This is a genomic window from Nitrosospira sp. Nsp2 (genome assembly GCF_003050965.1).
Taxonomy (GTDB): Bacteria; Pseudomonadota; Gammaproteobacteria; order Burkholderiales; family Nitrosomonadaceae; genus Nitrosospira.
In genome coordinates, this window is record NZ_QAOU01000010.1 from 57,672 (window position 1) to 100,517 (window position 42,846).

The window sequence follows — 42,846 nt, forward strand, 5'->3', positions numbered from 1 at the left end:
AACCCCTTGGTTTGCATAGCAAATGTTGTACCCCTCGTTTTAAAAACAATAGGAATCGTGGAAGGGATAGGCGCGGTCCGCCGCCACTACGCCAGCGTAGAACGCAAATAGCGTCGAGATGAGTAAAGTGTGCGTCCAGTTGGGTGTTGCCGAATTTTTTATTGAGCGCTTCATGAGCTGTTTCTCCTTAAGATAAAAACTTTTACCGTGATGTGAGCATAGGGAGCGTAAGAAGCGGTGACCCAACGTTGGCCAATTGGACGGGGAAGCCGCTAATTAGTATTAATAGGCTCAAAGCCGTCCTTCGAAAACTGCTTCTAGTTATGCATAGGAGAAAGTTGGGATACACGCAAGGTCGTCATTACTTTTTTAGTCGATTTCAACCGTTTCTAGCAGTTTGGTGGTAGCCCCTTCTCTCCTTGTTAGAGCCCCGTTCCGTTCGTTCTTTGAAAATCTAGGGTTCGAAATGGTGCTAAACATGGCACTGCAAGGGGTATTTACGCTCGATCTATTTCTGGCAATACCCTAGGTAGGGTAGAAACATTACAGCTTCTGAGAGCGGGTCCTTTCCGGCGTAAAATCATGCCCCTAGAAACACTCTAACGGGCCCTCAGAGCGACGACAGACAGTGGGGGTATAGCCTGTGTGCAAGGTGGAAAAATTCTGCTGACTCTGTATTTAAAGCCTAGTTGGGGTGGAGGGTCCGACGGGGGTGTTCATCGACAGGCCGGTGCACTCGTAAGGTATTCCCGCCTAGGCACTCTATACACAAATATCCCTAACATACGCTCTCTCCTATACTCTCCAAATACCTCTAACTGAAAAAGGGCGCTTCGTTACTTATGGCAAAAACAGTGACGGGGGTACACGCGTAGGCGCTATACACACGACTACCTAATACGCTCTCTCATCGCTCCCATACCTCGAACTGCGAAAGGTGGCTACGTTACTTCTGGCAATGCCTCTAGGGCTAGCTGTACGGAGGCTCAGACGCGCTTTTGACGTTTGGGAATACCCTAGCCAAGATGGAGAATCAAATCGCTTCGACAGTGACTTATTGATTAGTTTTTAAGCACCCTCTCCCCTTGCTTCACCCTCGTCGACAGGGGGGTATTGTTGGGCAGGACCGGTAGGCACTAAGGTATCCATTGCTAGGCGTCCAGTCTGCAAGGGGGAAAGGGAGTGTCTCCGGTTTCGATTCACACTCCCCCCGTTAAATTAAGCACCCCTACCCTTGTACTTCAATTAAAACTAGGTTGGGTTCGGATTACGCACATTTCCTTGCGCGGCGCGCCCTCCAACCAAGAAGACTTAGTCCTGCCAGCATCATAGCCCAAGTTTCCGGCTCTGGAACGGCCGGAAGCACCGGAAGAAAGGTTCCAGCTTCTTGCGTGTAGTATCGAAATTGGACACTGCCTTGGTCTATAAATGCCGTATCCGCCCCATTAAATGTGAAGCTGCCACTATAAGGCTGTCCGTCGAAGGTAACCACGTTTGGGAGGCTAACAGACGAGGCGGGATTACTACTGATGCTAACCGTTGCGTCTTCTTGCGAGAACGGGAAGACATTTGGAGGCGTAGGCAGGTTCGTACTTTTATCTACCGTAAGAAAGGTGCTGCTGTCGCCGCCATACAAAGTGTAGTTTAGGGTCCAGGCGGAAATTTGACCGCTCGCATCGGTTGTCACTTGCCCGTCAACTGCGCTGTAGTGATCGTACTTCACGGCATCTGCAGAAGACCCTGCCACGTAGTTGTTTATATCATTCGATATAGGGACTATAGAACCGCCAGCCCAATAGCCCTCCACTCCCCCCTTAGTTGCGCCGAGGAGATTAAACCCACCGCTTTCCAAATGGATTGGAGTGGTGGAATTTGGCGCAAGAGGCGACGTGAAGCTTAGGTAAGCAGTTATCGGTGACCCGATATAGATCGGGGGGCTAGTCAAAGGGCTATTAGGGGATTGCAGCAAGCCGGGTGTGGTTTGGACCTCATTTTTCCCCGAATTTTGTAACTCCCCTAGGTAAACGGGGGCGCTTGTAAAATTGTAGGTAGTGCTGGCCTGCGCGGAAAGAGAACCGATCAATGTTCCAACTATCACCAAGAACGTCCGACAGGTATTATTAGAAATATTAGTCAAGCTCATATCACCTACTCCTGAAAAGGAACAACGTTGTTATTGTGTGGGCAATTACTCAAATACCCGTCCCGTTTCCGGACGTTAACCTCGTCCTCAACTATTTATAGTACATTTTTTAAAAAGGGGAATATGGAAACAGGGGCGAAAGTAGAAAAGCGAGGACTAGGGGCAGATTCTTCCCCTACTCCCCTTGGAAATGGCGAAAAAATAGCAATGTGCGGCAGATTTGAACAATCCGAAACGAAGCGCTATTACGCTAGCGCTTTCGGGGCTGATACAAGCGACGACCTAGAGTGGTTGGGCGAACGAATTCCCTCCTACAATACCGGTCCCGGTTTATGCCCCTGGGTGATGATGCTGCACAAGGGCGAGCTGCAATTGGTTGGAATGAGATGGGGCTATCGAACTCCTAAGGAAGCGGCAGAGAAGAAGAAACCTTGGATATGTGCGCGGGTGGAGAAGTCCTTAACTGGGCGCTACTTTCGGCACATGTTTCGTGAAGGAAGAGTGATTATTCCTTCCGGCGGATGGTATGAATGGACAGTAGAGGATGGGAGGAAACAGCCCTGGTATATCACACGTAAAGTTAATAAACCTATTTTCATGGCTGGGCTGACTAACTTCCGGCCATATGTTCATCAGACCGTTGAAGTCGGGTTTGTAATTGTTACGGAAGATTCGGGGGCGGGAATGGTAGACGTGCATGACCGTAGGCCGGTTGTGCTACAACCCGCAGACGCATGGCTTTGGCTGAATCCTCAAACACCAGTTGAGGAAGCAGCGCATATAGCGCAGACAAGATCAATACCCACGGAAGAGTTCATGTGGTGGAGGGTAGCCAGGGCAGTAAACCGACCTGATCCTAGCAACAATGGGAGGCACTTGTTAACCCCGTTTCCAGGTGAAGATTATCTAAGTGAGAAGGTCTAAATGACCAGCCAATCAATAACAAACGATGAGAAAGGGCAGGAAGATTTAGGGGCAAGCTTCGTCGATTCAATTTCGTCCCGAGAGGTTATAGAGCTTGCTGCAACCCTTCCCGATGCGGCTCTCAGCTATCTGACAAGCGACACCGTCCTAGCTAGCATCCCGATATTCGGAACTCTTTACACCCTCACCAAGGGCGGCTTATCGCTAGCGGATCATTTGTCTTTAAGGCGGATTGCATATTTCTTGGCTGGATGCAAGCAAAAAGACCGGTACGAAAGGACAAAACTTGAACAGCAGTTGGCAATAGATCACAAGCTCCGCGCTAAAGTCGGGGAGGAACTTCTTTTAATTCTGGAAAGCCTCGACAATTATGAAAAGGCGACAGTCCTTGGGAAAATTTTTCGGGCAAGGTTGCGAGAGGATATAGATGAGAATACGTTTTTCAAGCTAGCTACTGCTATCAAGAATGCATCAATCGCCGATCTTAGAGCGCTGGAACGCTCTTATAAGAGAATCGCAACCTATGACGTGACTACGGGGAAACCGTTTTCCGATACTTTAGAAGATACGACAGCCCAAGCTCTATTCAACGTTGGCTTAGTTAGGGCAGACGGGGCTTTCGAAACTCTTTATCTTCATAATGAGCTGGGTATCCAGCTACTAACACTCCTAAATGCCGACTAGGGTGAGATTCCAGCTTGCATCAAAACTGGGATATATTCGGATCAATTGTCCCAACAGTGTCCCATGAAAGACGAAAGGCTTACGCATTTAGACGTAAGCCCTTGTTTTTTATGGTGGGTCGTGAGCGATTCGAACGCTCGACCTACGGATTAAGAGTCCGCTGCTCTACCAGCTGAGCTAACGACCCGATTTGAAAGAAACCGGAAGTTTTTACTGGACAACAAAACAAAGGTCAAATCCCTGCCTCTGCGTTTCGCCCTTGGTTTAAATGCTACCACATCTGGGCCGAAATTCGAATGGAAAGCTGGTGCAAATGAGCGCCCATTCGTAATGGTTCACCTTGCTCATCAGAGCTGTTCTGCCTTCACTGACTATCGCCTGTATTTTGACCGGATGTTTGATCGATACATGTGGCCAGCATCGCCCGCATGCGGTGCCAATGCGACCCTTCCCAGAAAACGCGCTGACAGAGGTCGCAAGTGCTGAAGTGATCGAAGCGCTCGCGTACGGAAGGAGGTAAACGACTCAGCGCTTGCGCCTTCTCAATCGGGCGCAACGGAGCGTTGCAATGCAGGCATAAGGTGAAAGGCCGGACACTGCGCGCGAGATCCAGCCGGTCGAATATTTCGCATAGCTGTTGGGGGGGCTTTAATGTATGGACGAAGCAGCCGTGGGTGATCGAGCGTCGTTTGAGCAATTCCCGGTCGCGCGTGAGTACGATGCGACTGTCGCGCGCCGCGATTATTTCGATCTCGCTATCCTGAAAGTTGTTGTCGTAGAGGGTGTCAAAGCCGGCCATGCGCAACAGGTGTGCAAGCCCGCCCAGGTGAGCGTCGGCGAGAAAATGCGTTACCCGCAAGGGGTGTTCACGCACCCTCAACACGGGGGAAACGTCGATCATCTCGAACCTGGGAAAGACGGCCACGCGGTCGCCATGCTCCACTAAGCGGTCAAACCCTACCGACTCGCCATTGACCAGCACCAATTCAACCTCGGTATGAGGCACGCCCAGTGCCTCGATCATGTGCTTTGTTGTCGCTGCGCGAGCACAAGAGCAGGCGAACTCGTGCCTGCGCCGTTCTGGCGCCAGGAACTCGTTCAGCTCCTCGTAAAAACGGAACGTTGCGGTGACCATCGCAAAATATCGCACTTTTTGGCAAAGGTGCACTTTGGAGCGCTAAAGCGGGCAATTTATAAACTGCTCTTTCCGCGAACGGGTTAAGGTTGGTATTTTTTAAAGCGGATACTTGCCCGTGATAACCCATGCTTCGGTTGCAAGCCGTAGCGAAGTGCTCAAGTATTCCATACGTATACCCATCTTATCAGGGGCGGTGATGACAGCCGTCGGCGGTTTACCACACGCCGGTCGTATTAGCGCATCTATGCCGGTCCCTTGCTCCTTCAGTTTTTTGATCCTGCCTTCCAGGTCCGACTCCCAAATCCCGAAGTAGAGAATCTGCCCGGCATTTTTTTCCGAAAATATGCCGTTTCCCCCTGCCTGAATCAATTCCAGATAAGGCGGACGGGTCCTTGAATACGCAGCGACCACCTTGAGGTTTTCATTTTGTTGCGTTAACGGATTTTCGATGCACAATACGGTATCCGTTGGCTCCGTAAATGTGACATCCAGCAAATTCGCGTAGTGCTCGATAGCTTCTTCATGATTAAGGACGAGTATTCCAATATGGTAGTAGGGGGGCTTTATCATTCCGGACTCATCGTTATGGGAATGTTGGCGGGCTCACTCACGAGGTAATGAGCGGCTGAGGTGCGGGACTCATTCCCTTCTGTTCCAAGAAATACAATCAAAGCGTAACGCTCCTTGATTAGTTGATCAGTCGGCAAGAGACTCTGAACTCAGCATTGACCCGCCGAAACTTCGTTCGCGCTTGGCCCGCCAACCCATGGGTTGTAATAAGTGTAGGCATGTTTTTCGAATGGATTGCCGCATCCACGGTTGTCGAGGGCGTTCCATTCGCCGCCTGTAGCCCAGGCAAAAACGGAGCCGAAGGTAATATACGTCACATAAAATCCCCATTCCCCCAGGGCCGCGACCTCGCGCGTGTGATAAGCCTCGTGCCTTGCCACATCGTCGCGCACGTTTCCATTCGAGTCGAAGTTGCCGCTTTGGGTATAAACGATCGCACCCAGCGTCAATCCCCCGGTGCCCGCGCCGACTTCCACGAACAGCGCGCCGCGGCGGAAATCGACCCTCTTGCCGGAAATAGCAAGGCCCGCCACCACGAACAGACCGATGATAGTGAATACCGGCGATTTGATCAGCTTGATGGCCCAACTGAATGCCCAAGCCACCCCACTGTCGGATTCGTCCATCAGTGGGGTGAACAAGCCCAGAATCGAAACGCCAAGGGTAATTACCGCCGCCGCGATTGCAGCCGTGGCAGCGGCAACGCCTGCCCAGATCAGGATTCCATACCAGAACAGGACCGTCAGTACCCCGCCTATCGCTCCCCCGACAATCCAAAGCAACCATTCATCCCAGGTGCGCGCACCATTGACCCCAGCCCCTATCGCGCCGATTATGGCGCCGACGATTGCCGCGACAATGATGGCGATGACCAGCGGCGCAATCTCGCCAGTGGGGTCTGTAAAATTGATCGGGCTGCAATAAGCAAATATATAGAGATTAGCTGCGGCAAGGAGCGGCGGGATTTTATCCTGGTTGATGAGAAGGTAGGGATCAATGGTAAGAAACCGGCCAAGCGCAGGCCGATAGTGCCTAGCGCCCAGCAGTACCAGTTCCAGCCCGTCCGAAAAACGCCCGCCCTGAAATGTGAAGGCCGGCTGAATCACTATGGAGATGAAGAGCCTGCCATACGGCGTATATTCGTCGTGTCCAACGAAAGCGCCAGTACGGCCATTGGACAACACGTTGACATTGCCCAGACGATCGAAATGGTGAATCAGCGAATCGCCAGCGGCCGGCACTACCGCCAGCCGGCGGTCTTCGTCAAACACTACGCGGGACGCGTTCCCGTCGTCGATCAGATATAGGCCTTCGATCTCCAACCGCGTATGCGTCTCGCCGTCCCGCGCGGTGCGTGTTAGCACGCGCCGGTCGTTGTGATCGTACACGTATTCGACGGTCGAACCATCGAGCCGGTCCACACGCATGAGGCGGTGCCGACTGTCGTAATGCAGGGTACCCATTTCGGGGTCTCGCGTCAGGTTTCCCGAGGCGTCATACTCGTATTCCGGATTGGTCGAACTCAAGCGCCGCACCAGCCGGTTCGGTCCGGCACTGTCGCCCACGCCGTTCCGGTATTCAAACCGTATGTCGATTTCATCATTGCGCAGCAGATTGCCAAGCACGTCGTATTCGTACGTGAAGTCGAACCCGGAGACGCTGCCGCTCGCATGCGTGAGCCGGTTGCGCGAATCGTACTTATAGACCTGGTTGAGCCGCACCTTTCCGGGGACCGTGGACAGGTCATCGACGCGCAGGGCCTGACCCACTGCATCCAGTTCGTATGCCAGATGCTGATAGCGATGGCCGCCGCCGGCCTGCTCTGTGCTCACTTCGTGTATCAGATAATCGCCCGGCGTATAGCGGCGGCGTGTCTCCAGACCATTGGCGAACCTGATGCGCTCGCGCAAGCCGGTCGGGCCATAGTCGATTGCATCGATATAATCGGGTATGGATTGCAACATCCCCGATGCTGAATGCTTGTAGTCGACGCTGCCGCCGTCGGGATAGACGACGCGTGTAACCTGGCGCTGCCCGTTGTACTCGAAGCGGGTCTCGAACGTGCCCGGCACCCCGTTTACGGTGCGGGTTATGGTAGTTGCCTGCCCCTCGGCGGTGTAGCTGTATGCAACACTACCGAAATCTCCGCTGACTCGCGCCAGCCGGCCTTGCAAATTGACGCCGGGGCCTGTGTCGTATTCGTAGCGCTCCAGCACAGCCTGGCTTGCGCCATCGCGCAGTTCGATAATACGGCCGCGCACGTCACGCGGCGATAACAAAACCCGCCCATCCGCGTCGGTGCGCTGCACTTCATGACTCCCACCGTCGAATATGAAAGTGGTAGCGCCGCCATCGGCGGCCGCGATGAGGATGCGATTGCCCCACAGGTCATACACGTTTTCCATCACGGCATTACCGAGCGGGTCGGTGATGCGCACCAGGCGCCGCAGCGCGTCATAATCGCGCCGCTGCTCGAAGCGGGCTGCACCGTCGCGCTCCATGATGGAGCGCACATGTGCCCCTGTGTCCAGGACGCTTTCCCGAGTGGGCACGGTACCAGGATCGAGCGCCAGAGCGGCGGCCGCATCCGGGCCAAAGAATTCCACGCGGTTGCGCCGATAGCGATGCAAGGTCCAGCGACCGTTGAAAAGCCGCTCGCGCGCCACACGGCCGCGCGTATCGTAATGCGTTTCGCTGATCACGATACCTTCCGGCGGAGAAGCGTCGTACTCAGGCTGCGAGGAAAAGTAGGCGTCCCGGACGCGCAAGCGTTTACCCTGGATCGAGTGAAGCTCCTGCTTGCCCACCGCCCAGCGCCCGCCTTCGGCCAGCAGCTTCGTCTGCGCGCTCCGGCCGCATCCATCGAGATAATCGATCTTGTGGTACCCCGGCTCAGCGTCGTTCGCGTTGACGCGAACGCGCTGAATGACCGCGTTGGGCACCGAATTGCGTACGAACTCGTATTGCTCGGTTGGCAGACCGGGCAGGGCGCCGCGCTTATAGACCGCTATCGCGTTACCGAGCGCGTCGAACTCGGTTATGGTATCGAGCCCGTTAAGATCTTCGATTCGGGAAACCTGCTGGGCGATGGGATCGATTTGCACCTCGCGCGCGGCGCCGCCGTCTTCGCTGAACGATACCGGATGGATCGCGGCGGCATCCAGAATCATGCTGCGGTTCATGCCGCGCGCGTCGAAGGTTTCCACTTCGTTCCCGAAAGCATCCACGCGCGCCCGGCCGATATCGCGAATATAGATTGTGCCGAACTCGGGATCGGTCTCAATGCGATACAGGCTCGCCAGTAGCGCGGGCGGCGCACCCGCGTAAGCCGCATCGATCTCGCGCTGGGTAAGCGCGACTTCGCTCTGGCGCACTTTGAAACCATTTTCCGCCTGGCCCAGCGGCAGCCCCACGAATGATTCGCCGTCGTAGTGAAAGCGGATTTCCTTCAATAGCGCGCCATTCCCGTCGAGCTTGCGCATGCGTGCGCGGAAATTGGTAAGGCCGTGCACCGGGTGAACGGCATAGCTGGTTTCAATCCGGAGCTGGTCCACCTGCTCGGCGTCGCTACTGTTCCTCCACACACTATGCCGCGTCTCGCTCAAGGTATTGCCGACTGGGTCGAAGGTGAAATCGGCCTGCTCGCTCTCGTAGGCCGTCCCCAGATGCAGGCGCTCGCTTCTACGCTGGGTTTCCAGCGCCAGATGCGCTGGTACATCCGATGTTGTTCCAGCCACCTGAACGGCGGTCCAGACTGAATGCTCGAACTGCAGCAAATCGCCGCTGATGGGGTCCAAGGTTTCGGTACGATGGGGCTGGCCGCGGCCGGCCGTAAATGCCGGGTCGAGCGCGGTAGTGTGGCGGGTGTGATAATAAAGCCGTTGCCTGACGGGCTGCTCTTGCGGACCATTCGTGCGGGTGGAATCGACCTCGGCAAAACCCAGGTACTCGCGCGCGATGTCGTCAAAATGGCCGTCGTGATAGCGGAATTCGCTGACCGATAATTCACCTGTTACCTGGTCATGCAGGCGCAACTGCTTGACCACGGGCACTACGAACGGCAGATATCCGGTCCAGCGCTGGCCTTCGGTCAAGTCGCGGGTGCGCTCGAACGCCGAGGTGCTGTATTGCACTTCAGTGACCAACCCGCTGCCGTTGTCGATGCCCGCCAACAGATGCGGCTTGACTCCGTCGAGCAGATCGAGAAACCAGTACTGCGCGCGCCCGCCCTGCCCGGCTGGCGAAGTAAACAGCAACCCCGCGGTGCCCGAACCTTTCATGTCAGCCAGCAGCACGCGGTCGAAACCGGCACGCGGTGTGCGCGCGAGCACAATGGGTTCGGAATAGCCTTCTCCTGCACGGTTCAAATATACGCGCACTTCCGAATTGCCCACCACGATCAGATCAGCTGCGCCGTCGCTGTTGACGTCGGCAATAAATACATCGCGTTCGATGAGTGCCCCGCCGAAGTCGGGGGTGTCCGCCATGGTGCGCACCGCACCCCATTTACCATTGCCAAGATATGGCCAGTACTGGATCTGCCGCGACTGCAACAGCACGACATCGCTCTGTCCGTCGCCATTCATGTCCGCAAGACGCACACGCCGGCTCAGCCCCGCAAGGCTCGGCAATCCGCTATCGGCAAGCACCACCGGGGCACTCCATGAGTCTCCCCGCCGGTTGAAGAAGGCAATCGGCGTGCCGTTGCGGAAGGTCAGGAAATCACTGACGCGGTCACCGTCGAGATCAAGCAGGTGGCCGTCGTCTTCGGTCAGATCGAAGCTCGGCGCCAGCGCCACGTTCTTTTTGCGGATGAAGCCTTCCCCCGGACGATTGGGATAATAACCGCCGCCATGATCGCGACCGACAACCAGATCGGCATTGCCGCGCCCTTCCATGTCCGCAAAACGGACGCCCGGATCGGATAGCGCGATCCCCGCCGGCAGGGAACGCAACGGCTGTGGGGGTCCCCACGTCAAGTCGCCGCGGTTTTCCCAATACGTGCCGCCTTGCGCGTCGAGTCGCAATGCGGAAGGCAGGGCGGTCCCACCCAGATCGACCAGCGTAACATCCTCGCCCAGCGGCGGCGGCGGCACCACCGTGCTGCGGAAGCGTTCGATACGGCGGGCCTGCGGGCTGAAGGTGGTATAGGCGAAGGTGAGCGGCGGTAGAGCCGCGGTTTCGATGGCACCGTTGCGACGTCTCAGACCAGTGAGTTCGACCCGCCTCAGCAGAGAGGCGCGGGTGTATGCCGCGCTCTCGTATTCGAAGGCGACAACCCGCGTCAGCGTGTCGGGCAAGCGGTCCTGGTGCAGTTCGATGCGCACGCATCGCTGGCTGGTGCGTATTTCGAAACCGGCGTCGAATTGCGACCAGGGATCGGGCCGGTTTTGATAGATGAATTCCAGGCGGAATACGCTCCAGCGGATAGTGCGAGGATAAAGCTGGTTCCCGTCCCGCAGGTACTCGATGTTGATCTCGCGTCCACCGGGAAACACCATGCGTTCGACATGCCACCGCTGTGTCCGCAGCAAGTCCCCGCCGCTGACCTCCACCCGCGAGGCGGCTGAGCTGCCGAAATGCAGATCGACCAGTGCGAGGGTGCGGCTGTGCCATGCGTTTCCGTTCAGCGCAAAGCGCTGCAACTGCTGAGATACGGAAGGCACGAAATCGCCGGCATCGGTTTTAACCAGCGGCATTGCGCCGCCCAGGCTGTATTCCGGTTCGCCCTCCGCCATGAAGGCGCGCGGCCTGCGCCGCTCGATAAAGGGAAGCGACAAGGACCAGCCGAGCCCGAAAATACCATTGCCGGCACCGGTGTCGTAGACCAGCTCCAGTTGAGGCGCAAGTCCGCTGGGCCCGGAGGGCAACTCAATCGGAATCTTGTAGCTGCCGCCCCCCATCGCCAGGTTCGGCTGGAATGAATCGCCCAGCGAGCGCACCGCCGCCGCGCCGCCGAAGCGCGCGCGGCTGTTTTCGCCGACACCACTTTCCTTTGCCATCGCCTACCCTCCCCCTTTCACGTTTAATGCCGCCCGTCAGGCCAGACTGCCGTCAGCGCGATATTTGAAGGCGTAGGTGTAGAAAATCTGCACGTCGGCGAGATTAGCGCTATTCACGCCTTCGCCCAGCGCCACCCGCCAGGTATCCACGGGTGATGCGTCCTTCCACGCAGCGAACGGGGCCATGGTATCCGCCGCTCCCGCGATCGTGCCCTGCGCACTGGTGTTTGCCGTAACGCTACTGCCATCCGACACCCGCGTAATGATGAGGGGCACATTCTCCATGCTGGCGGTTCCGGCCGGCAGCAACCGGATACCGAAGGCGGTGAGGGTGGGCGACTCGTGGTTGAAAGCAATCGAGCTGGCGTTGACGGCGAAGTCGACGCTGCGTTCGGCATCGAGGCGGAAGTACTCGTCGGGATACTGAAAGCGGGAAGAGAGCACGGTCGAGCGGCCGCCGGTGGACGGATACAGCGCTCTTACATGCGCCGCCAGGCTATCGTTGAAATCGGCATCGAAGTAAATAACGAACTTTATGTCGCTGATCGCGTTGTAATCGATGTTGTTGCCTGAGCGTGGAATTTCCAGCGTCCATTCGCACTGCGGCCCCATGTTCTCGAACTGGCCAAGCATCTCTTCCGATGGCTGAAAGACTGCGATATCGCGCCGGAACTGATAGCTCGACATCACCATCCGCTCCACCGGCATCACGCGGGTAAACTTGACCCAGGCACCGCTCACCATCCGCCACTCGGCGCTGATACCGTTGTTGGTGAGGAAGCCGCTGGCGCCTTCGAGCGGCACCAGACCTTCGACGAACAATTCGATTTTCTTGATCTTGCGGCGATAAGTGCCGGGGTAGCGTCTATCGAATATCTCGAGGTCGGTGCGAAACGGCAGAATCCCCGTGTTGACAAAGGTGGCGAAACTGCTCGGAAACTCTTCACGCAACGACAGCGCCAGGCGCACCGGATTTTTCTTTTGGGCATTTTCCAGATAGTCGGTGGTAAACGAGAGGATATCGCGCTTCAAATGATCGCCGCCAAGCAAGCCCGCGGGCACCCCGAGCATATAATCGGTGCGAATACGATTGAGTCGACGGTCGAATTCGAGGTCGTAACCGCGTTCCATCAGCAGGGCGGCGTAGATGGCGGCGTCCAGGTAGCTGCGCGCAAGATCCTGCAGCTGCGCGGCCAACTGAAACCACAAGTCTTCATCGAACAGCCGGTTCTCGCTGTACTCCAGCACTTCCTGCGACGCTTCCAACCGCTTCTGTTGCAGGATGACGTTCAGCGCCTGCACCTCGTAACGCACCTGCGCCTGCTGCTCCCGCGTCTGCGCCATCGCCACTTCGGCCCCGGCTTCTGCCCGCTGACGCTCGATACGGTTGCGTTGCAATTCCCAATCCAACCACTCGCGCTTCTCGCCAACCGTATCGAAAAACTCTTCCACAGTGCCTTCGTAGTCGTGCCGCGCACCATCATAACGAACGCCAGTGTAGCGAATATCCTGATCATTGGCGGCTGCGCTGGCCCATGACAAGGCGGCATTCATCGAGGTCAATTCGCGCCCCTTGGTATCCCACTCCGCAAGCGCGTCGTCGGCATTCTTCCTGCGCACCTCGGCATATTCACGCGTGCGACGGGCAGCCTCGACCTCCAGTGCGGCGTCCTCCATGCGTTTGTTTTCAATGGAAAGCGCAGCCTTGTTCACGTCAACGGCGCTTTCCATCTGCATATGCTCGATTTTCTGGTTTTCGGCCGTCGACCGATAACCGATGAACGTCCGTTCCGCCTCGATTGCGCTATCCGCCATATACGTCGCCACCGATTGCAGATACTTGTAGCGGAAAATCGGCGCGTGATCCGCGCTAATGCCGAAGTAATTGAAGTTGTTGGTGAGGTATTTGAGCCGCATGGCCGCCTGCGCGATGATGGCCGCCACTTTTGGGTTCACGGGACCGCGCGGCTCGTTCTTCAGTTCCTTGATGACTTCGGCGGCCGGCGCCTGCATGATGCCGAATTTGCCTTGATAAAGCTCCGTCGAGGGTACAGTCAGGTCCGTGAGCAGGATGAATTCGTATTTCTCCCTTGCGGCAGCGCGCTGATCGCGCCGGGACAAGCTATTGCCCCATTGCAGGTACACATCGGCCATTTTCAGCCACACGTAGGGCGCCTCAATGCCGAGATTGAGGAAGGGATAAGCCAGTACCGAGCGATACTCCTTCAACGCTTTGTCATACAAGCCCATCGCGGCATAGCTGTCGCCGATGGCGATCGGCAGGACGAAGAAATACAGATGCACGAAGTAGGTGACAAAATTCACCTCCACCACTTCGTAAAAGTTGAGGTCTTCGAGCACCGTCGCCTGGATGCGGTTGTTGTAGACGGTGTCGGTCAGGCTGGTGGTAAACGTATTCGCCTCCAGCGAAAGCGTCCTGGCGCCGGCCGGAAAGAACAACCCGATTGTCTTCACCGCCGCGGCGCCTGCACCGTCCGCCGCAGCCTGTTCGATCATGGCGGTGGCGCTTTTCCAACCCGTTACGTCAGCGACCATCATGAGCCGCGTCGCTTGGGGTTGAACTACGCCGGCACGCACTTCGACCCGGGCAATTGCTGCATCGGGCCTTAACAGATCATGCAGGTTTAACGAGCCGCCCGTGGCGAGGCGCACTGTGCGTTCGGGTGCTGCTGCCGCGAGGACCGAGCCCGCGGCCGGCGCTGCACCACCGCCGTCGATTTCGCGCTGCAAGTTCGCCCGGTTGATGCGCACCACGTCGACCGCTTCAAGGTTGCCCGCACGCGAATAAAGCTGCTCGGCTTTGGTAAAGCCGGCAAGCGCCTGCTCCAATGCGGCCCGACGCTCATTCCCGTCGGCGTAGGTGACGAGCATCGATGCCGACTCATTCGTTAGTTGAGCCGCCCATTCCAGATTGCCACTTTCAGCGGCGGCCGTCGCCGCAGCCTCATACAGCTTCGCGGCCTCGCGCCAGTTGCCTGAGACAATCAGTTCCCGCGCCCGCTCGCGCTGGCTCAGCACATCGTCTGTTACGACGCGCCGGGGGTCGATGCCAACGTCTGACCATTTGGAAAACACCGGGTTAGCCGGCAGTTCGCCGGCCTTTATCACGCGCTCGTCGCTCAACGGCAGCTTGACCCCCGCACCCGGCGTCAGCTTAAGCACTTCTCGGCGGGAAAATTCCATGAGCTGGGTTGCCTTGACCGCGCTCCAGTCGAGGTCGAGATAAAGGCCGAGGCCCGGGGCACGCGGCATCTCAGGATGGCTTTGCTCAAGGATTTTCTGGCGCAAGGCCAGATAGTTCTGGAGCGCGATCGAATACTCTCGATGAAAGAAATTCAGGTTCGCTTCCGAAAGCAGATCGCGATAGTCGCGCTCAGTCGTTGAGGCAGGGTCGGCAACAGCCATGCGCGTGCGTGGCAGTCGCTCGGAAACTCGCGGGTACAACTTGCGGATAGAAACAAAGTTTTCCTGATACACGGCCATTGGCCCTCCCCCTTCTTTTTAGTTGGACGCATCCTCAGCTAGACTCAACCATATCAACATAGGATACGAAATTGCCCACGTCAAGTCACGCAAGGTTTAAATAAATCCTCGCGAATCGATCCCGATCGAAGGTAACGGAACGGGACACCGGAATTGGGCGGCGAACCGCGAGCCGGCCGATGCACACGACCATTGACCATACAAGCCTGACCTTGGATACTCTGTGCTTCAGCGGGATTACTGCCCGCGCGGCACGGTTCAGTGCATTAAAAAGTCGGCAATAAAGGAGGTCTTTGAATGGTTTCCCGACGTACATTCCTGAAGTACACCGGCAGTACGATGCTTACGCTGTTCGGCTTCGACAAGCTCAGCGGCATTTCTAAAGCGATCGCGGCGATTCCGGGAGGCACGCTCGACCCGAACCTAATAAAGAAATTCAAGACACCCCTGTTTACGCTGCCGGCCATGCCGAAAGCGGGCAAAATCAAGCTCAAGGGCGGAAAGGTCGCCGATTATTACGAGATTTCCATCAAGCAATTCTCCCAACAGATCCTGCCCACGGGGTCACCGGCCACCACCGTTTGGGGATACGGCCCAGTCCATTCCGTGGAGGAAAAGGCTCTCGTTTATCACGCCCCCTCGCTTACGATTGAAGCGAATTGGGACGTGCCGGTGATCGTGAAGTGGACCAATGACCTCAAGGACCAGGCGACAGGCGACTATCTGCCGCATCTGCTGCCTGTCGATCCTACGCTGCACTGGGCCAACCCGCCGGGTGGAAAGGCGGGACGCGACTCGCGACCAAGCTTTGCCGCCACTCCTCGCGGCTACCAGGGCCCCGTCCCCATCGTGACGCACGTGCACGGCATGGCCGGGGTTCCCGACCACAGCGACGGCTACGCAGAGGCGTGGTACCTTCCCGCGGCTCGCAATATCCCTGCGGAGTATGCCGCCACGGGAACCTGGTACGGGTTCTTCAACGAGAAAGCGAACGGCAGCGAGCCCGGTTGGGGCCGGGGAAGCGCGACCTTCACCTATCCCAATGCACAGCATGCTTCCACGCTCTGGTACCACGACCATACGCTCGGCATGACGCGGGTGAATGTCTATACCGGTCCGGCTGGTTTTTACATCATCCGCGGGGGCCCGGCGGGCGACGACGCGGTAAAAGACAAGGCCACGGGCGGCTCCGCAGTCCTCCCCGGCGCTGCGCCGAAACAAAAGGACAAGGTTCCCTCGACTAGGGCACTCCAGGAAATTCCGCTGGTGATCCAGGACCGGTCGTTCAACGCCGATGGTTCACTGTTTTATCCTCAGACCCGGGCTTTCTTCGACGGCACGACAGGCCCGTTCATTCCCGAGTCCGATATTTCCCCTCTCTGGACTCCAGAATTCTTCGGCAACACGATGATGGTGAATGGCAATACGTGGCCATTTCATACCGTAGAGCAGCGGCGCTATCGCTTGCGTCTGTTAAACGGCTGCAACTCCCGCTTCCTGATACTCGATTTCAGTAGCATTCCCGGCGTGGAGGTGTGGATGATCGGCAGCGAAAGCAGCTTCCTCGCTGCCCCCGTGAACATGTCGACAGTCAATGGCAACAGGATACTGCTGGCGCCATCCGAGCGGGCGGACGTCATCGTCGACTTTGCCAAAGTACCCGTAGGCCGACACGTTCTCAGAAACGTGGGGCCGGACGAGCCCTTTGGCGGTGGTGAGCCGGGCAAGGATTTTCCTGTCGCCGAACCCGCCACCACCGGTCAGATCCTGGAATTTCGCGTCGTCCGGGCAAAGGCGGCTGATCATACAACCGGGCCGGCGAACCTTTTGCTGCCCCCTGTCGAGGCACTCCCGCCAGCTATCGTGACACGTTCCCTGGCGTTGCTGGAAGAGATGTCCAACCGCTTCGAGGATGCCCCGGCCCAGACCCTGCTCGGCACCGTGGCCGACCCCGGCACCGCGCCGGCGAAGGCGGTAAAACAGATGTGGATGGACCCCGTCACCCAGAACCCGGCTGTGGGCGCGACCGAAATGTGGGAGTTTTTTAACACCACCGAGGATGCGCACCCGATGCATATCCACGCCGTGTCGTTTGAACTGGTCAATCGGCAACCGATCGTTGTCGACGAGGAAAATGGAACGGTACAGATGGCAACTGACTCCCAGCCCCTGCCGCCGGAGCCGTGGGAATTGGGCCGCAAGGACACCATCATTGCTTACCCCGGCCAGGTCACCCGGGTGAAGATGACCTTCACAACGCCGGGGCAGTACGTCTGGCACTGCCACATCCTTGAGCACGAGGACAATGAGATGATGCTCCCGTACCGTATCGGACCGGTTCAGCCAGAGCAGCCGGGGCAGCCATAGATCGGCCTCCTTTTCTACTACCGATCTTACTGACTAACGTAGCAAGCTGGTTGAGCACGCTTGGGCACGCTTCCCAAGGTCGAGCGTTTGCTCTGTGCGCCGCCTCGTGCCCCGGTTGCATATATTCCTTTTGCTGAGAATGTGTCGGATCCATGTCCAAGGTGTCGAAAAGCATTACACATCATCCGTCATCCATTGCCCCACGAGCGAATAGCGCTACATGTCAGCAGGTTATATTATCGGCACATATATTGCTTGCGATTTCCTGATGCGGCTATGTTCCCCCTCCGACGTCACTCAGTTACAGTCGTTGATGCGCAAAAAGTGGTTAAAATTGTTTAAACGCCTGATTACCTGACAGAGAAGCAGGAAAGGACAGACTTATGCAACTTACCCGATTTCTAGTCACCAATTTTCGCTCTGTCGAAAATAGCAATTGGGTTGAGGTGGATAAGGTTACTGCGCTGATCGGCGTGAATGAATCGGGGAAAACAAACCTTCTGGTTCCGCTCTGGAAGCTAAACCCGGCGACAGGGGGAGAAATTCAGCCGGCTTCTGACTATCCCAAGAAACATTTCGGCGCCATACGCCAAGCCCCGCAAAATTACTGCTTCATAACAGCGGAATTCGAGACTGGGCCCCTCGCAGGCGAACTCTCCCGGAAGGCGGGAATAACCCCGGAAGCGGCCGCGCTGGTATCCGTAAAACGGTACTTTAATGGGGAGTACGCCGTTTCTTTCCCCCAATCTGAAGGTTTTACCGGCGTAGACGCGTCAGACGTAAACTCGGAGGTAAAAAAACTGATCGCTGGTGCCATGAGAAGCATCACCGACTTGGCGCCGTCCACGCAAGAACATGAGTTGAAAGAAATTGTTCTCACAAAGTTGAATCAGATGCACGACACTCTCGCGGAGCCGCGTCTATCAGCGAGCGACGCTTCAGAATTTAAACGAGAGTTGCAATTCCTGATTCAGGAACCCGATAGAAGAACCACGGCAGTTTATAGTCACGTAGCGGAACTGCTGGATGCAATCGAACTGATAACCTCCGAAATTACGTCCCCGGGTGAAGGCGCCGCGGATGTAACAGATATCGTCCTCGGCGCACTGCCCAAATTCGTTTATTACTCCGAATTCGGCAACCTGGATTCTGAAATTTATCTTCCCCACGTTGTACAAAATCTTCAAAGAAACGACCTCGGCTCTAAAGAAGCAGCCAAAGCCCGAACCTTGCGCGTCCTGTTCAAATTCGTAGGGCTTGAGCCAGGCGACATACTGGAACTCGGTCAGGACCTACGGGATGCGCGCAACAACCAGCGTGAGCCCACCGCCGACGAGATCAGTGAGATTGCCCTGAAAAAAAGGGAGCGTTCGATACTGCTTCAATCCGCCGGGGCTGTCCTGACGGAAAAGTTCAGAAACTGGTGGAAGCAAGGAGATTACAAATTCCGCTTCGACGCGGATGGCAGTCACTTCCGGATATGGGTGTCCGACGACCGCCGCCCGGAGGAAGTGGAGCTTGAGAGCAGAAGCACCGGCCTTCAGTGGTTCCTTAGCTTTTATCTCGTATTTCTCGTGGAAAGCGAGGGCGAGCACCAACGTGCGATATTATTGCTGGATGAGCCTGGATTGTCACTGCACCCGCTGGCGCAAAGGAATCTGTCGGCCTTCTTCGATAATTTGGCCAATTTCAACAGAATTCTTTACACAACCCATTCACCGTTTCTGATCGACGCGGAGCATCTGGGGCGAGCGCGCAAGGTCTATATATCCGAAAATGGCACGACCAAGGCGACGCCTGACCTACGCCATGTCGAAAAAGATCCCCGGCAGGCAGGTGCGGCCTACGTCGTACACTCCGCACTGCATCTGAACGTCGCGGAGAGTCTGCTGCTCGGCTGTCAACCTGTTATCGTCCTGGGTCCGTCCGATCAATATTATCTCTCGACCATCAAAACGCTGCTCATCGGCGCAAATAAAATCTCACCAAAGCGCGAACTGGTCTTTGCTCCGTCAGGCGGCAGCAAAACAGCAGAGGTAGTCGCTAGTATCATCACGGGGCGAGACGAGCCTTTGCCAAAAATACTTCTCAGTGGCGATGAGCCAGGAAAGCGGATCAGTCAGGAATTGAAATCAGGACCGTATCACGGCGTAGAGGAAAGGGTTTTATCAACGGACACTTATGTCGGCTTTACCGGCTCTGAACTCGAAGATTTAATACCCGCTTCATTCTTCGCTCAAGTGATCGACCGCTGGGAAAGAAATTCCGAGATTCCGTTTGCAGATGTGGTGGTTAGCGGCAAGCCGCTTGTTGGTCAGGTCGAAGCCTGGGCGGAAACCCAAGGAGTAACGTTACGCGAGGGATGGAAGATTGAAGTTGCAAAGCGGACAAAAGAGGTGGCCCTTAAAAAGGGCGTCAGCGCATTCGATCATGCCACCACCGGACGGTGGGTTAAATTGTTCCAGGAACTGCTTGCGACCAGGGGTTAGCTGGCGCAGCGCCATGTTTGGGCACTCTGCGTTCGATATCGTTCGATTTTAGAGTGAGCGCCGATACAGGTACGCGCTCAACTGGTACTTTATTCCCTTCACAGTCTAGTCTGATGTGGACTTTCGTATTCGCACCAGCGCTTCGCCCATGTGTTTATTGGCGACGCGATCACGTCCTGCTTTGCCATTTTCGATCGCCTGCTCCAGGTTCTTGACTGCTTGCGCCATCTGGGCGCGCTGTGCCGCGTGCCGCTTTTCGGATGCCCTAGCATGCCTTAGACTTTCCTCGGCGTGCTCCAGCAACTTTTTCATGCGGCCGTCGTCTCCGTGTGCCTTCGCCCTTGCAGCATGCTCAAGCGCAGAAGCCATGGGATCCTCGCCGGCGATAGCCGGAACACTGAGAAAAAATGCCAAGCTGCTCATTGCAAAAGTCGCCCCTAGATTTCTCATGACAAGATCCCCTCTGACAGTCGGATTCAAAAGCAGGTTAAGACCATTCGGCATTCCCGTTCTTTCCGTAAGACCAACTTCGCCAACTGACACGGCTAAGCCAAGCTGTTCCAGCAGTTAATAGGGATCGAAGGCTTGCGACGGCCATCAACCGACCCGCGCCCTGCCTGGTTGCGATCCCGACCACGAAGCAAAACGCCGTCCTATAAGAAACAGCGTCGCTTCCTTCGCCAATTTCTACAAACGAGACCGGTAATTTTTTATAGCACAAAACGGAAAGGAAAAATGACGTCGCGTCTATCCGGTAATTACGTTCCGGTCTTCGGGCGCTTCCTGCGGAAAGAGTGGCCGCGGGCTCTCGATTCACGGAGCGCATGAGCCTCGCGCTCCATGTGATGTCTGATGATCAACGACAAAGCTCATCCTCTTCACCCAGTGGAGCGAGTGACGAAGTACAAGATGCCTCGAAGAGCTATTACCGCCAGCGCACAAAGCAAAGGAGGATGACTGATCTACTAATTCAACTCAGATGTAGGAATGTCGTCCGGCCGGTTTTGCGGGCCATACATCCGGGGGTCACAATATTGGCATTTAACAGCCATTCCTGTACTTGAGCGATGTCGGCCTGGTGATCGGCATCGTGCGCTTTACGCAAAAACTCGAACGACAGCTTACCGCTGTTTCGGTAGAAAGATAATAGAAGATGTATGGCTAATCAGATATGGCGCGTAATGCCACTCCAGTTGTTCCCCGCCTAGCTCAACTCAGAGGCGGCTCCAGAAGCTTAAAGCTCCCAAGGAATGTTTTAATTGGCAAATGTGTTATCAATAGGTAGAGAGCCCCTTACTACTGCCAAGGCTGCCATCGCGGCCGTCGGACGCGTTCGTGGTATGGGCGATACGCACCCTGTCTCCACTAGCGATGCCGTCGGGCGGGCTTTCGATTACAAGATCCTCGGGAGCGAGGCCTGAACCCAGTTCAATGACCTTGCCGAGATCACGCGCAATCGTCACCGGTTTCAACATAACTATGTCATCAGCAGTAACCGTTGCCACGCGCAATCCTGCCTTGTCGAACATCAGCGCGCTTGCGGGAACGCTAAGTACAGCCTTGCTGGCGGGCAGTTCCAAATTCACATTTGCAAATGCCCCCGGCATCAGTTCGGCATTGGAATTATCAACGTGAATTTGCACCAGGGTCGTCCCCGATACCGTATTAACCGCCTGTGACGACTCGGCTACAGTTGCAGCATAAGTCTTATCCGGATGTTCCGGGACGCTGATGACTGCCTTGGTACCCGGTGGAATGCTTGGCACGTAGGTCTGTGGCACATTGACATAGACGCGCAATGTATTCGTCTTCGACACTTCGAAAAGCTCCTGGCCCGTCCCGCTGCCGCCATTTACGAGTGCACCGATGTCCGTGAATCGTGCAGTGACCAGACCATCAAAGGGTGCAACGATACGGGTAAAAGCTTTCAATGCCTGCAAGCGGTCCACATTCGCCTGTGCGGCATTTACCAATGCCTGCTTGGTGCTGAAATCACCTGTTTTCTCTGAGGCCGCCTGTGGCGAAACATAGCCTGAGTTCAGCAGCAGCTGCCAGCGTTCGGCTGTGGTCTTGGCAAGCTGTGCAGTGGCCTGCGAGCTGGCGAGATCGGCCTTCGCCTGCAGCAGCTCCTGATCGAGATCCGGCGTATCGATTTCCGCGATCAACTGGCCGGCTTTCACGCGAGTGCCGATGTCCGCTTTCCAGCTTTTCAGGTAGCCAGTGACGCGGGCATATAGCAGCGCACGTGAATAGGCTTGCAGGCGACCGGGCAAATCAAGTGATGCGGCGTTGCCGGCAATGCCGGGTTTAAGAACGGCAACAACCGGGATAGCCCGCTCGTCGGTCCAGTTGCGTAGCTGTCTGTTATCGAAAGCTCGCATACCGAGGCCTGCGACAACAATGACAATAACGACGGCTATTGCGGCGACACCAAAAACGCGCAGTGAGCGTGTCGAGACCCGAGGTGCGGAGGGATCAGGCGGCATGCGATTCTCCAGAAATGGAGCCCGGTGCAGGCGCCTTGCCATGCCTTCCATGCACGATGCTGAAAACAACGGGAACGAAGATTAATGTTGCAACGGTGGCAAACATAAGGCCGCCGATCACCGCGCGGCCGAGCGGCGCGTTCTGTTCGCCGCCTTCACCCATGCCCAGTGCCATAGGCACCATGCCGATGATCATCGCCAATGCTGTCATCAGAACCGGTCGGGAACGTACGAATCCGGCTTCCAGGGCAGCTGCGGTAGCGTCTCCTATTGCATCGAGACGCTCGCGCGCAAAGCTGATCATAAGGACGCTATTTGCGGTCGCCACACCCATGCACATGATCGCCCCGGTAAGCGCCGGCACCGAGATTGGCGTGTGCGTGACGAACAGCATCCATACGATCCCGGCAAGTGCTGCCGGAAGTGCGGTTATGATGACGAACGGATCGCTCCAGGATTGGAAGTTGACGACGATCAGAAAATAGATAAGCACAATGGCGCCAAGCAAGCCGAACAGCAAGCCGGAAAATGCATTCTCCATCGTTCGTACCTGGCCCAGCAACAGAACCGTTGACCCTTTCGGCACCTCGCTTGCGCTATCGGCCAGGATGCGGCGAAGCTCCGTTGCCACCGCGCCAAGATCTCGTCCCTGCGTTGTTGCGTAAATCTGCACCATCGGCTGAATATCATATTGGCTGACTAACGCATTGCCGCTGCTACGCGTAAAATTGGCAAGACCCCCGAGTACTTGCGAATTGCCGTTGCTGCCGCCCACCGGCAGGTCAGCGAGTGCAGCAAGCGTATCGAGGCGATATTGGGGCGTCTGTATCACGATGGGATACTGCACGCCATTCTGCGGATTCAGCCAGAAAGTGGGCGCAACCTGGCTGCTGCCAGCGAGGTTGGCGACCAAACTGTTGGTGACATCGCGCATGGTAACGCCAACCTGTTGCGCACGCGTGCGATCGACATCCACGTCAAAAATGGGCCTCCTGCGCGACTGCTGAATACGAACATCCGCAATGCCGGAAATCGCGCGTAGCTTGGGCAGCAAAAAGTTGGCGTAATCGAAATTTGCATCCAGGGTGTTGCCTCGGATCTGTAGTTCGATCGGCGCCGGCGAACCAAAATTCAGAATCTGGCTGACGATATCGGCTGGCGGAAATGAAAACGCTACGCCCGGAAATTGACGCGGCAACTCCTCCCGAAGCTTGCGCACATAGCCTTCGGTGGGCTGGTGACCTTGCTTCAGCGCGATCTGAATGTCGCCATCCTGCGTACCCATCACCCCCGAGTTGTTGTAGGTCAGATTAATGCTGCTGGGAGGAAGGCCGATGTTATCGATCATTACGTCGATGTCGTGTGGCGGAATGATCTTACGAACTGCTTTCTGGATCTCGGCGAACTGGTTCGCGGTTTCTTCAACCCGCGTACCGACCTGAGTACGCGCGTGCATCAAGATCTGGCCACTATCGACAGCTGGAAAGAAATTTCGGCCAAGAAATGGCAGAAGAAGAAAAGACCCCAGCACGAATGCAAGAAATCCGCTTATGAACGGCCGACGATGCGCAAGTGCCAGTTGCAGATACGCGCGATAGCCTGCACGGATGCGTTCGAAGCGCGCTTCGAAGCTACGCTGGAAACGCGTCAGGGAATTGCGCGGAGACTGATTATCGGCCCCCGGTATATGCGGTTTCAGCAGATACTTGGACATGGTCGGCACAAGCGTGCGCGAAAGGATGAACGACCACGCGATTGCAAACATGACCGCCACGGCCATCGGCACGAACAGAAAGCGCGCAACGCCCTCCAGGAAAAACATTGGCACGAAAACGATGCAAATGCACAGCAGCGAAACGAACGCGGGAGTGGCAATTTGCGTTGCGCCATCCATGATGGCGGTCTCAACGTCCTTGCCCTCCTCCAGGTGCAGGTTGATGCTCTCTATGGTTACGGTAGCATCATCGACAAGAATGCCAACGGCTAACGCAAGCCCCCCAAGAGTCATAATATTGAGGGTTTCGCCGAGTGCGGCCAGGCAAATGATCGCACCGAGGATCGACAGCGGAATCGACACCGCGACAATCAAGGTTGAGCGCCAGCTACCCAGAAACAGCAATATCATGATACTGGTCAGTACCGCGGCGATGGCGCCTTCCAATGCGACGCCCTTGATTGCTGCCCGCACGAACAAGGACTGGTCATTGATGGGTACAACCTGGAGATTGGCCGGTAAAGCCGGTTTGATCTCGGCCAGCTTCGCCCGGATACCAGCGACGATGGCAAGCGTTGAAGTCACGCCATTCTTCAGTACCGTCATCACTACGGAGCGCGTACCGTCAACGTGGACTATGTTGGTCTGGGGCGCACTGCCATCACGCACCTGGGCCACGTCGCGGATGTAAATGGTTGCGCCGTCGACAAACTTGATGGGCAGGTTTCCGAGATCCTCGATTACGGATGCAGCATTGTTCAGTTGCACCGTATATTCGAACGCGTCTATCTTCTGCGTGCCAATCGGCGTGATCAGGTTCTGTGCCGCAAGGGCATTGCCGACATCCTGGGCTGTCAATCCGCGCGCCTGCAGTGCGGGCGGATCAAGGTCGATCTGAATTTGCCGAGTCTTACCGCCATAGGGAAATGGGATCGCCGCGCCCTGAACGGTAACAAGGCGGATGCGAACCGTGTTGAGGGCGAGATCAGCCAGGGCTTGCTCGGACATGCCCTTCCCGGATAGTGCGAGCTGAAGAATCGGCACCGTCGAAGCGTTATAGTTGAGAATCAGCGGGGGCGTCGTACCCAGGGGCATTTGCCTTACAACGGTCTGCGAAATCGCGGTAACTTGCGCGTTAGCAACCGCTATGTCCACGCCCGGCTGAAAGAAGACCTTGATGATACCGGTGCCGGCGTACGAATTTGCTTCAATATGCTCGATGTCGTTTACTGTCGTCGTCAACGAGCGCTGAAATAGTGTCGTAATACGTCCTGCCATGTCATCAGGCGGCAAGCCCGTGTACTGCCACACCACGGCGACCACGGGAATACGAATATCGGGAAAAATATCGGTGGGCGTCCGAAGTGCTGTAAGCGGACCGATGATCAGGAGAAGAAGCGCCAGTACAACGAACGTGTATGGGCGCCGCAAGGCAACGCGAACAATCTCAATCATGCGAGATTCTGAAGAATGAGGTTCCTGCTCTAAAGAAAAAACAAGAGATCGTTGCCTTTACGTTGTCCCTTTGACTTCATCGCCCCCCTTGTTAGGGCGATGAATCATTGTAATCGGAAATACCGCCTGAAGAGGCTGCATTCGGAGAAAGTTATTTAAGGAGATGCTGCGGTGAACGATCTCCGCAACGTGTCACAAGGTAAGCTTTCGGCGAGACTTATCTTAACGAAAAGGAGTTTTGGGGTAAAGAACGGTCGCGGTCGAGCAGCTTGTCGCGTTATTGAGCAAGAGTCAAACAACTCGCTTCCAGCAGCAACCTCAGCGTTACCGGCGACGGCATGGAGCCACCTCCCCAGGAACCCGGTTCAGGCTGTTCCAGGAGTTAATAGCAGTCGGAAGTTAACGGCCGCGTTTTTCCGCAGCGTCTATTGACCGCACCGGCCTTATTGCAAACTCAAGCGATGGTATAGAACCACAACCAGCACCCGCGTTTATATTACTGCTACCCGCTCTACTCTTTCGTGGACTTTCGCATGTGCTTCAGCGCTTCTTCAACGTGGTTGGTGGCAACGTCCGCATGCTCTGCTTTAGCATGGGTAATTGCTTCCTGCAGGTGCTTGACCGATTCCGCCATATGCCGGCGCTGTTCTTCGTGCTGTTTTTCGGATGCCTTGGCGTGCTTCAGACTGTCCTCGGCATGCTTTAGCAACACCTTCGCATGGCCATCCTCTCCGTGCGCCTTGGCCATCGCAGCATGCTCGATCGCCTGGGCGGTGTGATCCTCGTGAGCCATAGCTGGAACACTCAGAAAAACTGCCAAACTGCTCATAACAAATGTTGCTCGTATATGTCTCATGGCAACCCCTCCATATGAAAGTCACAATTTTTAACAGCAGGATGGGGACGGTATCCCCGTCTTAACATAAGAAACGCATCACTTCCCTTGGCAGATTTCCATAAAAGAGAGATGCCTTTTTTTTATAGCACAAAAACGGAAAGGAAAAATGACGCGGTCTGGTGGGGGATTCAGGCTTTTGACGGGCAGGCGATTGCATGACTTCAGTCACTGCAATCATCGTGATTCATATCGGCCTCCGCGCTCCCATTGCACTCGGCACCGCATGCCGACTACGTACAACGGCTAAGGAGAACGCGACATCTGGCAGGTGGACGGTCGAGATATCCCTTTTGGTCGGAACCTATCTGCGTAAGCTGCCGCTCACCATCCCCATTTTAGCGTGTCGTATAAAGTCGCTAACCTCCTAAAATTTTACCAGTAGCGGGATAAGGGAAGCAACGTCTTCTCCCGACCCTCGGGACCTGATAGACGTCCTGCATAAGGGCAATGGGCGCTGGGTGCAGGGCAACAATTTGGCCAAATGGCACCGCACGAAGAAACGAGCAAACCGACCGGGAACACCGGTATCTTTATTCTTCTGTCATTGACATTTTGAAATGATCCAGCATTGGCTTCAAAATGTAATTCATCATTGTGCGCTCGCCTGTTTTCACGAATAAGTCTACCGGCATACCCGGTCGGATCTGCAAACTGGAAATCATTTCCGCTCCCTCAGGCGCAATCTTGACTTTGATCTTGTAGTGGGGGAAGCCGGTTTTTTCGTCGACAAGCCGGTCCGCCGAGACGTGGGTAACCACGCCTGGCACATGCGGAGTCAAGTTCTGGTTGAATGCCGTAAATATCAGCTCTACCGGGAGATCGGGATGGACCTTGTCGATGAGATGCACAGGCAACTGTCCTTCGATATCCAGCGCATCTTCACTGGGCACGATATCCATCATCCTGACGCCAGGACCGATTACGCCGCCAACCGTAAAGACCGACAACCCTACCACTGTTCCGTCGACGGGCGCTTTCACCACCGCGTTGGACAGGTCGTAATCCAGTCCTTTCAGCTGATTGGCAAGTGCCTCCGCTTCCCGCTGCACATCGGATAATTGGGTACGGACCTCCTTCTGGTACTCCTGCTGACGCTGTACGCGCCGAAGCTTGAATTCCGCGATCTGCCGCTGCCCGCGTCCGATATTCCCAATATCCTCGGATATTGCGGAACTGATCTGAGCATAAGTCTGCTCAAGTTCGAGCAGGCGATTGCGCGCGACATACCCCTCTTTGGCCAGGTCCCGCATTCCATGCAGTTGTTCCTTCAGGAATTCAAGCTGCGCCTTTTTGTTATCCCGCGATTCCTCCAATCCATGCGTTTGAAGTTGAAGGCCAATAATGTTTTCATCGAGGGCGCCTAATTCGCTTTTGATTGCCACCCTTCGCGAATTCCACAGGTGTTCCTGCATCCTTATATTGCTGGCGACGCGCGGGTCGTCTTTTTCCTTGAACAGTTCTGCAGGGAATTCGATTGCGCCCTTTCCGTCGCGCTCCGCTATCAGGCGGGCTTCCGCTGCACGCGCAGTAAAATACTGAATGCGCCTCATTTCCGCATTTGCGCTTGCCTGCACGCCGTTCAAATGCACCAGCTTTTGCCCTGCTTTCACACGGTCGCCTTCTTTCACCAGGATTGCATCCACGATGCCACCCGTGGGATGCTGCACGGCTTTTCGGTTTGTAGAAACAGTCACTGTGCCGCTCAGGGGCACCCCCTTGTCGAGTGGCGCCAGGGATGCCCATAGCAGGAAACCGCCGACCCCTGCAATGACAATCCACCATCCTGTTCGAATATAACCGCGCGGATTCGTGTCGACGTTGTATGAAACAAGCTCATCAGGAGAGAGGACAATGCCCTCGCCCGGATTAGGCTGCAGCTGATTTCTCATGCTTTACCGGTTGGGTCTGTTGTGTTAGTTGCTGGTTTTGCCTGGTCAATTCGGCGAGAACATCTGTGCGGGTGCCAAACGAGCGTGCCACCCCTTCCTGCAAAACCAGCAGCTTCGTCGTGGCGCCTAAGATATTGGGCCGGTGAGTAATCATTACGACCGTCTTTTGTCGGCTGCGCAGATCGTTGATCGCCGCCACCAACGCCGATTCCCCGGTTTCGTCGAGATTGGAGTTCGGTTCATCCAGCACAACGAGGGCAGGATCGCCGTACAGCGCACGTGCCAGCCCGATGCGCTGCTTTTGTCCGCCAGCCAAACCGGCACCCCCGTCGCCGAGCGGCGTATCATACCCTTGCGGGAAACGCAAAATCATGTCGTTAACGCCGGCACGCTTTGCTGCCAAAACCACCTCATCCGGATCGATTTTGCCAAAGCGCGCAATATTTTCGCTGACCGTTCCGCCGAACAGTTCTATGTCCTGCGGTAGATACCCGATATGCGGCCCTAGTTCAGCCTTATTCCACAGGTAGACATCCGCCCCATCCAGGCGCACTTTGCCAATCATCGAGGGCCAGATACCGACCAGCAACCGGGCGAGGGTGGATTTGCCCGCACCGCTGGGTCCGATGATGCCCAGCACGTCCCCGGGGAAAATGGCAAAACTGAGATTTTTAAGAAGAGCCGAAGATACACCGGGAGGGGCGGCCGTGACCGCCTCAACAGAAATGTGTCCGAGAGGCTTAGGCAGCGACATGCCGCCCTCCCGCATAGGATTGACCTGCAGCAACTCGTTGAGCCGCTGGTAGGCCCCGCGTGTATTGCTCCAGTTTTTCCACACGCCAATCAGTTGTTCGACCGGGCTTAATGCGCGGCCCATCAGGATGGATGCGACAATCATCATGCCTGGCGTAATTCTGCCGTCCAGTACAAGCAATGCTCCCAGCCCTAATATTAGTGATTGCATCGAGGTCCGGACAAACTTTGTGCCTGAGGCAATCATTCCAGCTTTTTCACTTGCTTCGGCCTGTAACTGCAAAAACCGGCTGTGCAACTTGAACCAGCGCGACATTAAATGGGGGAGCATTCCCATCGCGGCGATCACTTCTGCATTACGCAGGTTATTGCTGGCGAGATTGGCTGACTCAATTGCCATGGTGCTCGCCGCGGCAAGAGGTTTTCTTGATACTATTTCATTGATTAAGGCCAGCACGACCAGCACTATCGTCCCGCCCAGCGCGAACAAGCCCAGTATTGGGTCAAACAAGTAAATAACGATCAGGTAGACCGGAAACCAGGGAGCATCGAAAAACGCGAATGGCCCGTTACCCGTCAGGAATTGGCGAATGTTTGTCAGATCCTGCAGGGCTTGACCCGCGCTTCCGCCTGGACGCTTCAGGTTCTGCTCAAATGCCGCCTCGTAAATACGTTTGTTCATTTTCATGTCGAGTTGCCCGACACGTATCAGCACGAAGCTGCGTATGAATTCAAGGCTGCTCATAACCAGATAAGCAGCAAGCACTATCAAAGTGAGCATCAACAGGGTTGTTTCGTTACGGCTGGCAAGGACCCTGTCATAGACCTGCAACATGTAAAGGGCCGGTACCAGCATCAACAGGTTGATGATGGCACTAAAAACCCCAACGGTTCTGAAGGTTGCCTTGAAGCTACTTAGGACTTCGGCAATCTCGTTTTGTGCAACCTGGCGTCTGGCCATTATTAATTCAATCTCTACAGCGGCAACGTTCGACTTGATGGTCGTGAGTCGTACCGTCACAATAAATCGATAAACAACTCGTGAGGAAAAAGCGGTTGCAACAGATACTATCCCTCAGGGCGGACCCCGCCTATTGGACTCAAGTCCAAGTTCCTCAGTACAGTTGGCAAAGTAATAAAAAAAGGGGAATCGCCTGGCGCTGGCAGTCGTCCTCTCCGCCATAACCAAGTTCCCTCCCCTGGACGCACGATAGATCTGTTTGCGACGCCGGTTAGGGATGGACCCCCGCTATTCCGAGGCGCCCATCCCGCTGCTTCCTAGATAAAGTCAAAGTTACCGGCAGTGGCTGCGGCATTGGCGTTGAAGATGCCGATGAGGGTGATTTCCCCCGCCGACGTCTCTCCGCCTCCAGCTTGAACCCATTGCCACAAGCTGAAACTGTTGCCATTGGTATCGTTGACAACCAGTAGCGCATCTTCACCGGCAGCTGCCGTGATGACGAACTCTGCGTTAAAGGCTGCTGAAACTGCGGCAGCGTTCCCAAGATTTGCAGTGGTCACGCCTTCGCCACCTACACCTGTCAGGAGCAGGGCCTCGATATTGGCATTCGCCTGTCCCACGGTAACATTCACCGTACCTCCCGCGCCATTCCCGGCACCGAACAGGAAATCGTTGTTATCGTTGCCGTCGTCATATGCAGTGTTGAGCGCACCGCCGAACTCAACCTGATCATCGACTCCATCAGTTCCATTGGCGTCAAAATTGTTAATTGTGTCGCCAAATTCAGCCGTCGCGTTGAACCTGAAGACATCCTGGAGGTTGTCGTTCGCCGCGCCCGAATCGATGGTGTCAGCCCCGTTACCGCCAATGAGTATGTCAGCTCCCGCGCCGCCATCGATGGTGTCGTTTCCTGCCTCGCCATTGATGGTATCGTTGCCGGCCCCGCCAATCAGGACGTTGACGACTCCGCTGCCCGTCAATGTGTCGTTGGCCGAACCGCCGGTGAAGTTTTCGATCCCCACAAGAACGTCGGAATTGGGGTTATTACTGCCCGAACCACCCACAACGATCGGTGCCGCACCGCCAAGATTTACGGTTAGTGCCGCAGTGTAGGCTGCGTAATTGGCCGTATCGGTGTTTGCACCCCCATCCAACGTATCGCGCACGTTATCAACGGTCGCAATCAGCGTGTCGTTTCCAGCGCCGCCATTGAGCGTATCGCTGCCCAAACCGCCAGTAAGGATGTTGTCGACGTTGCTCCCCGTCACTGTGTCGTTGCCCGAGCCGCCAACAAAGTTCTCTATCCCTACGAGAACGTCGGAATTGGCGGCAGTACTGCCCGAACCACCTACAACGATCGGCGCCGCACCGCCAAGGTTCACGTTCAGCGCAGCCCCGTAGGCGGCATAGTTCGCTGTGTCGGTGTTTGCACCTCCATCCAGGGTATCGCGCACGTTGTCAACGGTCGCAACCAGCGTGTCGTTGCCGGCTCCGCCATTCAGAACGTTCGCCACGTTGCTACCGGTCAGCGTGTCGCTGCCCGAACCGCCAGTGAAGTTTTCAATTCCCACGAGAACGTCGGAATTGGCGGCAGTGCTGCCCGAACCACCCACCACGATCGGTGCCGCACCGCCCAGGTTTACGGTCAGTGCCGCGCCGTAGGCTGCATAGTTGGCTGTATCGGTGTTCGCGCCGCCATCGAGCGTATCCCGCACATTGTCGACGGTTGCAACCAGCGTGTCGTTACTTGCGCCGCCAGACAGGATGTTGGCAACGCCGTTGCCGGTCAGCGTGTCGTTAAACGCGCTGCCTGTCAGGTTTTCTATACTGGTCAGCGTATCCGTGCCTGCTCCACCGGTGTTCTGCGGACCCCCATTACTCAGGGAAACGGTAACGCCAGCGGTCGCGGTTGCATAGGTGGCCGTGTCGTTGCCGCCCAGACCGACTATCAGATCGTTGATTGCCGAACCAGCGAGCGTGTCATTACCGGCCGTGCCGATTACGAGCCCGAGCGTGCTATCTGTGAACTGCAGTCTCTCGATGTTGCGCAGCCTGTCCGACCCGTCGAGCGGATTCAACGCGACGTCGGTTACCGTAACCGTGCCATCGTTGGCCACGCCGATCTGGTAGTCGGCCTGCACGCCACGATATGCCGCCGTGTCTATATCGCCTGCTCCGTTTGCTGTCAGGATTTCCCGCACGATTTGCAACTGGCCCGCGTTGTACGTTCCGTTGAACATCTCGGTGACCAGTTCTTTCATGCTGTTGGCGCTGTCGATTTCGGCACCGGTGCCGCCATTGGGGCCGACATTCTGCCTCACGCTGATGCGAACATTCAGCCATTTGTCGCCATCGATGATGTCATCGCCGCCACGGCCGGTAATCAGGTCGTTGCCATCCCCACCGAGGATGATGTCGCCTGAGCCGAATGACGTGACTCCTGCACCGACCACATCCTGGAGGCCAGCGATGAGCGCGATTCCCTCGGCATCCAGAACGCTACCGAGATAGCCGGCGGCGCCGCCCGCGGCCAGCGGGACAAGTGTCGTCGCGTCCTCATCAGACCCTGACAAAAGGTCATTGAAAGCCGAACCCGACAATCCCTCGACAGCCTCATACACATCCAGTGCTGAATTTTGAGGGGGTACCGGGTTCTCATCGAACGCCAAGCGGAAGAAATCCGCATTGACGCCCGACGTGTTGTCCTTGTAGGTCGCCCAGTCAAAGCCTGACATGCCTATCAACTTGCCGACGCCAGGGCTGCCAACCATGATGTCATCGCCGCCTTCGGCGATGAACTCATCGAAGCCGCCGTCGCCGAGGAATACATCATGACCCTTGACGCCGTCGCGGGCGAAAATCTCGTCGAAATTGTCGCCAGGAGCGCCGTCAAACGTACCGACCTCGATCCAGTCATTGCCTTCATTACCGAGAATCCGCTCCGCATTCTTGGTGCCGAGGACAAAATCATTGCCTTCGCCTGCGAACACTTCCGAGAACGCATCGCCGCCGAGAACGACGAAGTCCTGACCTGCACCAGCCAGGATCAGGTCTGCCCCAGGGCCGCCGTGCACGACGTCGTTGCCTGCGCCAGCCTTAATGTTGTCGTCGCCACCCGAGTCACGGATGATATCGTCGCCATTCCCTCCATTGATGATGTCGTTGCCGAAACCACCCTCGAGGTTATCGTTGCCGTCATCGCCGAACAACGTATCGTCGCCCATGCCCGCGATAAGAATGTCGTTGGCGCTGGTTCCTCCAAGGATGACATGGTCTTCACCGGCATAACGCAGGTAATTGGTATCGGTGCCGGGCGTAGCAGGATTGTTGCGGACAACCAGTTGGCTGAGGATACCAGCGCCAACCGGATCGTTGCTTTCAAGGTCGCCATCGCCATCCAGGTCGTTGAACTGCCTACTCTGATCGACCTCCAGGATCAGGTTAGGGGTAGAGAACACGTCCGATGGCAAGTGGGTTGCGTTAGTGTTGGCCATGATCATGGAGGCGAATGAATTATTTTCCATCTCGCCGAACAGATGCAGGCCGTCAAGGCGTTGCAGGTAATAGAAGCGATCGCCGTTCTGCAGACTCTCCATCTGCATCTCGAACACGAAGTTGAAAGTCGAGCCGAGCATGCCGCCGAAAGGCATTGTTTCTTCCGCAAGACCGCCGATCCAGAGATCGACATTCTCAAGGCCGCCCAGCGCCCCCCCAGCGTACGCGCCTGTCGCGTTGAGGAAATCGACAGCGTCAGCCGGGACTTCAAGATCGCCGACCGACACACCGGTGATAATCGTGAGGGCCGCGTCGCGCTTGCCTTCGATCGTGGTCTGGCCCGTAATCAGCGGGTGCGTGCCGTAAGCAGCGATGAAATTGATGATCGAGGCCTCATTCTTGAGATGGCCGGCAAAATCGACCCAGCTCTCGTATGGCTTGAGTTGGGCGTCATCGTTGGTTGCCTCGTAGAAGTCGCGTCGGGCTGCGTTGAGCGACGGAACGCCGGTATCGCGTCCGCGGGCCAGATTAATGGTTGCCAAATCGAGCGGCAGGCCCAGCAAGTTGTTGCGCAGCGCGCTCGTGACGAACTCATCAATGTGGTTTCCGACTTGGCGCGTCATGCCTCGCACGATGGCACCTGCGGCAATATCAGCGTCAACCGTGCTACTCGTTCCGTTATTCTCAAACTGGATCGGATTGAGGAAACCCTCGATCAGGCCGATGTGGTCCTGGTTGAAGCTGGGGTCAAAGCGATCAATCGATTCAGTCAGCATCGAATGGCCGAAGCGATAGACGACGTGGGCGAATTCAGCGACGATGGAAGGATCGATGGTAACGTCGAAGCCGTCGGGAACCAGAAAGGGGTTGATCGCCGGTTGGATCTTGCGCGCGAATTCCTCAAACACCAGATGCTGATATTGCATCTCGGTGACGAACTTCGCCGCCTGGAAGAGGCGCGCACCGTCCCAAACCAAAGCATCCACCTGCTCCTGCGTGGTTGGAAGCGCAGCCACATCCACAGCCAGCCATTCGTTCAGGAAAGTAAGGTTGCCGGTACTCAGGACGACTTCCTGCGTATGTCCAACGAGCCTGTTATGCTCCGAATGGAATATGTGGTGTACTGCGGTCAGGCCAATGTTCTCATTGGCGCGGCCGTCCCCTGCGATGTAGTGCGCATCCAGCAATTCATTATCATATTGGCCGTTTGTGGGCGAGTTGTCCGGATTGCCTAAACCAATTTCAATGTCGCCATCGGCAAGGCCGGTCGGGACAGCGTTGTGAGCAATGTCGGCAAGGAAGGCATGGCCGGTCCGATACGCGCCAGCCGTAAGGACGCCAAGACCGCCATTGGCGGTCGGATCCCCCTCAACCAGGATAGCCGGATCGCCAGGATTGGCGCCGGGGAAAACGAGCTGGGGAAAACCATTCGGCCCAGGGATAAAATTTCCGTACTGGTCTGCAGCGAGCAGCGGAATATTCCCGACATCGGAATCAATCAACTGGATTCCGAGCAGATCCGCCGCCTGTGCCTTGACGTCCGCCCAGGTGGCCATGCCCCCATTACCGCCTTCGATCAGCTTGCCAGTGGCGACCGGGTCGCCGGCCGCATTCAGCTCATATTGGCGGAGGAACACCTGGTGCGAGGAATGCGAGGTATAGGTCTGGTTCTGGTCTACGAACGCGGTTGTCGTATTTACGGGCCGCACATCATCCGCGGTTCCCATAATGTTGTCCGCACCCGCTGAAACGGTAGCGCGTGTCAGCACCATGAAATTGGTAGGACTGGTGGGATCGTATAGCGGATCGTCCGGCTGCAGGGGAATGAATACCGTACCGCTGCCTCCCTTGTTGACGAGATCAAGCCCGTGGTCGAAGAACTGGCCGAACAACGTGAACCATGAGTTGAACGGGGCGGACAATCCTGCGTCGGGCGCAATGTTCGAGAGTACGACGTTGGCGCCGTCCAGCTCAACGCCATTGGTCGCCAGCAACGTATCAAGGGCGGTACGGGCATCGGTCAAAGCTGTCTCTGCATCCGCACGCGCCGCTTCGGCTGCCGCTGCGGCGGCGGCCAGATCGGTATCATCGGGGTTGGCTGCGGCGGCTGCGGCGGCTGCGGCCGCAGCCACTTCGGCAGCGGTCAATGCGTTGAATAGCGACTCGATCGGCGCAAACGCGTTGCTGATCTGCGCCGTAACCGCCATTTGGTTGGCGGCGGGTACGATTCCAGCCTGCTGCAGGGCGGTCAAAATCGCTGCAGGATTGCCCAGGGTCTGGTCGACGATCAGGTTGGAGATGGTGCGAATGCTTGAATCGATGACGATCGAGTTAGGATCATTCGAAGGATTATAGTTTGGCGCTGTCGCCATGGCGGGAGCCGGCCCAGGTCCGTCAGGATCAAGGGGGGTTCCATCCGCCGGCCTGTATGAGGGCGTCAACAGCTCAGGAAATTGCTGGTCCGCTGCACCCCATGTCGGGTGGAGCAGGTTGTTGTAGGTACCGTCGACTGTACGCAGGCCGAACGAATTGTTATAGGACGGGATGAGCCCGCCGGGGCCGAACAGCGGCTGGCCGCCGGCGTGCGCCTCAGCTATCTTGATCTGGGCGAGGATAAATTCTAGATCTGATTGAATGACTGTGACTGCCATGGTGATACTCCTTGAGAATGTGATTCAACTTGGACGTGAGGCCGAACCGTCGGCCGTGCACTGCACCCCTTGCATCTTGTAAGTTCCGTCGTAACCGCTGAGCACGCTCGCCACTCGGGTGGCGCTATTCGTCAGGCGATATACCATCCGACGAAACAAATACTACGCAGCAGCCCATTACGGATCAGGTACAAATCACACAAATCTCAAACAAATTTCACAATAATTGGGTTTCCCCCCACTCCAAAAATGGGAATGGCCAGAAAAGGGCCGCAACGACGCCAAAGGAACAGATACGCCGCTTTTTTCAGGGTAAATGCAGGCGCGCCGGGTTACAGTTGGAGACACTACAGAATGAACGGCGAGGTCGCGCCAAGATATCGCGAGCGCTTTGGGCCTGGTACGGCCCTCTCTCGCCCATGAGGACGCGGTACGGATAACTGCTGGGGCCGGCAAGTTCTAAGAACTCGGAATCAGCGGCAGCGCAGGCCATCAGCAGCACCCGGTTGACACCGGACCTGCGTCCTCGTCGCGAGTAAGCTGGGGAGTAAGCTGGGTATGGGGGAAATGGAGTCAGCCAGTGGAAGGATGAACGTTTCCATTCTTTCGAATGACGCAGCCGAGAGCCTTGCCAGCCGATCCGAAAAACAGGAGAGCTGGCCCTGTGCTACGATCTCTTGTAGTGTAAATTCCCGGGGATTTGCGTGAGGCGTGCAAATCTCGCCTGCAACCGCTCGCGCATTGACTGTGCCCAGGGGGCGTCGTCGGTTCCGTCGAGAAAAGGACCCTGATACAACTTCCTGAGTTTCTCAACCCATCTTTGCGAATCGCCCGAATTCTCGCCCGACAATCGTTCGAACGCCCAGCAATCTACCCAGCAGAAGGTCGGATTGATTGTAAGGCGATTCTCCTGCCTGCGGATCGCCTGTTCCCCAATGAGTTTACGCAACCTGAATAAGGTCGTCGCAAGCGCCTGTGCAGCCGCGTCGCCTTCGGCGTCGGGCCAGAGGGCATCCGCCAGCCTCGCTTCTGACACATCGCGACCACCCAAGGCGATCAGCGCCTTCAACAACTCCAGCGGCTTCTTCTGGGCTTTCCCGGAAAATTGCAGGGCTGTGCCTTGTTTGACTACGCTAAAACGTCCAAGGGTATAAACACGGATGGGCCAGGGCCATAACTCCGCGTCCCGCCATGTGGGATCCGGATTTAGTTCATTGCGTTCAATGAGGGTGCGAACATAGGCCGTCTCAATATCGGCCTCGAGTGCTATGGAACATAGCTTTGAAATCACTCGCGGGGGGAAAAAAAAGAAATGCATGTAACCATGTTGTCGGCCAAGGCGCATGCCGTTAGCTAAATGGTAGAGGACGTGATTTTTCCCGTATGCATCCAGCGCGACAAAGGCTGAAAAGAGTTGATAGGCATACTCGATCAACGGATTTTTGATGCTCGCGCCGACCCTGCGCCCAATCTTCAAATACAGTAGCGCTTCATTGTTCCTGCCGCACAGATGAAGCAGCAGCCCGAAGCCAAGGTTATCGACCGCGATGTAGTAGGGCGTGCCGCGAGCTTCCGAAGCAGCTACTGCCCGGCCCAAGAGTTGTAGTGCCAGCGTTGGTTCTCCTGCATAAAATTTGCGCCAAGCCGCCACAGCATAGTAGGCACCACGATCCACAGACGGCATCGGTTCAGCCAAACGCTCGAAGGCCGCGAGGAACTCGTCTGTCCGTACAAGATCGCCTCGATTAAGGCTCATCACCGCGCCAAGCTGGAGCAGAACGGAATCAAACAGACGGTTGCCTGTCCGCTCTGCAGCGCGCAACCCGTCTTGAACCGATTGCAAACAGCGCTCTTTCATGCCGGTATGCATTGCAACCGTGGCCTCGTTTATGTAGTCCACCGGGGTGCGAGGCGGCCGTTCAGCCGAGGGCAGGTTAATTGCGTAGTGAAGCATGCTTAGAACAGATTCGGCCTCCGCATGTTCGCCGCGCAAAATGTAGTATGTCACCAAGCGGTGGCGCAACAATGGCCGGTCGGCGGAGCATGTGTCGTGCTCCATTATCTTTTGCAAGCGTTCACGCCACAATAATAGATCCGGATGCAGAGGCTGGCGGAATGATAGCGCGATAACGAAAGCGATAGTAACCCGCACATAAAGGTCTTGTGGCAACAGCTCAAGTCGGCCGGTAAGTCGTTCGTTGAATTCCCCGACCCAAGGGTCCATCTGCCGGAGGTTTCGGTAGATGTAAAAAATTGTATCGATAAGGCCCGACCAGCTCATTGCCATACCCACGAGGTCGTCCATCACGCTAAATTGCCGATAGGCGTTTTCAAGAATTGCCTGGCTGGCAGCAGGGTCCGAAAATGCCTTGCTGCTGCCGTGCCAGTAGAGCAACCACGGATCCGTGCCGATCACATCGGCGGGCAGCTTCTCCATCCAGGCCACGAGGGTTGCATCACGGCCCTGCGCCTTCAGAGTCGAAGCACTCGCCAGGATTACTTCCGCCAGGCGCCGCCAGTTGCGAGCCTGCTCCAGCAAGTCGATGGCAGCCTCGTTATCGCCGTCCGTTATCAGCAACTCAGCAGCTATGCAATACTTTGACCCCAGCTCGGCCGCAGAGTATCGCGCCATCGCTTGTTCAAGGAGAAACTCCCGAAAGAGGGGGTGGAACTGATACGCCGGTTCCTTTCCCCCATAGCGTGTGATGAAATAGTTTCGCCGTATCAGCTCCCGCAGCAGCTCCCCGGCTTTGGGTGTGCCGGTTAGTTGCGTAACGCGGGGTATGGTCATCTTAGGGAGCAACGCGCTTTGCAATAGCAGGTCGTGGCAAGTGATGTCGAGTTTCTTGAAAACTTCGACACTAAAATAATCAAAGACCGGCTCTCCCTGTTGGTCTCCTAGGGAAAGGTTCAGATCGGTACCATTATGGATACCATCCGTACGCTCGAGCATCAGCATCAAGCCCATCATCCATCCTGCACTACGGGCCTGCAGTAGCGTCGCGGCCGCGGCAGGCAGCTTCATCCCTTGTAGCTCGGCAACGCCAGATGTCTCCTCACGCGTTAAAATAAGGTCGTCCGCACCTATGATCGTCAATGTATGGTTAAAACGCGCTGCGGCGAGTGGCGTTGGGCAAGCGTCGCGGGTAGCGATGACGAGGTGGCAGTTCTCTGGAGTTTCCTTGCAGGCAACCTGTACCACGACGTGCAAGGGCGAGGCGTCGGCCACCTCCTGGTAGTTATCCAGAACCACGACAAGGGGGCTTTTCAGTCCAGCGTAAAATCTGCGAAAGTACTGCCGACTGAACCTCACAAGGTCAGCCGCGGTGCCTGGGTCGAAATCAGGCAAGGGAGCGGCGGCGGCAAGTAAATGTTCCTTAGCCGCTTGGCCGAAATAGTGGAAAAACGTGGCTACGTCTTCGTCGCCCGAGTCCACCTGATACCAAAGGCATCGACGGTTTCGAAATTCAATATAACTTGAAACCAGCGTGGTTTTACCCGCTCCGGGTGGTCCATGGACGAGGGCAACTGAATGCTCTCTCCATGCGATATCCAGCTGATCGAATAAGCGCGACCGCTGATAGACCGCGGAGAGACGCGGGCGGCTAGTCTTAGCCAGCATAACTTCCAAACAGGGGAACTGTGAGGAAGCGGCGTTTGAAACCGGAATAAACGATCCGGTTAAAGATAGGTCTTTCTGGTCGCATTTGGGGGTAGCCTTGGCAGAAGCTAGTTATTGCAGTCTTGCCTGCTATTTTCTTTTTAAAAACACGTTATAATATTAAGCAAGAATCGAGCCGTTGTATATAAGTAAATGTATCCTTGCGGATTTCATCTCCCGCCCCGGTTGAAGCAGCATAAAGTGTAAAGCTCTCGAGAGTTGCAGACACTGAAGATGTCGGGCTAGAACCCGGCAGCGGAAACCGGAAACGACCCCGTCCCCGATATCCCCGAATTTTCCTTGATTTGGCTGGGCAGATAACCGAGCCGCAGATACCGCTGGTTGCGGTGGGTGCGGGGCTATATGTCCTTATTCGGTTTATAGAGGCATATAGTCTCTGGCATTACAAGAAGTGGGCCCTGTGGGTCTCGGCGGCAAGCGGAGCAATTTATATACCTTTTCAGCTGCTGGAACTGTGTGAACACGTTACCTGACTAGGTCTCGGCGCCTGGCACTAAACCTTCTCACGGGAAGGAGATACTGAAGTAGAGCCTGCCTTACAGTGATCCCATTTTTTACGGTGCAGGCCTTTGGGACCGTTACTAAAAAGCCGTCACGGTAAGGGAGGGGGAGGGGCAAAATAAAACCCGCCGAAGCGGGTTCCAGGAGAGGAGAAAGGTTAGGCGTTTAATGTTATTATTTTGTTGGGACTTGCTCTCTATATTCCTATTGGACCTTGGTGCTACTCATTACTGTTAGCCGCCCCTAGTATGACGGAGCCGCCAACCCAACAAACTAAGTCCGGCCAATAGCATCATGTAGGTTTGAGGTTCCGGAATGGCTGACACGCTGTCCATCACTCCTAACAATCGAGTATCAAGAGGGTTTCCTTCGGCAGATAAAAATGAAAGGCGAATGAAATTAGAGCCGTTAAATTCATTAAGATTAAGTTCGCTTGGCAAAGCGAAATCGCTCAGCCCTCCGGTCCCGCCCAATGGCAAATCTTGAAACTGGAAGTCAAAGGCTTGTGTGACCAGACCCAACGATGCTATAGGACCTGTAAGCCCCACTTGGGAACCATACCCATTAAAATTGCTTGCATGTGTAATTGGCCCAACAAATATGTAGGTCTGCAAATTTTCGAACGCGCCCGTTGCAGTACCCATTTCGGTATTGACTTTGAAGCTGCCCTGATTGCCGTAATTCGTAAATTCCGGCGATGGCGTTGAGGTTGGCGATGCATTTTCGTCATAACTGAGATACGCGGAGAACGGAGTGCCCTCAAGGCTTAGCAACTCCTGGGGTGTTTGAAGCGCATGTTCAACAGTGAGTTTCCCCATTATCTCCCATGTAACCGCTTGGGCGCTGCCTGCTCCGGTCATCAAAGCAACAGTCACAAGTCCGGCAGCTATCTTCATTCCTTCCGATTTCATTTGTATCTCCTTTTTGTTTTTGTTAAATCGGCACGGATGTGACGATGGGGATGTTACTGATGTACCTCCATTTACAGCTACCCCTGGCGAAAGGCTCGAGCGCCTTCATGCTATAACAACAATCTTCTCCAATCGATACTAGATGAGGGTTTTCTTTCAAGTATCTAGCTGAGAAGATGATCCACGCTTCTCATATGAAGCGGCTTCGCATTTATAGTCGAACACCCCGTCCTACGCCGCTTTGTCATGCTGCATAGGCTTCATGGGCATAGCAATGCATTGATGTGTTGATATGGACGACGTCCTGTTGTGGTTGAGCCCATAATGTTCCTGAAACATTCAAATATCAAGCAGTATTAGGAGGGGTGTCGTTATTCCTGCGGGTAAAACCCAGATCATCCCAAGAAGCTTTTCTAACTATTACCACGCTTTTATTACGGGCCCCGACGGGGCAGGCATGAACGATCTCGGCACGCCGGGCGAACAAAGCATCGCTTATGGTATCAACGACGCCGGGCGTGGTGGGGTCCTTCAACGGGCATGCTTTCGTTACCGGGCCAAATGGCGCGGGGATGACCGATCTTAACTCCTTGGTGAGCCTTCCGGCCAACGTCGTCTTGACAGCCGCAACAGCAATCAACAACCATGGACAGGTCGTCGTGAATGCCTCCATTGTTCCCGAACCCGAAACCTATGCATTGATGCTGGCCGGCTTGGGCCTGATCGGATTTTTGACGCGCCGTAAGAACGCAGAAAATCGAACTTAGGCTCAATTAAACCTTTAATTCGTCCTCCCCTTGGCCGGAAGGAGGAGCATTACCATTGACTTGGGCTAGAACGGGTAAACGTGGCGGTACTTGAAAACGTCAAAGCCGGGATAATTTTTCCCTTCGAGCTTCGCGCACTGACAGAGCCGGGCACTCAGAGCCTGGAACATGCCAGTATCGCGGAGCTTTTGCCGTATCACGGTACCGCCTTATTCTGAAATACACTTGCCCAGTCAGGCCGCAGGTACGTTCTCCCACGATCATCCTCGAGATTCTGCGCCTCTTCTCCGCTCGGCCCCTTATTTTTATCCTCTGGCTGCGCCGTGGGTTTGTTTACTTGTTTTCTACCTCCACTTTTTTATACGCAGAAGGTCGCCTGCATCGCTCGATTGCTATGCAGGGACTAGAAGAGGCCCCCACCTGCTGTCGAGAACACTCTGTTTTGCTCTTTTCCCGCTCTGCCCGATAGTACCGTTGTACCATCCTGCACCTCAGAAGCCCCTGCCTAGGATTTACTGCCGGCAGCCCATCAAGGAAGCCCATTAACCCTGGGTTTGTCCAACCTCCGCTTGTGCGTGGGAGGTTGCGCAGCGTCTGACCCGTTGGTTTAAAAGGGCCTACATTGCCTTCAATTTACAGCAGGCCCTTGCGGCTGGATAAGGAAGGCAAATCGAATGAAACCACGTTGATTTGATTTATGCGGACGCCGGTAGTGATCGTCTTGTACCTTCGTCCAATTGTTTCACAGAGTTAAACAACTCATAGTACTCCCTGGCCGCCCGTTTCCCGCTTAGATGAGCTGACGACGTCGCGCTGTCACGAGACTAAACAGCTCGCCAATTTAACACCACGGAGAATTATG

The 42,846-nt window shown here is 55.8% G+C and carries 21 protein-coding genes, 1 tRNA gene and 1 pseudogene; 7 read left to right on the forward strand and 16 right to left on the reverse strand.

The annotated features are described in order from the left end of the window. Positions 1–39 precede the first annotated feature (39 nt). On the reverse strand, positions 40–174 hold the full coding sequence (locus C8R31_RS16615) for a hypothetical protein (protein WP_258192732.1): 135 nt from the start codon (positions 172–174) through the stop codon (positions 40–42). A 1,093-nt stretch (positions 175–1,267) separates the two neighbouring features. Continuing rightward, complete coding sequence (locus C8R31_RS16620; protein WP_107694971.1) at positions 1,268–2,143, reverse strand: PEP-CTERM sorting domain-containing protein; 876 nt, start codon at positions 2,141–2,143, stop codon at positions 1,268–1,270. Positions 2,144–2,266: 123 nt separating this feature from the next. Between C8R31_RS16620 and C8R31_RS15170 the strand changes: the two genes are divergently transcribed. Together C8R31_RS15170 and C8R31_RS15175 are read left to right on the forward strand one after the other, a co-directional pair. After that, positions 2,267–3,067, forward strand: coding sequence for an SOS response-associated peptidase (locus C8R31_RS15170; protein WP_107694973.1), 801 nt, complete (start codon positions 2,267–2,269; stop codon positions 3,065–3,067). Then, positions 3,068–3,751 (forward strand): hypothetical protein, encoded by a 684-nt coding sequence (locus C8R31_RS15175; RefSeq protein ID WP_107694975.1) that lies wholly within the window; start codon positions 3,068–3,070, stop codon positions 3,749–3,751. Between the two features lie 111 nt (positions 3,752–3,862). Here the strand turns inward: C8R31_RS15175 and C8R31_RS15180 are convergent. The 5 genes from C8R31_RS15180 to C8R31_RS15200 form a co-directional block, all read right to left on the reverse strand. After that, positions 3,863–3,938: transfer RNA gene (locus C8R31_RS15180), tRNA-Lys, on the reverse strand. A gap of 177 nt (positions 3,939–4,115) precedes the next feature. Continuing rightward, the gene (locus C8R31_RS15185) at positions 4,116–4,886 is read right to left on the reverse strand and encodes a Mut7-C RNAse domain-containing protein (protein ID WP_107694977.1); all 771 of its coding nucleotides are present in this window, start codon (positions 4,884–4,886) and stop codon (positions 4,116–4,118) included. Between the two features lie 99 nt (positions 4,887–4,985). After that, positions 4,986–5,459 carry a VOC family protein gene (locus C8R31_RS15190; protein WP_107694979.1) on the reverse strand — a complete coding sequence of 158 codons (474 nt, stop codon included), beginning with the start codon at positions 5,457–5,459 and terminating at the stop codon, positions 4,986–4,988. Between the two features lie 149 nt (positions 5,460–5,608). Beyond that, positions 5,609–11,461: a toxin TcdB middle/N-terminal domain-containing protein gene (locus tag C8R31_RS15195; RefSeq protein WP_107694981.1), complete on the reverse strand. Its 5,853-nt coding sequence runs from the start codon at positions 11,459–11,461 to the stop codon at positions 5,609–5,611. Between the two features lie 36 nt (positions 11,462–11,497). Next, the gene (locus C8R31_RS15200; protein ID WP_107694982.1) at positions 11,498–14,965 is read right to left on the reverse strand and encodes a hypothetical protein; all 3,468 of its coding nucleotides are present in this window, start codon (positions 14,963–14,965) and stop codon (positions 11,498–11,500) included. Positions 14,966–15,262: 297 nt separating this feature from the next. Here C8R31_RS15200 and C8R31_RS15205 point away from each other — a divergent pair, with 297 nt between their 5' ends. After that, a complete protein-coding gene (locus tag C8R31_RS15205; protein ID WP_107694984.1) occupies positions 15,263–17,332 on the forward strand; it encodes a multicopper oxidase family protein in 2,070 nt (689 codons plus the stop codon). Between the two features lie 383 nt (positions 17,333–17,715). Then, positions 17,716–19,821, forward strand: coding sequence for an AAA family ATPase (locus C8R31_RS15210; protein ID WP_107694986.1), 2,106 nt, complete (start codon positions 17,716–17,718; stop codon positions 19,819–19,821). 105 nt (positions 19,822–19,926) lie between these two features. On the opposite strand, the gene smbP (C8R31_RS15215) is transcribed toward C8R31_RS15210, so the two are convergent. From smbP (C8R31_RS15215) to C8R31_RS15250, 8 genes are all read right to left on the reverse strand, one after another. Further along, positions 19,927–20,271 carry a small metal-binding protein SmbP gene (gene smbP, locus C8R31_RS15215; protein WP_107695006.1) on the reverse strand — a complete coding sequence of 115 codons (345 nt, stop codon included), beginning with the start codon at positions 20,269–20,271 and terminating at the stop codon, positions 19,927–19,929. Between the two features lie 824 nt (positions 20,272–21,095). After that, positions 21,096–22,307 carry an efflux RND transporter periplasmic adaptor subunit gene (locus C8R31_RS15220; protein WP_107694987.1) on the reverse strand — a complete coding sequence of 404 codons (1,212 nt, stop codon included), beginning with the start codon at positions 22,305–22,307 and terminating at the stop codon, positions 21,096–21,098. Beyond that, complete coding sequence (locus C8R31_RS15225; protein ID WP_107694989.1) at positions 22,297–25,476, reverse strand: efflux RND transporter permease subunit; 3,180 nt, start codon at positions 25,474–25,476, stop codon at positions 22,297–22,299. Before C8R31_RS15225 ends, C8R31_RS15220 begins: the two co-directional genes overlap by 11 nt. Before the next feature lie 511 nt (positions 25,477–25,987). Then, positions 25,988–26,332 carry a small metal-binding protein SmbP gene (gene smbP, locus C8R31_RS15230; protein ID WP_107694991.1) on the reverse strand — a complete coding sequence of 115 codons (345 nt, stop codon included), beginning with the start codon at positions 26,330–26,332 and terminating at the stop codon, positions 25,988–25,990. 572 nt (positions 26,333–26,904) lie between these two features. Continuing rightward, positions 26,905–28,263: an HlyD family type I secretion periplasmic adaptor subunit gene (locus C8R31_RS15235; protein WP_107694993.1), complete on the reverse strand. Its 1,359-nt coding sequence runs from the start codon at positions 28,261–28,263 to the stop codon at positions 26,905–26,907. Beyond that, complete coding sequence (locus C8R31_RS15240; RefSeq protein WP_107694995.1) at positions 28,241–29,977, reverse strand: type I secretion system permease/ATPase; 1,737 nt, start codon at positions 29,975–29,977, stop codon at positions 28,241–28,243. Before C8R31_RS15240 ends, C8R31_RS15235 begins: the two co-directional genes overlap by 23 nt. Before the next feature lie 317 nt (positions 29,978–30,294). After that, on the reverse strand, positions 30,295–36,123 hold the full coding sequence (locus tag C8R31_RS15245) for a peroxidase family protein (protein WP_107694996.1): 5,829 nt from the start codon (positions 36,121–36,123) through the stop codon (positions 30,295–30,297). A gap of 667 nt (positions 36,124–36,790) precedes the next feature. Continuing rightward, positions 36,791–39,745, reverse strand: coding sequence for an AAA family ATPase (locus C8R31_RS15250; RefSeq protein ID WP_107694998.1), 2,955 nt, complete (start codon positions 39,743–39,745; stop codon positions 36,791–36,793). Positions 39,746–40,068: 323 nt separating this feature from the next. Between C8R31_RS15250 and C8R31_RS15255 the strand changes: the two are divergent. Next, a pseudogene (locus C8R31_RS15255) lies at positions 40,069–40,278 on the forward strand (DUF2127 domain-containing protein); the annotation flags it as partial. 261 nt (positions 40,279–40,539) lie between these two features. On the opposite strand, the gene C8R31_RS15260 reads toward C8R31_RS15255, so the two are convergent. Next, entirely contained in the window at positions 40,540–41,217 is a 678-nt protein-coding gene (locus C8R31_RS15260; protein WP_107695002.1) for a PEP-CTERM sorting domain-containing protein, read from the reverse strand. A gap of 497 nt (positions 41,218–41,714) precedes the next feature. Here C8R31_RS15260 and C8R31_RS16625 point away from each other — a divergent pair, with 497 nt between their 5' ends. Continuing rightward, entirely contained in the window at positions 41,715–41,984 is a 270-nt protein-coding gene (locus C8R31_RS16625; protein ID WP_258192733.1) for a PEP-CTERM sorting domain-containing protein, read from the forward strand. An 80-nt stretch (positions 41,985–42,064) separates the two neighbouring features. Next, the gene (locus C8R31_RS16120; protein ID WP_181320657.1) at positions 42,065–42,202 is read left to right on the forward strand and encodes a hypothetical protein; all 138 of its coding nucleotides are present in this window, start codon (positions 42,065–42,067) and stop codon (positions 42,200–42,202) included. Positions 42,203–42,846 lie beyond the last annotated feature (644 nt).

Excerpts from the sequence above, each read along its gene's own strand:
- C8R31_RS16615 (WP_258192732.1), bottom strand. The coding sequence starts at position 174 with ATGAAGCGCTCAATAAAAAATTCGGCAACACCCAACTGGACGCACACT.
- C8R31_RS16620 (WP_107694971.1), bottom strand. The coding sequence starts at position 2,143 with ATGAGCTTGACTAATATTTCTAATAATACCTGTCGGACGTTCTTGGTG.
- C8R31_RS15170 (WP_107694973.1), top strand. The coding sequence starts at position 2,267 with ATGGAAACAGGGGCGAAAGTAGAAAAGCGAGGACTAGGGGCAGATTCT.
- C8R31_RS15175 (WP_107694975.1), top strand. The coding sequence starts at position 3,068 with ATGACCAGCCAATCAATAACAAACGATGAGAAAGGGCAGGAAGATTTA.
- C8R31_RS15185 (WP_107694977.1), bottom strand. The coding sequence starts at position 4,886 with ATGGTCACCGCAACGTTCCGTTTTTACGAGGAGCTGAACGAGTTCCTG.
- C8R31_RS15190 (WP_107694979.1), bottom strand. The coding sequence starts at position 5,459 with ATGATAAAGCCCCCCTACTACCATATTGGAATACTCGTCCTTAATCAT.
- C8R31_RS15195 (WP_107694981.1), bottom strand. The coding sequence starts at position 11,461 with ATGGCAAAGGAAAGTGGTGTCGGCGAAAACAGCCGCGCGCGCTTCGGC.
- C8R31_RS15200 (WP_107694982.1), bottom strand. The coding sequence starts at position 14,965 with ATGGCCGTGTATCAGGAAAACTTTGTTTCTATCCGCAAGTTGTACCCG.
- C8R31_RS15205 (WP_107694984.1), top strand. The coding sequence starts at position 15,263 with ATGGTTTCCCGACGTACATTCCTGAAGTACACCGGCAGTACGATGCTT.
- C8R31_RS15210 (WP_107694986.1), top strand. The coding sequence starts at position 17,716 with ATGCAACTTACCCGATTTCTAGTCACCAATTTTCGCTCTGTCGAAAAT.
- smbP (WP_107695006.1), bottom strand. The coding sequence starts at position 20,271 with ATGAGAAATCTAGGGGCGACTTTTGCAATGAGCAGCTTGGCATTTTTT.
- C8R31_RS15220 (WP_107694987.1), bottom strand. The coding sequence starts at position 22,307 with ATGCCGCCTGATCCCTCCGCACCTCGGGTCTCGACACGCTCACTGCGC.
- C8R31_RS15225 (WP_107694989.1), bottom strand. The coding sequence starts at position 25,476 with ATGATTGAGATTGTTCGCGTTGCCTTGCGGCGCCCATACACGTTCGTT.
- smbP (WP_107694991.1), bottom strand. The coding sequence starts at position 26,332 with ATGAGACATATACGAGCAACATTTGTTATGAGCAGTTTGGCAGTTTTT.
- C8R31_RS15235 (WP_107694993.1), bottom strand. The coding sequence starts at position 28,263 with ATGAGAAATCAGCTGCAGCCTAATCCGGGCGAGGGCATTGTCCTCTCT.
- C8R31_RS15240 (WP_107694995.1), bottom strand. The coding sequence starts at position 29,977 with ATGGCCAGACGCCAGGTTGCACAAAACGAGATTGCCGAAGTCCTAAGT.
- C8R31_RS15245 (WP_107694996.1), bottom strand. The coding sequence starts at position 36,123 with ATGGCAGTCACAGTCATTCAATCAGATCTAGAATTTATCCTCGCCCAG.
- C8R31_RS15250 (WP_107694998.1), bottom strand. The coding sequence starts at position 39,745 with ATGCTGGCTAAGACTAGCCGCCCGCGTCTCTCCGCGGTCTATCAGCGG.
- C8R31_RS15260 (WP_107695002.1), bottom strand. The coding sequence starts at position 41,217 with ATGAAATCGGAAGGAATGAAGATAGCTGCCGGACTTGTGACTGTTGCT.
- C8R31_RS16625 (WP_258192733.1), top strand. The coding sequence starts at position 41,715 with ATGGTATCAACGACGCCGGGCGTGGTGGGGTCCTTCAACGGGCATGCT.